The sequence below is a fragment of the Mesorhizobium sp. ISC25 genome, assembly GCF_042295465.1.
In the GTDB taxonomy this organism is placed as follows: Bacteria; Pseudomonadota; Alphaproteobacteria; order Rhizobiales; family Rhizobiaceae; genus Mesorhizobium.
Window position 1 is genome coordinate 5,584,576 of the sequence record NZ_CP135441.1, and the last position, 45,425, is coordinate 5,630,000.

A 45,425-nucleotide genomic window follows, 5' to 3' on the forward strand; every position below is an offset into this window, starting at 1 on the left:
ATGGCGTGGGTGGGATCGTCCAACCCACTGAAATGATTGCACCTCGCCAGCCCCGCCGCCACGCCTAGCGGAGGGCCGCCACGACGTCGGCGAGGTCGGCCTGCTTGCCATTGCCGGCGCGGCGCAATTGCACCTCGACGGGCTTACCGTCGGATTGGTTGCAGTAGAAGATGGGTCCGGGCCGCACCCATTTGTCGCCCCACTCGGTCAGCGCGATAATGACCGTTTTGAATTCCATGCCCTTCCGGGTCAGGACGTATTCGGACTGCTCGCCGGCGGCACCCGGGCGACGGTCCATCAGGCCGGCCTCGACAAAATCCTCGAGGCGCTTGGCCAGGATGTTGGTGGCGATCCCCAGGCTCTTCTGGAATTGCGAAAAGCGCGTGTAGCCGCCGAATATCGCGTCGCGCAGGATCAACAGGCTCCAGCGCTCGCCGACCAGCTCCAGGGCGCGTGAGGCCGAGCAGTTCTGTTTTTCATAGAGACGACCAAGCATGACGTGAACATACCCTATTGACTTGCATCATGCAAGTATGCATTGTGCTTGCATGATGCAAGGGTAGAGGTCGCTCATGTCATCGCCCGAGATTTCGGGATGCGACCGAGTGGACCGGCACGGACGTGGTCTTCGACATCGCGCCGACCGACAAGGGGACCGAGCTGCGTTTCACCCATGTCGGACTGAAGCCGAGTGAAGAATGCTACGACGTCTGCCATGATTCCTGGCACTTCTATATCGCAAGCCTTCGCGACCTGATTTCGAAGGGCAGCGGGCAACCCAACAAAGGCGAAGAGAACGCCAATCCAACGGTCGTGCCGCAAAACGAGAACATCGGCCTCGAGCGCATGGCAGCGAGCGATGGCGCCGAGATGATCGTCATGACCACGGCAGCGGCGAAACCCGGCATCGAAAGCAAGGTACGGGATGCGCTGCGAGACGTAGCCGGCGCCGCCCGCAAGCAAAGCGGATGCATCGACTACAGCGTCTTTCGCTCGCGGGCAGAGCCCAACGTTACCATCTGCGTCGAGCGCTGGGCATCGAGGCAGGAGCGCGACGCTTTCCTGGGCTCGGCGGACGCGAAGAATTTCGTTTCGGCCATAACCGGCGCCTTCCTGGAGCGGCCGTCGCCGATCTCCTACACGACATTGGAAGTCGGGTCCTGATTGCAAGGGTTCGCCCGGCGTCGGCGCCGGCTGCCCTGGAGCAATGCAAAGGCGAAGACGGCGTCCAAGCATGAAACAGAAAATTATAACCGACTTGCATGATGCAAGAATAAATCGCCTGCGTTCATGCAAGTAGGAGGAGAGATCGCCGTGCTGAAATCGATGGAAGTCACAGACAAGGCCGTTCTGGTAACCGGGGCCAACCGCGGCCTCGGCAAGGCGCTGGTCGAGGAAATATTGAGGCGGGGTGCCAAGCGCGTCTATGCCGGCGCGCGCAAACCGCTCGACCACGCAGATCGGCGTGTCACGCCGCTGATCCTGGACGTGACCGATGCGGCGCAGATAGGGGCGGCTGTCGAGCGGATCGGGTCTCTCGACATCCTCATCAACAACGCTGGCATCGGGCTCTATGACGACCTTGGCGATCGTGCTGCGCTCGAGCGGCACCTCGCCGTCAACCTGCTCGGCGTGCATGGCGTAACCCACGCATTGCTGCCGCTGCTCACGCATTCGCGCGGCGCCGTGGTCAACATCCTGTCGGAAGCGGCCCTCGTTCCCTTCCCGATTATTCCCTCTTATTCGCTGTCGAAGGCCGCCGCGTTCTCCATGACGCAGTCGTTACGTGCTCTCGCCGGGGCTCGTGGCGTGAGCGTTCATGCGGTCCTGTCCGGTCCCATAGACACCGACATGAGCAGAGACGCCGACATACCGAAGAGTTCCGCCGAGAGCGTCGCGAAAGGTATTCTGGACGGTATGGCGCGAGGGGAGGAGGAAATTTTCCCGGATCCAAAATCGGCATCAATGGCCGAGAGCTGGCGCGGCAGCGCGTTCAAGGCACTCGAACGCCAGATGGCGGCTTTCGTCCAAGCCATGCCCGCCAAGCCATAGGGCGACCGCCGCCATCCGCCTTGCCAGCATTCGAAATTCAGCGCCAGTGATGAGCAACACTGCTGCTGTTGAACGAAACTTCCCCGATCTCACCAGCGGATCACGATGACTTTCTCGGTCCCGTTGGCGAGTTCGACAGCTTCGGTGCCATCCGGTTTGCGGCTTTGGATTCTGGCGCTCCCGACAGCTTCAACGCCAACAACGTTGACCGCGAAGGCTTCATCGATTTCGGCGGCACAAACCAAGGTGTCAGGCGGCAGGTCCTTTATTTGATCCAACAACTCGCGAAGCTTCATGGTCGAATCTCCTTGGCGACAGCAGGAATGAAGAGCAGCACGCTTTCGCCGCCCATTCGGAACCATGTCCCCTGCGAAAGGTTCCCGATGTCACCCCGCGTCGGGGTCGAGTCGTGATTGCCAAACGGCAAAACGAGTCCGAAGTCCGGGCACGGAGTTTGGTTGGACGTTATCCCGGGAGCGTCCTCTGGGATAACGTCTCGAGGCCCGCAGCCCGCATCCTTTGATTCGGAAGATAAGGATGCCCCATCAAAGTCCGGGATCAAACAGCTAGCTCGGATCGTAGCCTGAGCTATCACATCGGCCCCGGCACCATCTTGGTCGGCTGCTCCGGCATCGGGAACGCATAATTGTCGCATTTCACGTCCGGGTTCGTCGGGCTGAACATTCCGAGCGGGTTGTCCTTGAACAGCCAGGCGTGAAGGTCGTAGTGGTGGAACTCCTTGGGGATGAGCGGATAATGCCCCTCCATCGGCCCCTGGAATGTCTGGCCGAAGAGCTTCGGCGGCTCCTTGGTGTCGGGCGTCAAGGGCACGAGCCATTCCGCGCCGACCAGGCGCAATTCGCCGCCGACCGGCTCATAGATCAGCACATTGGGGCGTGTCGGATCCGCGGTCGGGCCGACAGTCGTGACGTTGACGAAATGGATACCCATCGCACCCTTCGGGTAGTCCATCGCTCCCTCTACCTTTTCGCCGCTGTAGAAGACGCATCCAACCGTCGATAGATAAAGCTCGCGAACGGCTACCTTGTAGTCTTCATACCTGGACAGCGATTTACGCAGGGCATCGATCTCGGCCTTGTCGGGTTCGGCGGCCCGAGGCGTGGCGGCGTTCAGACACGCGCCAACGAGACCTGCCAAGGCGACGATACCGAGACGCCTGAGGTGAGTTGTTTTCGTCATGCATTCCTCCCAGATTTTTTCTTCTGGCCGTGCAAGACCGAGGCGGCAGTGATGCTGGACGCGCGGCCGTAATTGATCGCCTCATCCCGGTTGGGACTGCCTCGATGGTAAACCTTTCCGCTGATTGGGAGAATTAACCCTGACGACCTAGGCCCGAGCGGACCGATGGCGCGGAGACCAGGGCATCGCATAGGGAAAATGCCCCCTCACCCGGATTGCCCAACCGAATTGCGAAGGGCAATTCGGGGCAATCCGACCTCTCCCCGAGGGGAGAGGAGGTCGCCAGCGTTGATGCCAGGCTCTTCTCCCCAGCGGGGAGAAGGTGGCCGCGAAGCGGCCGGATGAGGGGGACTCCATGTGCAATAGCGCATGGGTGCGGAGACGGACGGGCCGGCCGGGTCCACTTTGGACCCGATGCTCTAGCGCCGCCGCAGCAGGCTCCTCATCCGGTTGCGCAGCAGGCGCGCCATGTTGCGGGTCTCGCGGTAGAGGTGAAGCTGCGAGGCCGCCTGGCGGGCGGGGCGGTCGGCGTCCGGCGTCAGCCCGATCACCAGCGTGCCCATCGGCTTGCGTTCGCTCCACAGCCGGCTCATCACCGGATGGTCGGGCACCGCGCAGGAATCGGTCATCATGATGTTGGGATCGTCGAGATGCTGCCTGGTCACCTCGATCATCAGCAGCGTGCCCGGCGAATAGGCGGCGAGCGTCTCGTCATAGGCGGTCTTCCAGGTGTAGGCGACGCCGGCCTCGACGAAGACGACCAGGCAGGCGATGGTGCGGCCGTCGAGCGTCAGCGAATGGATGCGGCAGAGATCCTGCTCGGCCAGCCGGTGCACCGCCTCGCGGGCGAAGGCGGCGCGGTAGCGGTCGATGGCCATGGCGGTGCGCTCGCGGCCTTTCCAGCCGGCAGCCTCCAGCGTCAGGAAATTTTCGATGGCGTGGCGGATCTCGTCCGGCCCGCGCGCCACGACATGCTCCAGCCGGCCGAGGTCGGCGAGGCGGCGCTTCAGGCGGCGGAACTCGCGATAATGGTGCGCGCGCAGCGAAGCTTTCAGATATTCTTCGCCATCGAGCTCGCTTTCGAGCACCGGGCGGTCGGCCTTGCCGGTGGTGACCAGCGTCAGGCCGCGTGTCTCGGCGACGCTGGCGAGCAGGCTCGCCAGCGGGCCGTCCAGCCTTATGTCGGGCAGCACGAAGACCTTCGGCAGTTTGAGATGCGGCCTCGACAGCATCGAAAAGAAATCTTCAATCACTCCGATCGGATCGTCGCGGTCGACCAGCGGTGTGCCGATCGGGCCGAACGGGCTCGACCAGGTGCGCATGACGGGAACCCCGAGCGGCACCATCGGCCGCTCGACCGAGAACGGCACCAGCAGGCGCAGCCGGTTGCGATACTGGTCGCCGTCGCGGATGACCGCCAGCCGCACTTCGCGGTCCTCGAGCCGCGGCATGGCCGGCGCCAGGAAGCGCGGATTGAAGAAGACGTTGGGCTCGATCGTGCGGGTGCAGAGATAGTCGAGCTCCTCGACCAGGTCGAAGCCGGCGGAGGCCGGATAGATCGCCAGCTTGCGCTCGGGCCGGTTGTTGGCAAGGATCTCGACATGGGCGGGATCGGCTTCGCGGGCAAGCCCGGCAAGGCCGGACACCATGGCGCCGGCCGGGCCGCCGCTGGTTTCCTCGAGCAAGGGGACGGCAGCCATCAGGCGGCTCCTTTGGCGGGCACGAAAATGGCCATGGCGATGCCGAGCTTGCGCCAGACCGTAAAGGACAGCGCGCCGGCCTCGAAGATCATGGCGAAGACGGTGGCCATCGCTGCGCCCCACAGGCCGAACAGCGGGATCAGCACGACGCTGAGCGCGATGTTGAAGGCCAGCGTCATGGCATAGACAGCGGCGCAGATATTCTGGTTGCCGCTCATGGTGAGCAGGCTTTCGCAAGGGCCGACGGCGGCCCGCGCGACGACGCCGAACACCAGCAGGAACAGCAGCGGATAGCCGGCGGAAAATTCCGGGCCGAACAGGGTCAGCATCGGTTCGCCCAGCGCCAGCACCAGCAGCGCCATCGCCAGCGACGGCCAGAAGGTCCACGATACGGTTTCGCGGGCGAAGGCAGCGAGCTTTTGCGGTTCGCCATGGGTGAACTGGGCATAGCGCTGAGCAACGCCGGCCTTGACGGCGAAATAGACGAAATGCACCAGCGCCAGCGTCTTGACGGTGGCGAAATAGACGGCGACGTCGTTGGGATCGAGATAGGCGCCGACCATCAGCACGTCGGCATTGGTGAGCAGGAAGAAGAAGCTCTCGACCAGGAAGATCGGCAGCGAGACGATGAACCACTGGCCGAAATGCAGCTTCATCGGCCCGGCCGGGATCCGTCTGTCCATCCGCGAGGTGACGCCGATGAGCTGGCCGAGCGTGGTGGCATAGGTGGCGGCGATGGCGGCGAAGATCGCCGTTTTGGCGTCGGGCGCGTAGCCCGCCAGCAGCATCAGCGCCATGAACGCCAGGATCAGCAGCGGCCGCACCAGAAAGGTCGGCGACAGCGCAAACAGCGCCCAGGAATTGGCCCGCGCCAGCCCTTGCAGCAGGTCGGACATGGCGATCATCGGCAGGCAGATGATGCCGAGGATGAACGGCACGACATAATAGTTCTCGATAAAGGGCGACAGCAGCCACACGCCGAGCGCGCCGAGGCCGGCGATCACTGTCGAGGCAACCAGCACGAACAGCCGGCTGGCCCGCACGATGCCGCGCAATTCGGCCATCATGCCGCGCTCGCGATATTCGGGAATGAAGCGGATGATCGAGGTGTGGAAGCCGAGGCAGGCGAGATTGCCGACGATGACCATGGTCACCCAGACAAGCACGAAAATGCCGTATTCGAACGAGCCCATCCAACGCGCCATCAGGACCTGGCTGACGAAGGCGATGACGGCGCTGACGATGCGGACCGAAAAGGCGATCAGCGACATGCGGCCGGCTTCGCCGCGCGCGCCGGCGGTGAACAGCACGGCATCGATCAGGCCAAGCAGCGGCCTTATGCGCAGCGCAAGGCGCTGCGGCAGGTACCGCCCGGCTGTCGTCGCCGCGGAAAAGCGCACCCCGATCACACTCCGTTTTCCGCCTCTTTTCTGGCTATGCGTCTAACGAAAACACATTAAGAAACGGTTGGGTGGGTGTTCCCTTCGCCCCGTCTCTATAGGGGGAGAAGGTGCCGGCAGGCGGATGAGGGGCGGGTGCGCTGCTTCCTATTCATCATTCGCGCAACCCTTCACCCTGCTCGGTAGTGTCTCAGTTTGAAATACGCGGAAACGCCTATCTCGTTTGCCCCATATGCGAAAACGCCTATATGCTTAGCGGAACGCATGGCAGCAACAATGGTCTACACTGTCATCTGGTATGGAAGGCAGGGCATCGTCGACAAGGTGATCTTCGACGAGGAGAAGACCGCGAAAGATCATGCAACCTCCATGTTCCAAACCCGAAAGGGTGACGATGGAATCGTGTCCGTTGAAGTTCGTAAGGACAACGGCGCTGTCGTCTTTAGCCATGCGGAGAACTAGGAATGCCAACCGGACCTAAAGGCCAGAAGCGCCCCGCCGACATTATCGGCAATGCCGTTCGCGTCATGCGCATTGCCACTGGCGAGGAAGCCGACGACGTGATTGACGACGGCAAAGACCTGCCGCGAAAGCGCTGGGCGCGAAAGGCGGCAAGAAGCGGGCCGAGATTATGAGGCCAGAGCGTCGGGCTGAGATCGCCAAACATAGCCGCCAGTGAAAACCTGATCGCAGCATCTGCCGAAATAGGCTTTTGCAAGAATCTCTATCCCAGAAGAGGGATGCGTGGAATTCAACCAGCTAGGTGACCTCCAACGCCGTGCCCTGCGTCCCGGCAACGTCCACAGTGCCGACAGCAGGAAGGATGTTCTGGCACCATTTACCAGCTCACAAAGAAGCTCATCAAGATCGGTGCCGAGGTTATCAGCCATGGGCGTTATGTCGCCTTCCAGATGCGGAGGTCGCTATCCCGAGGCAACTCTTCACCGACATCCTGCGGCTGATCGCGGAACTCCGGCCATCGCCCATCCATCACCGGCGTGACCGGCCCGGTTGTCATGCGTTCCAGCAAAACCAGGGGAGAACTATGCCTTGAAGAAAGCGAAATCGATTTCCTCGGCCAGCAGCGGGCAGACATCATGGCTTTGGCGGATCACCAACGCCATTTTTGCCGGGTCTGGTCTTGCAACTGGTGTCTTGCAACTGGTGCCAGTTTGCGCAAACCTCAGTCTCAACAGACTGGTAATCGGGTGGATGCCTGATTACCTGAATCTGGGAGGGGCGAAGTGCTAGGCGAGCCCATTACCGTTCTGATGGTCAATGAGTATCCTGACTACATTGATGCACAAGTATGGGCTGCTGAGCTGAAAACCCGTGTGCCGCAGCTGGAGTTCAGGCTTTGGCCAGACGCCGGGAACAAAAGTGACATAGATATTGTGCTGATCGACAAGGGCGCCAGTCCTGGCTTTTTTGATGCCATGACGGGGCTAAGCGCCGTCGTCTATTTGGGAGCCGGTGTCGAGGGTATTGATCTTCAGAGCTTTCCCAAGAGTGTTCCGCTCATCAGGCTCGCAACCCGTGAGCAGGCTTCGGAAGTGGTGCAGTACATCGTCCTTCGCGTTCTCTGCCAGCAACGGCATGTCGCGGATTACATGAGTCTACAAGCCCGCAAGTTGTGGAATCCGATCGCGCCGCGGAAGATCTCCGAGACAAGAATTGTTGTGCTGGGTGCGGGCCGGATCGGTGGCTGGGCCGCAAAGCTGTTTGCGGACTTTGGCTACGACACAGCAGTCTGGTCTCGTCATCAAAAGACGCTTCCTGGTATACACAGTTACTTTGGCCGTGCCCAGCTTGCGGACGCACTCACAAATCGGGACTACGTTATCGGTTCACTTCCCCTGACTGGTGACATTCGTGGGATACTGAACTCGAGTGCCTTTGGAAAAATGAAGCGAGGTGCCTACCTTGTGAATGTCGGCAGGGGCGCGCATGTCAACGAAGCCGACCTGATCCGCGCTCTCGACGAAGGTCAGCTTTCTGGTGCTTGTCTTGACGTGTTTGAGCGTGAACCGCTGGAGGCTTCATCGCCGTTGTGGACTCATCCCAAGGTGACCGTCACACCTCATGTCGCGAGCTTCTGGGTGGATTCTGGAATCGACCAGGCCGCCGATCTCTGCGGTCAAGTCGCAAGAGGAGAGCCTCTGTCCAACAAGATCGACCTCGAACGGGGTTATTGAATCGAAGTAGTGTCTTTACCCACTTTAGCAGGTTCCGATCTTCATGAAGCGCGGACATCAGCGCGTGCGTCAGCCGGCTATTAGATTTCAAACTGAAACACCACCGACGGTCGAGATACAGAAAATTCGAAATGCGTATTTTGGTATCGGCGAGACAGCGCCCCCTGTGGCCTGCCGGCCATCTCCCCCACAGGTGGGGAGATTGGCTAATCGCGAACGCCAGCGCTGCCCCTCATCCGGCCCTTCGGGCCACCTTCTCCCCGTATAGTGACGGGGAGAAGGTAAGGGGCCTTACGCAAACGCCCCATGACAATGCTTGTACTTTTTCCCCGACCCGCACGGGCAGGCCTCGTTGCGGCCGACCTTGCCCCAGGTGGCTGGGTTCTTCGGGTCGCGGTCTTCGGGGCCGACGATGGCATTGGTCTCCTGGCGGACCAGAACGGCCGTCTCGCCGCCATCGAAGTCGTCCTCGCCGGTGCTGCCGTCGATGTGGCTGCCGAACATGTCGGGGGCTTCGGGCGGCGGCGCGTCGGCCGCCTGGCGAACCAGCTCGACGCGCATCAATTGCGCGGTGACGGCCTGGCGCAGATTGCCCAGCATCGCCTGGAATAGCTCGAACGCTTCGCCTTTGTACTCCTGCAGCGGATCGCGCTGGGCGTAGCCGCGGAAGCCGACGACCGAGCGCAGATGGTCGAGGTTGACGATGTGCTCGCGCCACAGATGGTCGAGCGTCTGCAGCACCACGGAGCGCTCGACGTAGCTCATCACGTCAGGGCCGAAGCGCTCGGCGCGCTCCTTGGCCGCGGCGTCGGCGGCCTGACTGACGCGCTCGCGGATGTCGTCCTCGGCGATGCCTTCTTCCTTGACCCAGTCCTCGACCGGCAGATCGAGATTGAGGAATTCGGCGATCTCGGCCTTGAGCCCGGCGACGTTCCACTGCTCGGCATAGGCGTTTTCGGGAATGTTCTTGGCGACGATCTCCTCGATTACGCCTTCGCGCATCTCTGTGATGGTCTCCGACAGGCCTTCGCCGTCCATCAGCTCGATGCGCTGTTCGAACACCACCTTGCGCTGGTCGTTCGAGACGTCGTCATACTTCAACAGGTTCTTGCGGATGTCGAAGTTGCGCGCCTCGACCTTCTTCTGCGCCTTTTCCAGCGCCTTGTTGATCCAGGGATGGATGATCGCCTCGTCTTCCTTGAGACCGAGCTTCTGCAGCATGCCGTCCATGCGCTCGGAACCGAAGATGCGCATCAGATCGTCCTGCAGCGACAGGAAGAATTTCGAGCGGCCCGGATCGCCCTGGCGGCCCGAGCGGCCGCGCAACTGATTGTCGATGCGGCGCGATTCATGGCGCTCGGTGGCCAGCACGTAGAGGCCGCCGGCGGCGAGCGCCTTTTCCTTCAGCCGGGCGATGTCGTCGCGGATTTCCTTTTCCCTGGCCTCGCGCTCGGGGCCGGCCGGCATGTCGCCAAGCTCCTCGGCGATGCGCATGTCGGCATTGCCGCCGAGCTGGATGTCGGTGCCGCGGCCGGCCATGTTGGTGGCAATGGTGATGGCGCCGGGTTTGCCGGCCTGGGCGACGATCGCCGCTTCGCGCTCATGATGGCGGGCGTTCAGCACCTCGAAATCCTTGAAACCTTCCTTGCGCAGGCGTTCGGCCAGCTGCTCGGATTTCTCGATGGAAGTCGTGCCGACCAGCGTCGGCTGACCCTTGGCGCGGGCTTCCTTGATCTCCTTGACGATCGCCTTGTATTTCTCCTCGACCGTCCGGTAGACCTCATCGTCTTCGTCAATGCGGATGACCGGCAGGTTGGTCGGGATCTCGGTGACGTCGAGATTGTAGATGTTGGCGAATTCCTCGGCCTCGGTCAGCGCCGTGCCGGTCATGCCGGCGAGCTTCTTGTAGAGGCGGAAATAGTTCTGGAAGGTGACCGAGGCGAGCGTCTGGTTCTCGGGCTGGATCGCCACATGCTCCTTGGCTTCGAGCGCCTGGTGCAGGCCCTCCGAATAGCGGCGGCCGGGCATCATGCGGCCGGTGAACTCGTCGATGATGACGATCTCGCCGTTGCGAACGATGTAGTCCTTGTCCCTCTGGAACAGCCGGTGCGCCTTCAGCGCGTTGTTGACGTGGTGGACGATGGCGACGTTCTCGACGTCGTAGAGCGACTCGCCCTTGAGCAGGCCGGCATCGCGCAGCATGTTCTCCAGCTTCTCGGTGCCTTCCTCGGTGAAGATCGAGGTCTTCTGCTTCTCGTCGATCTCGTAGTCCTGAGGCTGCAGCTGGATGATGAAGGTGTCGATGGTGTTGTACATTTCCGAACGGTCCTCGAGCGGACCGGAAATGATCAGCGGCGTGCGCGCTTCGTCGACCAGGATGGAATCGACTTCGTCGACGATGGCGTAGCTGTGACCGCGCTGCACCATCTGGGCGCGCTCGTATTTCATGTTGTCGCGCAGATAGTCGAAGCCGAGCTCGTTGTTTGTGGCGTAGGTGACGTCGGCGGCGTAGGCGACGCGGCGCTCCTCGTCGGACAGGCCATGGACGATGACGCCGACCTTAAGGCCGAGGAATTTGTAGACGCGGCCCATCCATTCGGAGTCGCGCGTGGCCAGGTAATCGTTGACGGTGACGACATGGACGCCATTGCCGGCGAGGGCGTTGAGGTAGACCGGCAGCGTCGCCACTAAGGTCTTGCCTTCACCGGTGCGCATCTCGGCGATGCCGCCATTGTGCAGCACCATGCCACCGATCAGCTGCACGTCGAATGGGCGCATGCCGAGCACGCGGCGGGCGGCCTCACGCACAGTAGCGAAGGCCGGCACCAGGAGGTCGTCGAGGCTGGCGCCGTTGGCGATGTCCTGGCGGAATTTGTCGGTGCGGGCCTGAAGCTCGGCGTCGGAGAGCGCCCGCATCTCGTTTTCCATGGCATTGATCGCCTCGACGCGCGGCCGGGTCGATTTGACCCGACGATCGTTGGAGGAGCCGAAAACCTTACGGGCGAGACCGCCGAGACTGACCATCCAATGGCCCTTTCGATAGCATTCCAAGTCATTGCGACAGGCGCCGGCTGGCCCCATCAAATCCACGTGAACGCGGACAAACGCAAAAAGCGCCCGGAAAACGGTTCTGGACGCAAAGTCGTTGGACAGATAAGAGGGGGCTCATTCGATGTCAACGCCGCGCTCGCCCTGTCGACCGCGCCAAATTCCGCCACAATCCTGCTGGTCTGGAAGCCATTCCGCTCTAGCTACCCCGCTTTGGAGATAATCGTAATGTCCTTGTTGTTCCGCCGCGCGTCGCTCGCCAGCCTTGGTCTGGCATTCGGGCTCTCGGCCCTCTCGCTGTCGCCGCTGATGGCGCAGGAAGCCGCCCCTGCCCAGCCGGCAGCACCCGCCCCGGCGGCCAAGCCGGTCGATCCGAACGCCGTGGTCGCCACCATCAACGGCCAGACGCTGACCGAGGCAGACCTTGGGCTTGCCGAGGGGGAGCTGTCGCAGCAGTTCGCGCAGCTTCCGCCCGAGCAGCGCCGCGCCGCGGCACTGTCGGCGGCGATCGAAATCCGCGTCATGGCGGCTCAGGCAGTGACCACCGGCCTCGACAAGGATCCCGACTTTCAACGCCGCATGGCCTTCCTGCAGCAGCGCGCGCTGCATGGCGAAATGGTCGAGAAGGGCGTCGTCGACAAGGTTACCGATGCCGAGGTCCGCGCCCGCTACGATCAGGAAATCGCCAACACGCCGCCCAGCAACGAGGTGCACGCCCGTCACATCCTCGTGAAGACGAAGGAAGAGGCCGACGCTATCATCAAGCAGCTCGACGGCGGCGCCGACTTCCAGAAACTCGCCAACGAGCACACCAGCGATCCGAGCGGCAAGACCAGCGGCGGCGATCTCGGCTGGTTTGGGCCTGGCCAGATGGTGCCGGAGTTCGACAAGGCGGTGTTTGCGCTGGCGGTCGGCAAATACACCGAGCAGCCGGTGCAGTCGCAGTTCGGCTGGCACGTCATCAAGGTCGAGGACAAGCGCACCAAGCAGCCGCCGGCGTTCGACCAGGTCAAGGACCAGGCGCGCCAGGCGGTTATCCGCGACAAGTATTTCGCGCTGGTCAAGTCGCTGCGCGCCAACGCCAAGGTCGACATCCCCGATGCGAACCTGAAGAAGACGGTCGACGCGCTGGAAAGCGCGAAGTAGGCGAGGGCGATCACATCAATTATTGATGTCAGCGCTGCCCCTCATCCGCCTGCCGGCACCTTCTCCCCGTATAGTGACGGGGAGAAGGGGCTGGCCACAGCCTTAGCACCCCTTCTGCAACGCAGGAGATTGGCGACATCCTTTGCGAAGGCATTCCTTCTCCCCGTCACTATACGGGGAGAAGTGCCCGGCAGGGCGATGAGGGGCGGCGCCGACGCCAACAATTGAACGTCTGATTGTCTCCACGACGACCGGGTGCTTCCTCTGTCGCTTCTACCGAGCGATGATGCGTCGACGCCGCCGCCGGACCGCCGTGGCGTCGCCGGCGTCGCCAGCGACAATGCCTTTCAAGATATAGCCGACCGCCCTGCGTAAGATCGCTTCGTCCTCGTCCAGGCGGTCTGTCAGAAGGTGCGCCCAGGCAAACGAGGCGATCAGGTCGGCGACGACCGTGGCATCGACATCGGCCGCCACCTCTCCCCTTGCCTTGGCGCGTTCGACCATCTGGCCGGTGTGGACACGACGCCCTCTCGCGTATTCGGCGAGGGCGGCGGCCGCTTTTTCGTCCGACTGCGCCTCGGCAATCAGCGATCTGAATACGCTGCCCGACGATGTGTCGCACCAGTGCGCGAACAAGCTCTTCAGGAAGCCGACGAGATCCTGCTCAAGGTTCCCGGTATCGGGATTGTCGACGCGCTTTTGCCGCTGGTAAACGTCGAGCAGCAGGGCGGCCTTGCTTGGCCACCAGCGATAGATCGTCGGTTTTCCGGCGCGTGCGCGGCGCGCCACCGCTTCGATCGAGAAGCCGGAATAGCCGGCCTCGACCAGCACCGCCTCGGCGGCATCGAGAATGGCATCAGCGCTTTCGGGGCTGCGCCGTGCGCCAGCCGACTTGCGCCCGGGATCGGTGGTTTCGCCCATTTCTTTGTCCTTACCCGCGATTTCAGCGGCCATAATATACAACTCTTGACGAAACGAAACGATCCGTTTTATATGTAACGGAACGTTCCGTAACGATAAGGAGAACAACAATGACTTCGACCGCCGCCACCCGCTTTTCGCGCCTGCGCTTCGCCCTGCTGGTGCTGCTCGGCGTCTATCCGCTGATCACTGCCATTTTGTACGTGGTTTTTCCGCTGACGCAGGAATGGCAAATCTGGCAGCGTACGCTGGTCATCGCGCCGCTGATGGTCTCGATCATGATCTGGGGACTGATTCCGGGCGTGCAGCGGGCGTTTCGCGGGTTCATCAACCCAACGGTCCGGTGATGTTCATTCCAGCGCTTGCGACGTTTCCGACGCAACGCGCCACACGCCACCGGCCAGCACGAGTTCCAGCGTCACCCGCGCCTTGCCGGTCAGGCGCTGCGCCGATTTGCCTTTCGGCACATAATCGTAGCGCATGGCGAAAACCACGTCGGCGCGGTCCTTGCCGTGCGGCGTCACCTCAAGGCTGCCGGGCTCGAGACCGAACGACCACGACGCCCATTGCGCGAACCAGTCGGTCTTGACCTTGACGATGGCCTCGCTGTCGTAACGCGTGCCGTAGATGGTGGCCGACGCCCCGTAAAGCCGCTTGACGGTTTCGCGCATTCTCCTGGCATCAGGCGCCAGATAGTCCTCGCGCAGAAACTGCTCGATGGCGCCCTTGTCGCCGACGGAGCGTTCGAGCGCAGCCACCTCGGACGCGGGAGCCGGGCTGACGGCCGGTTTCGGTTGCTGGGCGGTGTCTCCGCCCGGAACGAATTCGAAACGCTCGAGCAGCGACCCCTGCTCCCAGGGACGCTGCGCCTCGCGCGTTGCGGAAACGACGTCGCGGCGCACCGCGATCATCATGTCGTTGATGCTCTGTCCGGGCTCGGCCATGTGCCGCAAAAGTGCCGCGGCAAAGGGCGAGTTGCGCCCCGTCCCGTCCATTGCGACGGCGCCGGGCGCAGTCGAGAAGGCGATGAACGAGCCGCGCGTCGACTCGAACTGGGCAAGGCCGGCGAGAGCCGTCGCCGAGCGCGTCGTGGCGCTGCGGCTGAGGCTTCGGGCAAACGGGTTGTTGCGGCAGGCATCGAGGAAGACCAGGCTGACCTTGGTCTGCTGCTCCATGATGTCGAGAACCTCGTCGATCGGCACCGCCTCGAGCTGGAGCTTGACCGGCATGTCCAGCCTCGCATCGACCGGCACGATGAAGTTGCGCCCGTCGACCTGCAGGCCGTGGCCGGCGTAGTAGAACAGCCCGGCACCGGCACCTTGCAGCGCATCGGAGAATTCGCCGATCTTGCGTTCGAGTTCGCGCTTGCCGAGATCGTTGCCTTCGATCACCTCGAAACCGATGGCGCGCAGCTTGTCGGCGATGTCGAGCGCATCGTTGACGGGATTGGCCAGCGTGCCGGCTTCGGCGTAGCTGCCGTTGCCTACCACAAGCGCTACGCGCCGCGCCGTCTGCGCATCGGCACGCAGCAGCAGAAAGCCCAGAAACGCCAGTGCCAACACCACAAGCCTGCCCATGGGGCAGGATCATAGCGCTATCGGCCGCAGCGACGCCAACAAATTTGCAACAGCCTTGCTTGCGGCATGAGGCGGTGTCAGGCGTCCGGCACCCGTAACGGCTGTGAAAACGCCTTGCGCCAGCGCGTGCTATCGGGCAAACCGGCGTTCCTTTCGCGATTTTTCCCGCCCGGGGTCTTCCATGTCCACACAGGTTTCGCCGCTCGCGCCGAAGAAATATCCCAAGATGCCGGCCATCGAGGGCGTGCGCATCGCCACCGCCGAGGCCGGCATAAAATACAAGAACCGCACCGACCTGCTGGCCATGGTGTTCGACGCCGGCACCACCGTCGCCGGCGTCTTCACCAAATCAAAGTGCCCGTCGGCGCCGGTCGACTTCTGCCGGCAGAACCTCACCGCTGGCAAGGCACGCGTGCTGGTCGTCAATTCCGGCAATGCCAATGCCTTTACCGGCCAGAAGGGCCGCGCCTCGACCGCACTCACGGGCGAGGTGGCGGCGAAGGCGGCCGGCTGCACAGCGGGCGAGGTGTTCCTGGCCTCGACCGGCGTCATCGGCGAACCGCTCGACACCGGCAAGTTCAGCCATCTGCTGGCCGGGCTGATCAAGGACGGCAAGCCGGAATTGTGGACCGAAGCCGCCAAGGCGATCATGACCACCGACACCTATCCCAAACTGGCGACCGCGACGGTCAAACTCGGCGACACCGATGTCAGCATCAACGGTATCGCCAAGGGCGCCGGCATGATCGCGCCCGACATGGCGACGATGCTTTCCTTCATCGCCACCGATGCGCCGATCGCAGCACCCGTGCTGCAGGATCTCTTGTCTCGCGGCACGGCCAAGACCTTCAACGCGGTTACCGTCGACAGCGACACCTCGACCAGCGACACGCTGTTGATGTTCGCCACGGGTGCTGCCGCCAGGCGCGGCGCGCCGGGAATTTCCGACCCCAGGGATGCGCGCCTCGGCGCCTTCCGCCGTGCCCTCGGTAAGGTATTGAAATCGCTGGCGCTGCAGGTGGTGCGCGACGGCGAGGGCGCCCGCAAGCAGGTCGAGGTCACCGTCACCGGGGCCAAATCGGCCCGCTCGGCCAAGCGCATCGCGCTGTCGATCGCCAATTCGCCGCTGGTCAAGACGGCAGTCGCCGGCGAGGACGCCAATTGGGGCCGCGTCGTCATGGCCGTCGGCAAGGCCGGCGAACCGGCCGACCGCGACCTTCTGTCGATCTGGTTCGGCGACAACCGCCTGGCGTATCAGGGCGAGCGCGACGCCGCCTATTCCGAAGCGGCGACTTCGGCGTATATGAAGCGCGACGAGATCCGCATCCGCGCCGATATCGGCATCGGCCGCGGCAAGGCGACGGTGTGGACCTGTGACCTCACCAAGGAATATGTCGCCATCAATGGCGACTATCGGAGCTGATGGCGTTGGCTTCCAGACATCCGGCAAGCGTGTTGGCGATCGTGCGCCGCTACGAGGCGGCCGGCTTTCGTGCCTGGCCGGCGGCCGCCGTCCATTATGATGGTACCTGGGTGGTGCGGCTGACGGCCGGCCACCCGGCCAAGCGGCTGAATTCGGTCAATCCGCTCGATCCGGGCGACATCCAGCACATTGCCGAGCGCATCGGCCGCGCCAGCCGCCGCTTCGACGCCTATGGCAGGCCGCTGACCTTTCGCATCTCGCCGTTGTCAGGGCCGGATCTTTCAAAGTACCTCGACAGCGAGGGCTGGAGCACATTCGCCGAATCGCTGGTCATGCGGCTGCCGTTGGCGGACGCCGCGCTCGAAGATGGCATGGACCAGATTCCGCTGAAGGACATCAGCCGTTTCATCGGCGCGGCGCTCAAGGTGAGCGGTTCGCATGTGTCGCTGCGGCCGGGCCTGTCGGAGATCATCGGCGCCATCCAGCCGGAGGCGGGGCTGTTTGCGCTGGAGGCCGGCAGCGAGCCGCTGGCAACGTTGATCTGCGTGCATGACGGCGACCTTGCCGGCCTGTTCGAGATCGCCACCGACAAATCGGTGCGCAACCAGGGCCATGGCCGCCATCTCATCCGGTCGGCGCTGAAATGGGCGCGGCTGCGCGGGGCGCGGGAAGCCTGGCTGCAGGTCGAGGCGGACAACGCGCCGGCGCTGGCGCTTTACCGTTCGCTCGGATTCGACGAAGTCTATCGCTATCACTATCGCCGGCCACAAGGCGCATGAGCGGCTCAAACACGGCCGGCAAGCGCCTGCTCCTGGTCGCGGCCTGCGCGCTGGTCGATGCCGACGGGCGCGTGCTTTTGGCGCAGCGGCCCGAAGGCAAGCAACTCGCCGGCCTGTGGGAGTTTCCGGGCGGCAAGGTCGAGCCCGGTGAGACGCCGGAACAATGCCTGATCCGCGAATTGTACGAGGAGGTCGGCATCGAGACCGACATCCCTTGCCTGGCGCCACTCACCTTTGCCAGCCATTCCTACGATGATTTTCACCTGCTGATGCCGCTGTTCGTCTGCCGTCGCTTCCGCGGCATTGCCCAGCCGAGGGAAGGCCAGGTGCTGAAATGGGTGCGGCCGCGCCAGATGCGCGATTTTCCAATGCCGCCGGCCGATGCCCCGCTGATCCAGTTCCTCATCGATCTGCTGTAACGGCCGACCTCCCGTAAACCGGGCAGCTCCGCAACGCGATATCCGCAGCGTTAATGAAAGATTTATCTGGCCGTGAAAAATTGACGCAAGGCGGTTACGCCGATTCCACCGCTGGGGAGCGATTTGCATGAGCTTCGACAAGGACTGGGCCTCGCCTTGGCCCGACCGCCTTCCTGGCGCCGCCAATGCCGGCATGGGAATACTGCGCATCGCCCTTTTGTTCGGCTCGGCCGCGGTGGCGCTGGCGTTGATCGCGACGCCCTACCTCGACAGCCGGACCCGGTCGCAGTTTGCCCGCGACGGCCTTGATACGATGAGCACCGGCTCGATCGGCCAGCGCGATAGCTATACGCTACGCAAGAGCGTGCTGCAGCCGCTGCCCAGTTCGGTCTGCGTTATACGGGCCGATGGCAGAAGCAGCGGCGACTGCTGACGTCCTCAACAGATCTCTACAATGCAGCTGTTTCACTGCCCGTTAAGCCTGTCGCGTTAACCTTTCTTAACGGGTCGGCGCTAGGTTCGGGCAAGAGGGATGGGCGCCCATGAAAGTCTTGCTGCAACGATTTTTAGAAGACGAGAGGGGTGCGACGGCTATCGAATATGGTTTGATCGTTGCCGTGCTGTCGCTTGCCATTGTCGCTGGCGTCGGCCGGGCTGCCGGTGCGATTCAGTGGCTGTTCAGCGACAACAGCAGCAAGCTTGCCAATGCTTTTGCGCAGTGACCCGCTTAGTTTTGCGCGGGATACGCTTAGCTTTTGCGCAAGGATCCGGTCAGGGGCCGCCGGGATTTTCCAGGATCGTCTTCAGCGATATTTTTGCGGAGCCCGGCTTCAGCGGTTTTTGCTGAGAGGCATCGGGCGCCCAGCCTGACATCCAGACCACCGAGAAACTCGCCCTGACGCGGCCATCGGCATCCGAAAACCGGTCGGCATAGATTTCGGCGGCGCGCGCGAACAGCGCTCGCGTGCCCGGCCGCCTGCTGCGGTCGACAAGCGCGCTGGTCTCGCCCATGGCGCGCAGGTCCGCGACGAGGCCAAAGAGGGAATCGTAGCGCACCGTGGTCGTCTCGACGTCGGCAACCGGTAGCGCCAGGCCGGCGCGCTGCAGCAGCGCGCCGGCGTCGCGGACGTCGGTGAACGGGATGACACGCGGGCTGGCGCCGCCATAGAGCTCGGTCTCGGCGGCAAGCAGGCTTTCGCGCAGCTCGGAAAGCGTGCCTGTGCCAGCGAAGGCGCCGAGGAAAAGCCCGTCCGGCTTCAGCGCCCGGCGGATCTGCACCAGCATGCCGGGAATGTCGTTCATCGCCTGCAGCGACAGCAGCGAGACTGCGAGGTCGAGGCTTTCCGGTTCGAATGGCACGGTTTCCAACGGCGCTACCACTCCTGGCTGGCCGCCCAGGAAAGCGGCGTCGGCCTCGACGCGCACGTTTTCCGTCACCTTGCCGCTTTCGGCGAGCACCTCTGCTGCTGCCGGCGTCTGGCAAAACAATAAGGCCGCCTTGCCGAACCTGCGTTCGACGGCGCCGAGCCGGTCGGCAAGATCCTCGGCCGCCCGCCGCATGAGGAAATCCGCGCCGGCGATGGGACGGGCCAGTGACCGGCGCTTGCGCGCCAGCCAGAGCGAGGTGTCGATTACACGCTGCAATGGGCAGGTCCTTGTGCTTCGCTCTCTGATATAGTGATGCGGAGGACCAATCACGTGGCCGATCCGATGCCAGAGATCAAGCGTATTGCGATCAAGAGCATTGCCCGAAAGGCACTGTGCTGGCCGGCGCGCCTCTTGTTCCCGCCGGTCTGCGCCGGCTGCCGCCGCCATGTCTCGCAGCCCGGGGTGTTGTGCGGCGCCTGCTGGCCGAAACTCAGGCTGCTGGAACGGCCATGGTGCCCTGTGATGGGCACGCCGTTCACCCACAGTATGGGTGAGGGTTTCCTGTCGGCGGAGGCGATAGCCGACCCGCCGCCGTTCGAACGCGCGCGGGCGGCGGTTGCCTATTCCGGCGTTGCCCGCCAGATGGTGCAAGGGCTGAAATACCAGGACCGCACCGATCTGGCGCCGTGGATGGCGCGCTGGATGCTTCGCGCCGGTGCCGAACTCATCGCCGAGGCCGATGTGGTCGTGCCGGTACCGCTGCACTGGCGGCGTTTCTTCAGGCGGCAGTTCAACCAGTCGGCGGAACTGGCGCGGGCGGTGGCGCAGCTCGGGGAGCGGCCTTTCGCGCCATCAGCCATCAAGCGCGTCAAACTCACGCGCCAGCAGGTCGGGCTGGAGCGGCGGGAACGCGAGGAAAATGTTCGCGCCGCATTCAAAGTGCCTGACGAGGCGGAGATCGAAATCGCCGGCCGCCGGGTGCTGTTGATCGACGATGTCTACACCACCGGCGCGACCGTCCGCGCGGTCGCCAGAGCATTGAAGAAGGGCGGTGCCGGCTCAGTCGACGTACTGACCTTCGCGCGCGTGCTGCCGGGGACTTTCGGGCCGACGAATCGGCGCCTATATAGCCTACATGACAGCGGAACGAGGCAGGGTTGCTGACCGATGGTCGATGTGACGATCTACACGCGGATGATGTGCGGCTATTGCACCGCGGCCAAGCGGCTGCTCGACAGGAAGGGTGTCGCCTATATCGAGCACGACGCCTCCTTCTCGCCGGAACTGCGCCAGGAAATGATCTCCCGGGCCCATGGCCGTTCCACCTTTCCGCAGATATTCATCGGCGGCACACATGTCGGCGGCTCCGACGATCTCCACGAATTGGAGGCTGAAGGACGGCTGGACAGATTGCTCGCTAACGGCTCGACCAGATAAGGACATGACCATGGGTGCCATCAAGTCGGGGGGTGCTTTCAAGGCGGCGGCGATCCAGATGCGTTCGGGAACCAGCCCGGAGCGCAATGCGGTCGATCTGGAACGGCTGGTGCGCGAGGCGGCAGGCCTTGGCGCGACCTATGTCCAGACCCCGGAAATGACCGGCGCTCTGATCCGCGACAGCCAAGCGCGGGCCGCTTCGTTCACCTCCGAAGACAAGGACATCGTCGTCTCGACGTCGCGGAGGCTGGCCAGCGAGCTCGGAATCTTCCTGCATGTCGGCTCGACCGCCATTCTGCGCGCCGACGGCAAGCTTGCCAACCGCGCCCTTCTGTTCGGGCCGGACGGCGCCACGATTGCCACCTACGACAAGATCCACATGTTCGATGTCGATCTCGACAATGGCGAGAGCTGGCGCGAATCCGCCGCCTATGAGCCAGGCACCGAGGCCGTCGTCACCGAAATCAACGGCGCGAAGCTCGGCTTTGCCGTCTGCTACGATCTGCGCTTTCCGCAGCTGTTCCGTGCCGAGGCGCTGGCCGGCGCCGATCTGCTTTCGGTGCCCGCCGCCTTCACCCGCCAGACCGGCGAAGCGCATTGGCATGTGCTGCTCAGGGCGCGCGCCATCGAGAACGGCGCCTATGTGGTTGCCGCCGCGCAAGGCGGAGTGCACGAGGACGGCCGCGAAACCTATGGCCATTCGCTGATCGTCGATCCCTGGGGCCGCATCGTCGCCGAGGCTGCCCATGACGAGCCGGCGGTGATCGTCGCTGAGATCGACCCGGCGCAGTCGGTCGCCGCGCGCAAGAAGATACCGAATCTCAAAAACGCACGCGATTTTGCCGTAAACGCCGGTCCGGCGGAGGCAATGCCGCTCAGGGGTGCCGCCTCTTGATCCGCTTTTCCCTGATCTGCGAGCACGAGCACGAATTCGAGGCCTGGTTCCGCAGCAACGACGATTTCGACACACAGAAGAGGCGCGGTTTCGTCGATTGCCCGGCCTGCGGCTCGCACAAGGTCGAGAAGGCGCTGATGGCGCCTGCCGTCTCGACCGGGCGCGACCAGGAAAAGATCGCGCTGGCCATGGGCGAGGCGCAAAAGCAGGCGCTGGCCAGCTCAAGGCCATGGCGGAGAAGGTGCGCGAGAACGCCGACTATGTCGGCGACAAATTTGCCGAGGAAGCGCGCAAGATCCACTTTGGCGAGAGTGATCCACGCGGCATCTATGGCGAGGCGACGCTGGAGGAGGCCAAGAGCCTCGCCGATGACGGCGTCGAGTTCTTGCCTATTCCAAGCTTCCCCGACGACCGCAACTGATCCGTCAACCTGCTCCAGACATAGCGAGGCATCTCTTCGCCAGGCAGCGCCGTGATCGTGAAAGTCGGCGCCGTCACCTGCGACAGCCGACCGGCTGCGTCGGGAGCGGCGATGCTGCCGCCCCTTCACCAGCGTTCGCAGTTTCAGGCCGAGCAGCAAGGATGGGCTTCTCGGGTAATCGTTTCGCTTTTTCCTTCATGCCCACTGCTTGACGGGCTTGCTTCACTGGACGGGCTTGCTTCCGCATAGGCTGCAAACTGGCGTTCAAGCGCCTTAACCGCACTGCTGCGCCAGCCCTCCGCCAGGGATTCCGACATGGGATCGGGGAAGATTTCCTCCTCGCCGTTCTCCACGCCGTCCAGGATTGCCCGCGCAACAGACTCCGGAGAGGCCTTCGCTATGTCCAGGCCCCGGGTCATGTCCGTGTCCACGGGGCCGGGAAGGACCCTGTGGACGCTGACACCCCGTCCGGCCAGGAGGGTGCGCAGCGACTGTGACAGGGAGAATGAGGCCGCCTTCGAGACCGAGTAGGCCGGACTGAACGGCACGGCGGCAATCGAGGCCAGCGACAGAATGTTGACGATGGCTCCCCGCGACCGGGCCAGCAACGGCAGCAGAGCCTGGGTAACGTCATACGAGCCGAAGAGGTTTACGGCGAGCTGTTGTTCGAGCACACGACGGTCGCTGAGGTCATCGAAGGGCGATACGCCGGCGTTGTTGATGAGGATATCGAGAGCATCGATCTTCTCGACGGCCGCCCGGATCTGCGCGGCATTGGTTACATCCATGGTCAGGGACGTCACGCGCCGGTCTGGGTGGGCCATGGTTTGGCGGGTTGCGGCATAGACACGCTTTACGCCTCTGCTCAGGGCTTCCTCGACCAGTGCCCGACCGATGCCCCGATTGGCTCCAGTCACCAGGATGGTTGAACCTTCGATCTTCATTGCGTCTCTCCTAGTGCTTATCGTTGCGTTCGAACTCAGTGCACAATCGCGCCGCAACTCAGGTTGGCTACAGTCGCCGTTGTCGATACGACTGGTTGGTGAGATGGACTTAGCGCCGGATGTCGAAGCCGTGGGAGTGACAAGTGTGACGGGATTCCGATGGACTCGCTGATCACGGCCGCGGCGCATGCGCTCGCGGCGGGCGATCCGCTCGGCGCCTTGAAACGGGTTGCGCTGCGCGACGATGCGCCGGCACTTGCGTTGCGCGGCATCGCGATGGCGCAGCTTGGCGACCTGAATAGGGCGAAGGTTCTCCTCAAGAGGGCGGCGCACGCATTCAGCCCGAGGGAGGCCGTGGCCCGCGCGCGGTGTATAGTCGCCGAGGCCGAGATCGCGCTCGTCTCGCGCGACCTTACCTGGCCGGCCAAGGCACTCGACGCCGCGCGGGCGACGCTTGAAAAGCATGGCGACCGCGTCAACGCCGCGCATGCGCGCAACCTCGAAGTTCGGCGCTTGCTGCTGATCGGCCATCTCGACGAAGCCGAGCGCAGGCTGGACGGCTTCGATCCCTCGCCGCTGCCGCCGGCATCGCGGGCCGCCCACGAGCTGGCTGTCGCCGGCATCGCCATCCGCCGCTTGCGGACCGGCCCTGCGCGCGCCGCACTTGGCCTGGCGGCGCGGGCGGCGCGCGCGTCCGGCATCCCCGCGCTGATGGCGGAGGTGGAGAGCGCATCGCTGGTGCTGGACACGCCGGCCGCACGCCTTGTCGTGCGTGGCGAGGAACGGCCCCTCCTGCTCGACGAAGTCGAAGCCCTCCTGGCGTCGGGGGCGCTCGTGGTGGATGCGTGTCGCAATGTCGTTCGAGTCGCAGACACCGTCGTCTCGCTGGCGACCCGACCGGTGCTGTTCGCGCTGGCCCGTGCGCTGGCCGAAGCCTGGCCGGGGGACGTGGCAAGATCGACGCTTATTGCGCGTGCTTTCCGCGGAAAGGACGCGGACGAATCACATCGCGCACGGTTACGGGTCGAAGCCGGGCGGCTTCGCGCGGAGCTTCGGACGTTGGCCGATGTGAGTGCGACGAAGCGGGGCTTTGCGCTGGCGCCGCGCCGCGCAGGTGAGGTCGTCGTGCTGGCGCCACCCGTCGAAGAAGAGCATGCCGCGGTGCTCGCCTTCCTCGCCGACGGCGAGTCTTGGTCGAGTTCGGCGCTGGCGATTGCGCTTGGGGCAAGTTCGCGTACCGTGCAGCGGGCGCTCGAGCAGCTCGCCCTCGCCGGTAAGGTGCAGTCGTTCGGCCGCGGGCGGGCGCGTCGCTGGATGACCCCGCCGCTGACGGGTTTCCCGACAATCTTGTTACTCCCCGGCCCACTGCCGGGCTACTAGGATGGAATCATGGAACGATCCGCAGCCGAAATCCTTCGAGAATATGGACCCTTTCCGGGTGTCGACCACGTGGACGGCGTTACCTTCGATGGCGAGCATGTCTGGTTTGCCTCAGGCGACAGATTGAACGCCTTCGATCCGGCGAGCGGCAAAGTGGTGCGCTCGATCGATGTCGCGGCACACGCCGGAACGGCTTTCGACGGCCAGTACCTCTATCAGATCGCGGAGGATCGCATCCAGAAGATCGATCCGAAGAATGGCCAGGTGCTGGCGTCGATCCCGGCGCCTGGCAATGGCGGTGATTCCGGGCTCGCCTGGGCCGAAGGAACGCTCTGGGTCGGGCAGCACCGGGGCCGAAAGATTCATCAGGTCGATCCCGAGACAGGAGCAATCCTTCGCACCATCGTTTCCAACCGCGTCGTTACCGGGGTCAGCTGGGTCGACGGCGAGCTGTGGCATGGCACCTGGGAGGGTGAGGAGAGCGATGTCCGGCGGATCGATCCTGAAACGGGAAAGGTCCTGGAGAAGCTCGATATGCCGCCGGGAACAGGCGTGTCGGGGCTCGAATCCGATGGCGGTGACCAGTTTTTCTGTGGCGGCGGAAACAGCGGCAAGATCAGAGCTGTTCGCCGGCCCAAACGAGGCTCGGCGGCCAAGATTTGAGCTTTTCCATCCCTCGGCCCGCCGCTTGGCCGGTTCGGTTAGCTCAGGCTCGCGATCAGTTTTTCAAGCAGGCGTGCCAGCATGGTCTGCTCCGGGCGTGTTAACCCAGAAAGTATCTGGTGCTCGTTGGCGACGTGGGCGGCCACCGCCTCGTCGATCAGAGCGAGGCCCTTCCCGGTCAGCTGCACGACAATGCCGCGGCGATCGTCGGGATGCGGCCCGCGCTTGATCAGGCCGGATTTCTCGAGCCGATCGAGGCGGTTGGTCATCGCGCCCGACGTCACCATTGTCGCCTCGTAGAGAGCCGTCGGTGTCAGCGCGTATGGCGGGCCGGAACGACGCAGCGTCGCCAGCACATCGAATTCTCCGGATTGCAGCCCGTAACTTGCAAACAGCGGCGCCAGCCGCTCTCGTGCGATCAGCGAGGCGGCCTCGCTCAACCGTCCGAGCACGGCCATTGGCGAGACATCGAGATCCGGCCGTTCCTTTTTCCATTGCTCGATCGCTTTTGCCGCGCGATCCATGTCTCTCACCGTTATGTATCTTGACGTGAAGAATCTTTATATTATCTTACCTCAGCTTGCGGTGTAGGCCAAGGGCCACGAACGGGCGACGGGACGGTGCGATGAAATTTCTCTGGGACTCGGCGCTTGGCCTTCTGGTCGTCACCGGCGGACTGCTCGGCCTGACGCTGCCGTTCGGCAAGATCGCGACGGCGGCCGGCGTGCCCGCCATGGTCTGGGCCTTCGTCATCTCGCTTGGTGCCGGCGGCGTGCTTTTGTGCGCATTGCTGCTCAACGGGAAGCGCATGCGGCTTACGCCGCACAGGCTGCGCTATTTCTTCGTCACCGCGGCCGTCTCCTACGCAATCCCCAATCTGCTGATGTTTTCAGCCATTCCGCATCTGGGTGCCGGCTACAGCGGCATCATGTTCACGCTGTCGCCGGTCGTCACGCTGGTGTTCTCGATGCTGCTCGGCGTCAGGCGCCCGACCATGCTGGGCATCGTCGGCATAGTCGTCGGTTTCGTCGGCGCAGTCATGGTGGCGGTGACGCGCGGCGAAGCGGGCCAGCCGGCCGAATTTTTCTGGGTGGCGATGGGCCTGCTCATTCCGGTCAGCCTCGCCGCCGGTAACATCTACCGCACCGTCGACTGGCCCGAAGGCACCGGCCCGATCGAGCTTGCCGTCGGCAGCCATCTGGCAGCAGCCTTGATGCTGCTTGCCGGCATTCTGGTCCTGCTGGGCGGCAATGCATTCGGCTCGCTCAGCGGCGTGCCGCTGGTCGCTGCGGCACAGGTGGCATCAGCCTCGGCGATGTTCGCCTTCTTCTTCCGGCTGCAAGCCGTTGGCGGCCCGGTCTATCTCAGTCAGATCGGTTATGTTGCGGCGGCGGTCGGGCTGTTTGCCGGGACGCTCTTCCTCGGCGAGCGCTATCAACTGCTGACCTGGGCCGGTGCCGTCATCATCACCGCCGGCGTGTTCATCACCACCAAGGCGCAAAGCCAGAAGACATAGGGGCCAGAAGACATAGGGGCCAGAAGACATAGGGGCCAGAAGACATAGGGGCCAGAAGGCGTAAGCTTCAGACGGATGCCTTCTCCGCCAGCACCACGTAGTTGACGTCCATGTCCTTCGAGCGCTGCCAGCGGTCGGCGAGCGGGTTGTAGGTGACGCCGGTGCGGTCGATGACGGTCAGGCCGGCGCCGGCAAGCGCCTTTTCCAGTTCCTCGGGGCGCACCAGCTTGCCGAACTGATGGGTGCCGCGGGGCAGCCAGCGCAGCACATATTCGGCGCCGATGATGGCCAGGCCCAGGGCCTTCAGCGTGCGGTTGATGGTGGCGACGAACATGATGCCGCCGGGCTTGACCATCTCGCCGCATTTGGCCAGGAACAGATCGACATCGGCGACATGCTCGACCACTTCCATGTTGAGGATCACGTCGAATTTTTCGCCGGCGTCGGCCAGATCTTCCGCAGTCGTTGCGCGGTAATCCACGCTCACGCCGACTTCCGCAGCATGCAGCTTGGCCACTTCGATGTTTGTGGCCGAGGCATCGGCGCCGACCACTTCGGCGCCAAGCCTCGCCATCGGCTCGCACAAAAGTCCGCCGCCGCAGCCTATGTCGAGGAAGCGCAGGCCTTCGAACGGCCGTGCCGCACGCGGATCGCGGCCGAAGCGAGCCGCCACCTGGTCGCGGATATAGGCAAGCCGGATCGGGTTGAACTTGTGCAACGGGCGGAACTTGCCGTTCGGGTTCCACCATTCGGCGGCAAGGGCGGAAAATCGTTCCACCTCTCCGGCATCGATCGTCGATCGTCGGGGCTCAGGCATGGCGTGGTCTCCTCGGACGCTAGGAAGTCGGGCGCGAGGCTGCGAATGTCAAGGCGCGAAATTCACCGCCGGCGGCGCGACGCGCGCGATGCCTGCCGGTGCCGCCTTTTGCCGGCTGCATTTGTGTCAGCACGTGTCAGTTGATGGTGTGCCGGAAGGAAACACCTAGGCTCTGGCGGACGAAGCAGAGACATCGGGTTCGGAGGAGTGCGCAATGATGCGAGCGGTAGCTTCCATTCTTTGGCACCGGCTTGACCAGGAAGGCCACGACGCTTGCCTGCTGTCGGAAGCGGGTTCCGGGTGGAACCTCAGGGGACACGCGCTTTTCGTCCATGACGGGAAGCCGTGCAGCATCGCCTACGAGGTGGACTGCGACGCCGATTGGCATACGCGCTCGGCGCGCGCCGACGGTTTTCTCGGCACGCAAGAGCTGCATTATGGCATCGACCGGCTTACCGAGCGCCAATGGACGCTGAACGGCGAGCATCAAGCGGAAGTCGACGGTCTCATCGATGTCGATCTCGGCTTCACGCCCGCCACAAACCTTTTGGCGCTTCGCCGTTTTGCCCTCGATGTCGGCACGGCGACGCCCGCACCGGCAGCCTATCTGACATTTCCCGAACTCAGGCTCGTCCGCCTCGAACAGACCTATCAGCGCGTCGATGCGGCACACTACGCCTATGCCGCGCCGATGTTCGGCTACAATGAGATGCTGGAGGTCTCGCCGCTCGGTTTCGTCCTCGACTATCCGCGCCTGTGGAGAGCCACGGCACAGCTGGGCTGAAGCGCGCACCATTGTGGCAAGAAGCAGTGCGGGCGCGATGCTGCGCTGGTGTGTCGCCCGGCCGGCAGCGGCGGCACGCCTTGCGAAACGACTATCATTTGGCTAAGGAGGCCGCGCATTGAGCGCCCGGCCGCAGCTTGGCGCATTTTTCCGCTCTTCGGCCTTCGGTCCGGCATCCAGTCAAAGGCATTTCGCTTCCATGGCGCGCATCGTGATGAAATTCGGCGGAACGTCCGTCGGCGACATCGCCCGCATCCGCAATGTGGCGCGTCATGTCAAACGCGAGGTCGATGCCGGCCATGAGGTCGCCGTCGTGGTCTCGGCGATGGCCGGCAAGACCAACGAGCTCGTGCAATGGACGCGCGAGGCCTCGCCGATGCACGATGCGCGCGAATATGACGCCGTCGTCGCATCCGGCGAGCAGGTCACCGCCGGCTTGCTGGCGATCGCGCTGCAGAATATCGGCGTGCATGCCCGCTCCTGGCAAGGCTGGCAGATTCCGATCAAGACCGATAACGCGCATGGCGCGGCGCGCATTCTCGATATCGACGGTGCGTTCCTGATCAAGCGCTTCGGCGAAGGCCAGGTGGCGGTGGTCGCAGGGTTCCAGGGCATCGGGCCGGACAATCGGATCGCAACGCTCGGCCGCGGCGGTTCCGATACCAGCGCAGTCGCCATCGCGGCGGCGGTCAAGGCCGACCGCTGCGATATCTACACCGATGTCGACGGGGTCTACACGACCGATCCGCGCATCGAGCCGAAGGCGCGGCGGCTGGCCAAGATTTCCTTCGAGGAAATGCTCGAAATGGCCTCACTGGGGGCCAAGGTCCTGCAGGTGCGCTCGGTCGAGCTTGCCATGGTGCACAGGGTGCGTACCTTTGTGCGGTCGTCCTTCGACGATCCCGATGCACCCGGAATGGGGGATTTGCTCAATCCGCCGGGAACGCTTATTTGCGACGAGGAAGAGATCGTGGAACAGCAGGTCGTCACCGGAATTGCCTATGCCAAGGACGAAGCGCAGATTTCGCTGCGCCGCGTCGGCGACCGGCCGGGCGTCGCCGCCGGCATTTTCGGGCCGCTGGCCGAGGCCAACATCAATGTCGACATGATCGTTCAGAACATTTCCGAGGACGGCAAGTTCACTGACATGACCTTCACCGTGCCATCCGGCGACGTCGACAAGGCGCTTGCCGTGCTCGAGCGGCTGAAGGCGACGATCGGCTACGATGTGGTGCAGTCGGAAGCCGGCATGTCGAAGGTCTCGGTCATCGGCATCGGCATGCGCAGCCATGCCGGCGTCGCCGCCACCGCCTTCAAGGCGCTGGCCGACCGCGCGATCAACATCCGCGCCATCACAACGTCCGAAATCAAGATTTCGATCCTGATCGACGGTCCCTATACGGAACTAGCAGTTCGCACTTTGCATTCCGTGTACGGTCTGGATAAGCAGTAGCAGACTGCATCGGCCCGAAATCGGGAGTCGATTTTCGGAAGGCAGGATGCAGCGGATCGAAAGTCTTGGAGCGGCCTTTATGCGTCCAATTGGACGATGGCGCTCTAATTGAGTTGTTGCGTTTGTGCCGCTGTGCAGGGCAACCTGCACCGGTTGAAACGCTATTGGAGAAGAAGCCGCGATGCGTGATTCGGCCAGTGGCCCGCGCGTTTTGCTGAAACGGCTCCGCGAGCTCATGCAAGAGCCGCTGGAGCCGCAGGAGCGGCTTGACCGAATCGTGCGCGACATCGCCTCCAACATGGTTGCCGAGGTCTGCTCGCTTTATGTTCTGCGCGCCGATTCGGTGCTCGAACTCTACGCCACCGAAGGCCTGAACCCGAACGCAGTCCACCTGGCGCAGCTCAGGCTGGGCCAAGGCCTGGTCGGCACGATCGCGGCCTCGGCGCGGCCGCTCAACCTCTCCAACGCGCAGGAGCATCCTGCCTTCGCCTACCTGCCGGAGACAGGGGAAGAAATATACAATTCCTTCCTCGGCGTGCCGGTGCTGCGGGCAGGGCGGACGCTCGGCGTTCTGGTCGTGCAGAATAAGACCATGCGCCATTATCGCGACGACGAGGTCGAGGCGCTGGAAACAACGGCGATGGTGATCGCCGAGATGATCGCCACCGGCGATCTGGAGCGGCTGACAAGGCCCGGCCTCGAGCTCGATCTGCGCCGCCCGGTAAGCTTTACCGGCCTGTCCTTCAACGAAGGCGTCGGCCTCGGCCATGTGGTGCTGCACGAGCCGCGTATCGTCGTCACCAACCTGTTCAACGAGGACAGCGAGGAAGAGGTCAGGCGGCTCGACGCGTCCCTCGGCTCGCTCAGGCTCTCCATCGACGACATGCTGGAGCGCCGCGACGTCGCCTTCGAGGGCGAGCATCGCCAGGTGCTCGAAGCCTATCGCATGTTCGCCAACGACCGCGGCTGGGTGCGCCGGCTCGAGGAGGCGATCCGCAACGGCCTGACGGCCGAAGCGGCGGTCGAAAAGGTGCAGAGCGACATGCGTGCCCGCATGCTGCACATGACCGATCCGTACCTGCGCGAACGGATGAGCGATTTCGACGATCTCGCCAATCGGCTGCTGCGGCAGCTGATGGGGCGCGGGCCGGAGGACGTCGCGGCCTCGCTGCCCAAGGACGCCATCATCGTCGCTCGCTCGATGGGGGCTGCCGAGCTGCTCGATTATCCCCGGGACAAGCTGCGCGGGCTGGTGCTGGAGGACGGCGCCGCGACCAGCCATGTCGTCATCGTGGCGCGGGCCATGGGCATACCCGTCGCCGGCCAGATGAAGGGCGCCGTTTCCATGGCGGAAAACGGCGATGCCATCATCGTCGACGGCGAGGAAGGCGCAATCCATCTGCGCCCGCAGCCCGACCTCGAGGCGGCCTATGCCGAGAAAGTGCGCTTCAGGGCGCGGCGGCAGGAGGTCTACCGCGAGCTGCGCAAGAAGCCGTCGGTGACCAAGGACGGTGTCCAGGTCGATCTTCTGATGAATGCCGGGCTGGCGGTCGATCTGCCGCAACTGGCCGAAGCCGGCGCGGCCGGCATCGGCCTGTTCCGCACCGAGCTGCAATTCATGGTCGCCTCGACTTTTCCGCGCGCCGAAGCGCAGGAGCGGCTCTATCGTGACGTGCTCGAGGCGGCGCGCGGCAAGCCGGTGACGTTCCGCACCATCGATATCGGCGGCGACAAGGTGCTGCCCTATTTCAAGGGCTCGATTCAGGAAGAGAACCCGGCGCTCGGCTGGCGCGCCATCCGCCTGACGCTCGACCGGCCCGGATTGCTGCGCACCCAGATCCGCGCACTGCTCAAGGCGTGCGGCGGGCGCGAACTGAAGCTGATGCTGCCAATGGTGACCGAACTCGGCGAGATCGCGCAGGCGCGCGAGATCATCGATCGCGAGGTGCGGCATCTGTCGCGTTTTGCCCATCATTTGCCGACCAGCCTGAAGCTCGGGGCGATGCTGGAGGTGCCGTCGCTGCTGTTCCAGCTCGACGAGCTGATGAAGGCGGTCGATTTCGTCTCGGTCGGCTCGAACGACCTGTTCCAGTTCGTCATGGCGGTGGATCGCGGCAACACCCAATTGTCCGACCGCTTCGACCCGCTCTCGACGCCGTTCCTGCGCGTCCTGAAGCAGATTGCCGACGCCGGGGCGCGCAACCATACGCCGGTGACCCTGTGCGGCGAACTGGCTGGCAAGCCGATTTCGGCGATGGCGCTGATCGGCCTTGGCTACCGCTCGATCTCGATGTCGCCGGCATCGATCGGCCCGGTCAAGGCGATGCTGACGGAACTGCCGCTCAGCGAGCTGGAAGCGTTCTTCGACGACAATCTGATGGCGCCGGCGCATGGCCTGCCGATGCGGGCGCTGCTGCAAGCCTTTGCCGACGACCGCTCTATACCGCTATAGACTTCGCCATGATCAACCTGCCCCGCGACCGTATGGATCAAGTCGTCAAGCGTTTCGACATGCTCGAAGCGCAGATGTCGGCCGGGCCGGCGCCGGATGCCTATGTCAGGATGGCCTCCGAATATGCCGACATCCAGGAGATGGCGGCAAAGATCAGGACACTGCGCGCCGCCGAGCGCGAACAGGCCGATCTGGAGGCGATGCTCGCCGACAAGGGCACCGACGCCGAGATGCGCGCCTTGGCCGAGGCCGACCTGCCGGAGGTCAAAGATCGCATCGAGGCGCTGCAGAAGGACATCCAGATCCTGCTGTTGCCCAGGGATGCCGCCGACGACAAGAACGCCATCCTCGAAATCCGCGCCGGCACCGGCGGCGACGAGGCGGCGCTTTTCGCCGGCGACCTGTTTCGCATGTACGAACGCTATGCCGCGGCGCATGGCTGGCGTTTCGAGACGGTGTCGGCCAGCGAAGGCGAGGTCGGCGGCTACAAGGAAATCATCGCCACCGTTTCGGGCAAGGGCGTCTTTGCCCATTTGAAGTTTGAATCCGGCGTGCACCGGGTGCAGCGTGTGCCGACGACCGAGGCGGGCGGACGCATTCATACCTCGGCGGCGACTGTCGCGGTGCTGCCGGAAGCCGAAGAGGTCGATATCGAGATCAGGGCAGAAGACATCCGCATCGACACGATGCGCGCCTCGGGTTCCGGCGGCCAGCATGTCAACACCACCGATTCGGCCGTGCGCATCACACATCTGCCGACCGGCATCATGGTGGTGCAGGCGGAAAAGTCGCAGCACCAGAACCGGGCGAAGGCCATGCAGATCCTGCGCGCCAGGCTCTACGACCTCGAGCGCAGCAAAGCGGACGAGGAACGTTCCGAATCGCGCAAGTCGCAGGTCGGCTCGGGCGACCGCTCGGAGCGCATCCGTACCTATAATTTTCCGCAGGGGCGCGTCACCGACCATCGCATCAACCTGACGCTCTACAAGCTCGACCGGGTGATGATGGGCGAGCTCGACGAGATCATCGACGCGCTGATTGCCGATCACCAGTCGAAGCTGCTCGCCGATATCGGCATCGATGGCTGACAGCCTGCCCGGCACGCTTGCGCCGCTGCTGCAGGAGGCGCGAAACCGGCTCGCCGCAGCCGGGGTTGCGGATCCGGCGCTCGATGCCAGGCTCATCGTCGAGCATTTTTCCGGCACCAGTCGCACGCAGGCCATCGCCGATCCCGGGCGAGCGGTCGATGCGGACGTGACGGCGGCAATCGAAGCCGCCTTGCGGCGGCGCATCGACGGCGAGCCGGTACACCGGATCCTTGGCTACCGCGAATTCTACGGCTTGCGCCTTTCGCTTTCGCCGCAAACGCTGGAGCCGCGGCCGGATACCGAAACGCTGGTCGAGGCTATACTGCCCTTCGTCAAGGCAATGGCGGCACGCGAGGGCGATTGCCGCATCCTCGATCTAGGGACGGGTACCGGTGCCATCGCGCTGGCGCTGCTCAGCGCCGTTCCGGCCGCGACCGCCACCGGCGTCGACATTTCGCAGGAGGCGCTGGCCACAGCCATGCGTAATGCCGGGGAATTGGGGCTCGCCGGCCGGTTCACGGCGCTCAAATCCGACTGGTTTGAAAAAGTTTCTGGCCGGTACCATGTAATTGTCGCAAACCCTCCCTATATACCCTCAGACGACATTGGAAATCTGCAGGACGAGGTCCGCGGTTTCGATCCACGCCAGGCCCTCGATGGCGGCGTGGACGGTCTGAGCTCCTACAGGAAGATCGCCGCAGGAGCGGCAGCGTATTTGGAACTCCAAGGCAGGATTGCGGTCGAGATCGGCCATACGCAGCACCAACAGATTACGGAGATATTCTCCGCGGCCGGGTACCGTTCGGTCGGGGTGTTTCGTGATCTAGGCGGAAACGACAGAGTTCTTGTGTTCGAACGGTGGAAGCCGTGATGCAGTGCGAAAAAAGCGCTTGGCAATACCGGGGAATGCGGCTAGGGTCGCCTTAACCGGATGAGACGAAGCAGGCAGTGCTCTTAGCGATTCGGTTTTCCTTGGAAATAGCTGCCTTCTTGCGCAAACGACGCCCAAGCTTCGTGCGGGAATCGTCCGGCAAGTGAAGTAACCGGAACAGGATGGCACGTGGCGCCAACGCAATTGATGCGGGCGAACGCCGGTGAAGGAACGAAACGGCTGGCCGCATGAGCGCCTCCGTTCGTGAAGAGTTTTTCGAAAATTTCAAAGTGAAGAGAGTCTAATGAGGCCACAACAGCAAAACAGGCGCATGCGCGGTCGCAACAACAATGGCGGCGGCGGCAACAACAATAACAACAACAACCGTAAGGGGCCGAATCCCCTGACGCGCAACTACGAGAGCAACGGCCCGGACGTGAAGATCCGCGGATCGGCTCAGCAGATTGCCGAGAAGTACGCAACCCTTGCCCGTGACGCGCAAAGCTCCGGCGACCGGGTGATGGCGGAAAACTATCTTCAGCATGCAGAGCACTATAACCGCATCATCGCAGCCGCTCAGGCGCAGATGCCGATCCAGAACGCCCAGCAGAATCGCGACGATTTCGACGATGATGGCGACGAGGATCGCGACGAGTTCGACAATGCCGGCAACAACAATGCCAACGAGACGTCGGGCTCGACCGTCAATCACGGGGCCGGCCCGCAGCCGGTCATCGATGGCACACCGGCCGAGCTGGCGCTGAACCAGGAGAACAGCCGCGACAATCGCGGCGGTCGCGATAACCGTGACGGCCGCGACAACAATGGCGGACGCCATCGCGACCGTCGCCCCAATGGCGGTTACGGCCAGAACGGCCAGCGCGGCGAGTATGGCTCGCGCGGCGAACAGGGTGGCCAGCGCGTCGAACAGCCACGGCGCGACGAGACGCCGGCGCAGGCGGAGCCCGTGCCGGCCGCTGAGCCGGTCTTTGTGGGTGAGCCCGCACCGCAATTCGACAATTTTTCGCCGGCGGGTCTCGCCGCCCAGGCCGAGCTCAACGAAGTCGCTGCCGAAAACAGCCCGGCCCGCCGCCCCAGGCGTCCGCGTCGCCCGCGCCTCGATGTCGAACAGGCAAATGGCGGCAACGACAACGACGGCCCTGACAGTGCCGGGACAAGCAATGCCAAGACGGGCAATGCCGAGACTGGCAATACCGACGCTGGCAATGTCGATGCAGCGCCGGCTGAAGGCCCCGGCGGTCAAGCTGTGATCGCAGACGTCGAGAATTGATCGAAAAAACGTTCAGCCGACCTTAGCGCATCCTTTACCCTGGACGGCGGAGAGAAATCTCCGCCGTTTTGTTTTGTGCGCTCGCGATATTATGCGTCCGCCAGTGTCGAGGCGTCTTGAGGGTCCGTGGTTTGCGTCCCATATCTTGCGTGAACAGGATCCGGCTCGAACGGGCGGGTCCGTCACCGCAATCTGATCCGGTGCCGCGAAGCGGGCCGGTGACGGAAGGAGACAGGCATGAATCTTGAAAAATATTCCGAGCGCGTGCGCGGCTTTATCCAGTCCGCGCAAACCATGGCGCTTTCCCGCAATCACCAGCAATTCACCCCCGAGCATATTCTCAAGGTCCTTGTCGACGACGACGAAGGCCTGGCTGCGTCATTGATCGAGCGCGCCGGCGGCAATGTCCGTGACGTCAAGCTTGGCGTCGAAACGGCACTGGAGGCAATGCCCAAGGTCGAAGGCGGCAATGGCCAGCTCTATCTGGCGCAGCCGCTGGCAAAGGCGTTTTCGACCGCCGAGGAACTGGCCAAGAAGGCCGGTGACAGCTTCGTCACCGTCGAACGGCTATTGCAGGCGCTGGCCATGGAAAAGTCGGCCAAGACCGCCGACATCCTGGCCAAGGCCGGTGTCACGCCGCAGGCGCTGAACCTGGTCATCAACGACGTACGCAAGGGTCGCACCGCCGATTCGGCGAGCGCCGAGCAGGGCTACGACGCGCTGAAGAAATACGCGCGCGACCTGACGGCGGACGCCCGTGCGGGCAAGCTCGATCCCGTCATTGGCCGCGACGACGAAATCCGCCGCACCATCCAGGTGCTGTCGCGTCGCACCAAGAACAACCCGGTGCTGATCGGCGAACCCGGCGTCGGCAAGACGGCGATCGCCGAAGGGCTGGCGCTGCGCATCGTCAATGGCGATGTGCCAGAATCGCTCAAAGACAAGCAACTGATGGCGCTCGACATGGGGTCGCTGATCGCCGGCGCCAAATACCGCGGCGAGTTCGAGGAGCGGCTGAAGGCGGTGCTTTCCGAAGTCACGTCTGCCGCCGGCGGCATCATCCTGTTCATCGACGAGATGCACACCCTGGTCGGCGCCGGCAAGGCGGATGGCGCCATGGATGCGTCGAACCTGCTGAAGCCGGCCCTGGCACGCGGCGAGCTGCACTGCGTCGGCGCAACGACGCTCGACGAATACCGCAAGCATGTCGAGAAGGATGCGGCCCTTGCCCGCCGCTTCCAGCCGGTCTTCGTCAACGAGCCGACGGTCGAAGACACCGTCTCGATCCTGCGCGGCCTGAAAGAGAAATACGAGCAGCACCACAAGGTGCGCATCTCGGATTCGGCACTGGTCGCGGCCGCAACCCTGTCCAACCGCTACATCGCTGACCGCTTCCTGCCGGACAAGGCGATCGACCTGGTCGACGAGGCCGCGTCGCGGCTCCGCATGCAGGTCGATTCGAAGCCCGAGGCGCTGGACGAGATCGACCGCCGCATCATGCAGCTCAAGATCGAGCGCGAGGCGCTGAAGGTCGAGAAGGACGATGCCTCGAAGGACCGGCTCGCCCGGCTCGAGAAGGAACTCTCGAACCTCGAGGAAGAATCGACCGAGCTGACCTCGAAATGGCAGGCCGAGAAGCAGAAGCTCGGGCTTGCCGCCGACCTCAAGAAGCAGCTCGACGAGGCGCGCAACGAACTTGCCATTGCCCAGCGCAAGGGTGAATTCCAGCGCGCCGGCGAACTTGCCTATGGCAAAATCCCGGAACTCGAAAAGCAGCTGAAGCAGGCCGAAGCCAGGGATGGCAAGGCCGGCATGGTCGAGGAAGTGGTCGGCCCCGACCACGTCGCCCACATCGTCTCGCGCTGGACGGGGATCCCGGTCGACAAGATGCTGGAAGGCGAGCGCGACAAGCTGTTGCGCATGGAAGACGAGGTCGGCAAGCGCGTCGTCGGCCAAGGTGAGGCGGTACAGGCGGTGTCCAAAGCGGTTCGCCGTGCGCGCGCCGGCCTGCAGGACCCGAACCGGCCGCTCGGCTCGTTCATGTTCCTCGGGCCGACGGGCGTCGGCAAGACCGAATTGACCAAGGCGCTGGCCAGCTTCCTGTTCGACGACGAGAGCGCCATGGTGCGTATCGACATGTCGGAGTTCATGGAGAAGCACTCGGTCGCCCGGCTGATCGGCGCGCCTCCCGGCTATGTCGGCTATGAGGAAGGCGGCGCGCTGACCGAAGCGGTACGGCGCCGGCCCTATCAGGTCGTGCTGTTCGACGAGATCGAAAAGGCGCATCCGGACGTTTTCAACGTGCTGCTGCAGGTGCTCGACGACGGCCGGCTGACCAACGGGCAGGGCCGCACCGTCGACTTCCGCAATACGCTGATCATCATGACCTCCAATCTCGGCGCCGAATATCTGGTCAATCTTGGCGAGGACCAGGATGTCGACGTCGTGCGCGACGAGGTGATGAATGTCGTCAGGGCTTCGTTCCGGCCGGAATTCCTCAACCGCATCGACGAGGTGATTCTGTTCCACCGGCTGCGCCGCCAGGATATGGGCCAGATCGTCCAAATCCAGCTCAAGCGGCTGGAAAACCTGCTTGTCGACCGCAAGATATCGCTTTCGCTCGATCAGGAGGCGATCGACTGGGTGGCGGCCAAGGGTTACGACCCGGCCTATGGCGCGCGGCCGCTGAAGCGGGTGATGCAGAAGGAATTGCAGGATCCGCTGGCGGAAAAGATCCTGCTCGGCGAGATCCTCGACGGCTCGACCATCAAGGCCACCGCCGGCTCCGACCGCTTGAACTTCCGCTCGAAGCCGGCAGTCGTGGCAACCGAGGCGGCCGCCTGACTTCAAGCCAAGTGCCTGTTCCATCCCGATCGAATCGGGATGGAACTCCTATCTTCAATTTTGACCATGATCTTTTCCGAAAAATCGGCCGACCTTCGGTTCATGGTCTAATACCACTGGCGGGGCGCAGATGACGTTGGACGACTACAACAGTTTCTGCGCCTCGCTGCCTTCGACGACCCACGTCGTGCAGTGGGGCGGCGCCCATGTCTGGAAAGTCGGCAGCAAGGTGTTTGCGATCGGCGGCTGGAGTGAAGGCAAGGAGCCGTTCGTCACCTTCAAATGCTCCGATATCGCCTATGACGTGCTGAGGGAACAGCCGGGCCTTCGGCCGGCGCCGTATCTCGCCTCGCGCGGCATGAAATGGATCCAGCGCCGGACAAGCGAAAGCATGGATGATGAGGCGCTGAAGGATTATTTGCGCGAAAGCCACCGTCTTGTCGCGCTGAAGCTGACGAAGCAGGCCCGCAAGGAATTGCGGCTCACTGTCGGATGATCGGCCAGAAATCCGCCATCTTCATGCCCGGTTCATATTGGAACCTTATGGTTGACAACTGATTTGCCGTCGAAGGGGTTCGCCTGCCGCATCGGCCCGAAGATCGAATTCGATGTTCGGAAAGCACGATGCGGAGATTTAGGCGTTGGAGCGACCTTTACGCGTCCGAAAGGACGCACGGCGCCCTACGAGGACAACGCCGACGGCGGCATTTACGGACCGGAGAATCTTGGCCATCATGTTGCGCACCATCTTCACCCTTTCAGCGCTTGCTGCCGGGCTGCTGGCGTCTAATGCGATGGCCTCACCCGTGGCGGACACCGCGCCGGGGGTTGTTCGCGCTGCCGATACGGGGGGCGTTCTGATCGCCCAGAATGGCAATCTCGATATCTACTACGACGCCAGGGGAAACCGCGTCATCGTCGATGCGGAGACCGGCAAGGTTATCGCCATCCAGCCGCCGCAGACCAGGCTCGACCGCCGTGCTTTGCGCCGTGAGCGCTTGCGCAATCTCGGGCCGGTCGAGGACGACCGCTATTATCTCGACGACCCGCAGGACATGGCGCGCTACCGCCGCAGGCAGTTGGAAGACGAGGGCAGGATCATCGTGCCGCCTGCCGACGATTACGACTTTAATGGCGACAATTCGGTGGAAGCCTTCCCCGAAGCGCCACGGGATGACGGCTACGGCAACGATTATCCGGAGGCAGCGCAGCCGGTGAAGCCGCGCACCATCGAGCGCCAGCCGCTCAACGAGGCCTCGATCGAGCCGGTCGAGCCGACAGTGCCGAACGAGCAGGCGGCCTTGCCGCCAGACACAGCCCCGCCGCCAGGCACTGGCGGCAGGACGGCGGTCGACCCGTCGCTTGCGCTCGGCGCCCGCGAGGACGTGGCGGCGCTGCAGGTGCTGCTCGACCGTGCCGGTGCGTCGCCCGGCGTCATCGACGGACGCTTCGGCTCGAATGTCGATAAGGCGCTCGCCGCCTATAACGAGATCACCGGCAGCAATCTGAAATCGACCGACGCGATCGGCATCCAGGCGGCCCTGGCGCAATCCGGCGGCGATGCCTTCGCCTCCTATACGATCACGCCCGAGGATGCGGCCGGCCCCTATGTCGCCTCGATACCGGAGGACTACAGCCAAAAGGCCCAGCTCGATCGCATGGGCTACACGTCGGTGCCCGAAGCGCTGGCCGAGCGCTTCCACATGGACGAGGCCTATCTGAAATCGCTCAATCCGGAGGCCAATTTCAATCGTCCAGGCACCATCATCAAGGTTGCCAATTTCGGCAGGCTGGTGGCGACGCCGGTGGCGCGCATCATCGCCGACAAGGCCAATAAGCAGGTCCGCGCCTATGATGCGGCGGGCAAGCTGGTCGCAGCCTATCCGGCGACCATCGGCTCGTCGGACACGCCGTCGCCGTCCGGCACGCATACGGTGTCGCGTGTCGCATTTGATCCGAACTACACCTATAACCCGAACATCAATTTCAAGCAGGGCGAAAACGACAGGATCCTGACCATCCCGCCGGGGCCGAACGGCCCGGTCGGCTCGGTCTGGATCGCGCTGGACAAGCCGACCTACGGCATTCATGGCACGCCGGATCCGTCCAAGATCGGCAAGACCGAAAGCCACGGCTGCGTGCGGCTGACCAATTGGGATGCGCGCGAGCTCGCCAAGATCGTGACGCCCGGCGTGACGGTGGAGTTCATCGAGTAGGGTATGTTGATACTCAGGTGATGCCGGCCTGCAAACGGCGGCTTCCTGCGCTTCCGGTGCTCACGTCCCCAAAAGTACGCTCCGCTCCGGTTCTCGGAAGCCACCATTTTCGACTCGGCCTGACCTGAATCTCAACACACCCTAAAGCGGACAGGCGTCGCTCCATTCAGCCGATGACCTTGCGCAGCAGTGGCGCGCGCAGCGCTGCCGCGTAGATCAACTGCACCACCAGGATGAAGCCGACGCTGAGCAACGGGCTGACCAGGCAGAGTGCAGCGCCGATCGCCCACAGGACCTGTGCCTTGACGATGCGCAGATAGACCGCTCGGGTGGTCTCCGCGTCGACACCTTCGGCCAGAAATCCATTCTTGTCCGCATAGCGCCAACTGGCGAGCAGCGTCAGGCCGAGCATCGAAAGATTGAGCCAGTAGACGAGCACCGCGGTTTTGTATTCGAGGAAGTCGGCCAAAAGATCGGTCGAGAACGGCAGCAAGGCGATGAAGCCGAGGAAGCAGAGGTTCAGCGTGGCAAGCCGCCGGTCGGATTTTGCAATCAGCCCGTGCTGCGCCTGCTGGCCAAACCAGAAGATGGTCAGCGTCAGGAAGCTGAGCGCATAGGTCAGGAAGCGCGGTGCCAGTGCTGTGATCGCGGCGATCAACTCGCTTTCGGAATGTACCGTTTCATGCGCCGGCACCCTGATCTCGAGAACGATCAGGGTGAGCGCGATGGCGAACACGCCGTCGGTGATGCCGACGACGCGCCCGCGTCCTTCCGCCGAGGGTTCGAGCGGTCGTTTCATGCGGCATTTCCCTTTGTCTGTAGCGCTGCGAGAAGCTTAGCACGGCATCTGCCGTTTGCACCCGGATCGGCGTGGCCCTGCCTGTGTGGCCAGGTTCGGGCTGGTTTCAACGAGAACAGCCAGCTGGCCGGTTGTCGCCGGCGCGCCGGCGATCTAGGTAAGGCGGCATGCACACGCCAACCAAAGTCGGTACCGGCGCCGTTCCCCTGACCGGCTCGCTTCCGGCCGATACGTTCTGTCCGCAGGCGCAGCGGCGGTTCGTGCTGATCGCCGCGATCCTGGCTTCCGCGCTCGGCTTCATCGACGGATCGGTCCTTGCCATTGCGACGCCGGCGATCCGCCTCGACCTCGGCGCCAGCCTTGCCGAGGCACAATGGATTTCCAATGCCTATGCATTGACGCTTTCAGCCCTCATTCTCGTCGGCGGCGCCGCCGGCGATCGCTTCGGCCTGCGCCACTCCTTTGTCGCCGGCATCGTCCTGTTCATCGCCGCCTCGCTCGCCTGCGCGTTAGCGCCTAACCCGGCGGTGCTTATTGCGTTTCGGGCTATCCAGGGTGTCGGAGCGGCCATCATGGTGCCGGGCAGCCTGGCCATTATCGCCAAAGCCTATCCAAAAAAGGAACGCGGGCGGGCGATCGGCATCTGGGCCGCGGCATCGGCACTGACGACGGCGCTCGGCCCGGTGCTGGGCGGCTTCGTGCTGTCGGCGTTCGGCGACGGCATCTGGCGGGCGATTCTCGCCATCAATCTGCCGCTTGGTCTTATCTCGATCTATCTTCTGCTGGCCAAGGTCCCTGCCGACGCGCCGGCGGAAAAGCGCAGCCTCGATCTCGGCGGCGCTGCACTCGCCATATTGGCGTTCGGAGCTCTCGCTTACGGCCTGACCTCGATGAGCGGCGAGGGGGAGGGGCTGATGTCCGGCCCGAGTATTGCCGCCGGTGCAGTTTTGCTCGTCGTATTCATCGTCTTCGAGCGCCGGCGGCGCGAGCCGATGATCGACCTGTCGCTGTTTCGGATCGGCGCGTTCGCGGGCGCCAATGTGGCGACCTTCTTCCTTTATTTCGCGCTGTCGGCCAATCTGTTCTATCTGCCGATGCTCATGATCGCCGGATGGGGGCTGAGCGCGGCCGAGGTCGGTTTCATCTTCTTGCCGCTGTCGGCATTGATCGCAGTGTTGTCCGGACCGGTCGGCCAGTGGTCCGACCGCATCGGGCCTCGCTTTCCGATCGCCAGCGGCAGTCTGGTTGTGGCTCTTGCCTTTGCCGGACTTGCCTTGCTGGCCTATTGGGGGATCCACAATTTCTGGATCGGGGTATTCCCGCTGATGGCTCTGATGGGGTTCGGCATGGCGCTGGTGGTATCGCCGCTGTCGACCGCCATCATGACGGCGGTCGAGGACAAGGATACGGGTGCGGCCTCGGGCATCAACAACGCCGTTTCGCGCATCGGCGGCCTGATCGCCGTGGCGGCGATGGGATCGCTGGCGGCCTGGGTTTATGCTGGTGTGCTCGGCACCGGTGCCGGCTCCGGGATTCCGGGCTTCGGCGAACCGCCGCCCGCCGGCCTGGCGCCCGGCCTCGATGCGGCACGACTTGCCGCCAGCGACGCGGCATTCGCCGCCGTTGCCGCGGTGACCGCACTGCTTTGCCTGCTTTCGGCAATCACCGCGTGGACGACGGTTTCCGGCGAGCGGCTGCCATGGGCGCGCGACACGGCGAATCAGCAGAGCTGACGACGAAAAACGTCGACTCAGCCTTCGATCTTGGCGCTCGCTACCTTCAACTGATTGCTGTCTTCCTGCTTGAGCAGGTCGTCGATGCGTTCGCGCTCGCGCTTGAAGGCGACGAGGTCGTCGCCCTTCAGCGTCTTGCCGACCGGCAGGCGGACGCGCATCGAATCGACCTTGGTGCCGTTGACGATCAGTTCGTAATGAAGGTGCGGACCGGTGGAGAGGCCGGTTGAGCCGAGATAGCCGATAACCTGACCCTGGCGAACGCGAACACCCTGCTCGATGCCTTTAGCAAAAGCGCTCTGGTGATTGTAGGACGTCTCATAGCCATTGGCGTGACGCAAAATGATCTGCTTGCCATAGCCGCCGGCCCAGCCGGCCTTTTCGACGACGCCGTTGCCCGCGGCAATGATCGGCGACCCTACCGGAGCTGCCCAGTCGGTGCCGGTATGCATTTTCACATACCCCAAAATGGGGTGACGCCTGGCACCGAACCCGGACGTAAATCGGCCATTGGGCAAGGGATTGCGCAGCAGAAACTGCTCGGCGCTGCTGCCGTTTTCGTCGAAGTAGTCGCTGCTGCCGTCCTGCATCTGGAAACGGTAGAAATTTCGCCTCGTGCCGCCGAAAGTCGCGGAGACGTAAAGCAGCTCGGATTCGTCGGACGCCTGGTCGTCGCCATCGGGCTGCGAGAACAGCACCTCGATACGGTCCGTGGGATTGAGGCGCGACTGAAAGTCGACACTGGATGCCAGCAACTTGATCAGCCGTTGCGTCATCGCCTTGGACATGCCGTAGGAATAGGCGGTGCGGTAGATGCCGTCATAGACGTTCGGCAGATTGCCGCGCACTATTGGCGCAGGCGAATCGTCGAACGCCGTCAGCAATTCGGGATTTGGCTCCGGCTCCTGCGCCGGCACGTACTGGTCGTGGTCGTCGAGCGCGATGGTGACGATGTGCTGGGTCCTGTCGTAAACGCTGGTGCGAACGATCTTGGCGGCGTCGCCATGGACCTCGAGCCCAACGCGCAGCACGGTTCCTGCCTTGAGGGCCGTGGCATTCAGCAATTTGGCGATCGCCTCGGCCATTCCGGTGGCATCCTCGCCGGTATAGCCTGAATCGGCGAAGGCCTCGGCAATGTCGAGATCCTTGGTGAAGGGGATGATTTCCTCGGCGAAAGCCGGCGCCTGGTCTTCAATGGCGTCACGCGGCGACACCGAGACGTTTTCCGGGACGATCTTGACGTCATAGGAGCCAGCCATGCTTTCGGCGAAGCCGTCACCGAATCGCTGCGGGTCGACATAATGCAGCGAAGCGACCTGGACAGCGCCGTCGCTCAGATCCGTGCCGGCCTCGCGCACCACCTTTTCCACCTCGTCGGCAGAAAGGTCGCTCTTTTCGTCGAAGGCCGCTGTCTCGATCGGGAAATCGACGGTCTTCAAGCTCATCTCGCTTTCGACCTTGGCGCCATAGATCTGGCTGGCGGTGGCGGCTGCCGGCTGGGCGGCATTGTCGTCGCCATTGCCAAACACCAGCATCGGGTCGAAAGGCGGATAGGCCCGGCTGGTCGTGTGACCGGCGGCAAGCGCCATCTTGATCTGCACGAAAGGCATGGTGTGGATGACATCGCGGTCGCCAACCTTGGTCACCATCGACACTTCCATGCGCCGGCGATCCTTGGCCTTGGCGATCTGGCGCAGCGCCACCAGCCTGGTCGTCTTGGCGACCTCACCGGAATCGTCGCCACTGGCAAGGCTGATCAACTCGGCGATCTCTGGCGGGGTCGCCAACTGCTGGCGGCCGTCAAGCGCTGCAAACAGCGCCACGCCCATCAGCACGCTCGAGGTCACGCCGGTAAGGAAGGTGCCCGACAGCCAGCGCGCCGAAACCTCGCGCCGGTCGGGAGGGCCGCTGCGGCCGTCCGCGATCAGCGGCGGCTCGTTGCCGAGGTCGGCTATGACATCTTCCGTGTCTGGCATCCAGAAAGGCTGCTTCTTCCCCGGGGCGGAACGGCTTGTCGTTCTTGTTGTGGCCATGACATTTGCCTGTCACGGCGGGTGAAGTCAACGAAGCGCCTGGCCCCGGCCGAAATCCCCAATCACACGTCTGTCTCTATGGGTTCTCTTTAGTCTCTTATAGGAAGCGCCTGGGAGGCGCCGTTTGGTCTCTTATAGAAAGCTCTGCGCGGGTGGCGCTTTCGCCTGCTTCGTTGGCCTTGGTGTCAAACCGCAATACGGCGGCAATAGGGCTCCACTGCGACAGCCGGCTTTGTTGTCCCCATGCCGCAGCGGCAGTCGGCTACAGAAAAGCGGCGCCCCAACTTTCGTCGCAAAAAATTCAAAAAAGTTCGAAATCGCTGTTGACACTTTGGACGCCCCCCGACTATATACGCCTCAACAACGAGGGCGGCGCGCCGCTGGCGACGAAGAAGTTCGCTTCTAAATCTGCCCTCCGCGAAATTCAAGAGAGCCGCGTGAGCGACACTCGACAGGCCCCGAAGCCAAAAGCGTAACGGGCCACGACACTGCGTCTGCAGAGTCTGTTCTTTGAAAATTGAATATTGAAGAAAGAGAAACGTGGGCGGCAGAGTCCTGCT

At 63.5% G+C, this 45,425-nt stretch carries 42 protein-coding genes and 2 pseudogenes; 30 read left to right on the plus strand and 14 right to left on the minus strand.

Features of this window, described 5'->3' with window-relative positions; translation table 11 throughout:
- Positions 1-64 precede the first annotated feature (64 nt).
- Positions 65-496 (minus strand): winged helix-turn-helix transcriptional regulator, encoded by a 432-nt coding sequence (locus tag RQ479_RS27510; protein WP_376703096.1) that lies wholly within the window; start codon positions 494-496, stop codon positions 65-67.
- Between the two features lie 125 nt (positions 497-621).
- Between RQ479_RS27510 and RQ479_RS27515 the strand changes: the two genes are divergently transcribed.
- Complete coding sequence (locus tag RQ479_RS27515) at positions 622-1,164, plus strand: antibiotic biosynthesis monooxygenase (protein ID WP_376703097.1); 543 nt, start codon at positions 622-624, stop codon at positions 1,162-1,164.
- Positions 1,165-1,314: 150 nt separating this feature from the next.
- A complete protein-coding gene (locus RQ479_RS27520) occupies positions 1,315-2,052 on the plus strand; it encodes an SDR family NAD(P)-dependent oxidoreductase (protein ID WP_376703098.1) in 738 nt (245 codons plus the stop codon).
- Between the two features lie 89 nt (positions 2,053-2,141).
- Here RQ479_RS27520 and RQ479_RS27525 read toward each other — a convergent pair whose 3' ends face one another.
- From RQ479_RS27525 to RQ479_RS27540, 4 genes are all read right to left on the minus strand, one after another.
- Positions 2,142-2,348: a sugar phosphorylase gene (locus RQ479_RS27525; RefSeq protein ID WP_376703099.1), complete on the minus strand. Its 207-nt coding sequence runs from the start codon at positions 2,346-2,348 to the stop codon at positions 2,142-2,144.
- Between the two features lie 295 nt (positions 2,349-2,643).
- Positions 2,644-3,252: a hypothetical protein gene (locus RQ479_RS27530; RefSeq protein WP_376703100.1), complete on the minus strand. Its 609-nt coding sequence runs from the start codon at positions 3,250-3,252 to the stop codon at positions 2,644-2,646.
- Between the two features lie 419 nt (positions 3,253-3,671).
- Positions 3,672-4,952 (minus strand): GNAT family N-acetyltransferase, encoded by a 1,281-nt coding sequence (locus RQ479_RS27535; protein WP_376703101.1) that lies wholly within the window; start codon positions 4,950-4,952, stop codon positions 3,672-3,674.
- Positions 4,952-6,352 carry a lipopolysaccharide biosynthesis protein gene (locus RQ479_RS27540; protein WP_376706028.1) on the minus strand — a complete coding sequence of 467 codons (1,401 nt, stop codon included), beginning with the start codon at positions 6,350-6,352 and terminating at the stop codon, positions 4,952-4,954. The genes RQ479_RS27535 and RQ479_RS27540 overlap by 1 nt, the downstream gene beginning before the upstream one ends.
- A gap of 276 nt (positions 6,353-6,628) precedes the next feature.
- On the opposite strand from RQ479_RS27540, the gene RQ479_RS27545 reads away from it, so the two are divergent.
- The 4 genes and pseudogenes from RQ479_RS27545 to RQ479_RS27560 all read left to right on the plus strand — a co-directional run bounded on the left by RQ479_RS27545 (position 6,629) and on the right by RQ479_RS27560 (position 8,547).
- Positions 6,629-6,814: a hypothetical protein gene (locus tag RQ479_RS27545; protein WP_352456662.1), complete on the plus strand. Its 186-nt coding sequence runs from the start codon at positions 6,629-6,631 to the stop codon at positions 6,812-6,814.
- Positions 6,815-6,816: 2 nt separating this feature from the next.
- Positions 6,817-6,987, plus strand: a complete 171-nt coding sequence (locus RQ479_RS27550; protein WP_352467586.1) for a hypothetical protein — start codon at positions 6,817-6,819, stop codon at positions 6,985-6,987.
- Positions 6,988-7,197: 210 nt separating this feature from the next.
- Positions 7,198-7,406: pseudogene (locus RQ479_RS27555) on the plus strand (hypothetical protein); the annotation flags it as partial.
- Positions 7,407-7,596: 190 nt separating this feature from the next.
- On the plus strand, positions 7,597-8,547 hold the full coding sequence (locus RQ479_RS27560) for an NAD(P)-dependent oxidoreductase (protein ID WP_376703102.1): 951 nt from the start codon (positions 7,597-7,599) through the stop codon (positions 8,545-8,547).
- Between the two features lie 291 nt (positions 8,548-8,838).
- Here RQ479_RS27560 and secA read toward each other — a convergent pair whose 3' ends face one another.
- Positions 8,839-11,571, minus strand: a complete 2,733-nt coding sequence (gene secA, locus RQ479_RS27565; protein ID WP_376703103.1) for a preprotein translocase subunit SecA — start codon at positions 11,569-11,571, stop codon at positions 8,839-8,841.
- Positions 11,572-11,823: 252 nt separating this feature from the next.
- Between secA and RQ479_RS27570 the strand changes: the two genes are divergently transcribed.
- Positions 11,824-12,741 carry a peptidylprolyl isomerase gene (locus RQ479_RS27570; RefSeq protein WP_292659570.1) on the plus strand — a complete coding sequence of 306 codons (918 nt, stop codon included), beginning with the start codon at positions 11,824-11,826 and terminating at the stop codon, positions 12,739-12,741.
- A 273-nt stretch (positions 12,742-13,014) separates the two neighbouring features.
- On the opposite strand, the gene RQ479_RS27575 is transcribed toward RQ479_RS27570, so the two are convergent.
- Positions 13,015-13,662, minus strand: coding sequence for a TetR/AcrR family transcriptional regulator (locus RQ479_RS27575; RefSeq protein WP_376703104.1), 648 nt, complete (start codon positions 13,660-13,662; stop codon positions 13,015-13,017).
- A 110-nt stretch (positions 13,663-13,772) separates the two neighbouring features.
- Here RQ479_RS27575 and RQ479_RS27580 point away from each other — a divergent pair, with 110 nt between their 5' ends.
- The gene (locus RQ479_RS27580; protein ID WP_292659569.1) at positions 13,773-14,009 is read left to right on the plus strand and encodes a hypothetical protein; all 237 of its coding nucleotides are present in this window, start codon (positions 13,773-13,775) and stop codon (positions 14,007-14,009) included.
- Between the two features lie 3 nt (positions 14,010-14,012).
- On the opposite strand, the gene RQ479_RS27585 is transcribed toward RQ479_RS27580, so the two are convergent.
- On the minus strand, positions 14,013-15,239 hold the full coding sequence (locus RQ479_RS27585) for a caspase domain-containing protein (RefSeq protein WP_376703105.1): 1,227 nt from the start codon (positions 15,237-15,239) through the stop codon (positions 14,013-14,015).
- 181 nt (positions 15,240-15,420) lie between these two features.
- On the opposite strand from RQ479_RS27585, the gene argJ reads away from it, so the two are divergent.
- The 5 genes from argJ (at position 15,421) to RQ479_RS27610 (ending at position 18,582) form a co-directional block, all read left to right on the plus strand.
- Complete coding sequence (argJ, locus tag RQ479_RS27590; protein WP_376703106.1) at positions 15,421-16,662, plus strand: bifunctional glutamate N-acetyltransferase/amino-acid acetyltransferase ArgJ; 1,242 nt, start codon at positions 15,421-15,423, stop codon at positions 16,660-16,662.
- Entirely contained in the window at positions 16,662-17,441 is a 780-nt protein-coding gene (locus tag RQ479_RS27595; protein ID WP_376703107.1) for a GNAT family N-acetyltransferase, read from the plus strand. The genes argJ and RQ479_RS27595 overlap by 1 nt, the downstream gene beginning before the upstream one ends.
- On the plus strand, positions 17,438-17,860 hold the full coding sequence (locus RQ479_RS27600) for a (deoxy)nucleoside triphosphate pyrophosphohydrolase (RefSeq protein ID WP_376703108.1): 423 nt from the start codon (positions 17,438-17,440) through the stop codon (positions 17,858-17,860). Before RQ479_RS27595 ends, RQ479_RS27600 begins: the two co-directional genes overlap by 4 nt.
- A gap of 127 nt (positions 17,861-17,987) precedes the next feature.
- Positions 17,988-18,293: a hypothetical protein gene (locus RQ479_RS27605; protein ID WP_376703109.1), complete on the plus strand. Its 306-nt coding sequence runs from the start codon at positions 17,988-17,990 to the stop codon at positions 18,291-18,293.
- Between the two features lie 109 nt (positions 18,294-18,402).
- Complete coding sequence (locus RQ479_RS27610) at positions 18,403-18,582, plus strand: Flp family type IVb pilin (RefSeq protein ID WP_352467599.1); 180 nt, start codon at positions 18,403-18,405, stop codon at positions 18,580-18,582.
- 49 nt (positions 18,583-18,631) lie between these two features.
- On the opposite strand, the gene RQ479_RS27615 is transcribed toward RQ479_RS27610, so the two are convergent.
- Positions 18,632-19,504: a methyltransferase domain-containing protein gene (locus tag RQ479_RS27615; protein ID WP_376703110.1), complete on the minus strand. Its 873-nt coding sequence runs from the start codon at positions 19,502-19,504 to the stop codon at positions 18,632-18,634.
- Positions 19,505-19,540: 36 nt separating this feature from the next.
- Between RQ479_RS27615 and RQ479_RS27620 the strand changes: the two genes are divergently transcribed.
- The 4 genes and pseudogenes from RQ479_RS27620 (at position 19,541) to RQ479_RS27635 (ending at position 21,981) form a co-directional block, all read left to right on the plus strand.
- Positions 19,541-20,392, plus strand: a complete 852-nt coding sequence (locus tag RQ479_RS27620; RefSeq protein WP_376703111.1) for a ComF family protein — start codon at positions 19,541-19,543, stop codon at positions 20,390-20,392.
- Positions 20,393-20,395: 3 nt separating this feature from the next.
- Positions 20,396-20,665, plus strand: coding sequence for a glutaredoxin 3 (grxC, locus tag RQ479_RS27625; protein ID WP_352467602.1), 270 nt, complete (start codon positions 20,396-20,398; stop codon positions 20,663-20,665).
- Positions 20,666-20,675: 10 nt separating this feature from the next.
- Positions 20,676-21,560 carry a carbon-nitrogen hydrolase family protein gene (locus tag RQ479_RS27630; RefSeq protein WP_376703112.1) on the plus strand — a complete coding sequence of 295 codons (885 nt, stop codon included), beginning with the start codon at positions 20,676-20,678 and terminating at the stop codon, positions 21,558-21,560.
- Positions 21,557-21,981 (plus strand): annotated as a pseudogene (locus RQ479_RS27635) (DUF1178 family protein). The gene RQ479_RS27630 and the pseudogene RQ479_RS27635 overlap by 4 nt, the downstream one beginning before the upstream one ends.
- Before the next feature lie 143 nt (positions 21,982-22,124).
- Here RQ479_RS27635 and RQ479_RS27640 read toward each other — a convergent pair.
- On the minus strand, positions 22,125-22,925 hold the full coding sequence (locus RQ479_RS27640) for an SDR family NAD(P)-dependent oxidoreductase (RefSeq protein ID WP_376703113.1): 801 nt from the start codon (positions 22,923-22,925) through the stop codon (positions 22,125-22,127).
- Positions 22,926-23,084: 159 nt separating this feature from the next.
- Here RQ479_RS27640 and RQ479_RS27645 point away from each other — a divergent pair, with 159 nt between their 5' ends.
- Both RQ479_RS27645 and RQ479_RS27650 read left to right on the plus strand, forming a co-directional pair.
- Complete coding sequence (locus RQ479_RS27645) at positions 23,085-24,305, plus strand: helix-turn-helix domain-containing protein (RefSeq protein ID WP_376703114.1); 1,221 nt, start codon at positions 23,085-23,087, stop codon at positions 24,303-24,305.
- Positions 24,306-24,314: 9 nt separating this feature from the next.
- The gene (locus RQ479_RS27650; RefSeq protein WP_376703115.1) at positions 24,315-24,968 is read left to right on the plus strand and encodes a glutamine cyclotransferase; all 654 of its coding nucleotides are present in this window, start codon (positions 24,315-24,317) and stop codon (positions 24,966-24,968) included.
- A gap of 38 nt (positions 24,969-25,006) precedes the next feature.
- Here RQ479_RS27650 and RQ479_RS27655 read toward each other — a convergent pair whose 3' ends face one another.
- Positions 25,007-25,492 (minus strand): MarR family winged helix-turn-helix transcriptional regulator, encoded by a 486-nt coding sequence (locus tag RQ479_RS27655; RefSeq protein WP_376703116.1) that lies wholly within the window; start codon positions 25,490-25,492, stop codon positions 25,007-25,009.
- Positions 25,493-25,593: 101 nt separating this feature from the next.
- Between RQ479_RS27655 and RQ479_RS27660 the strand changes: the two genes are divergently transcribed.
- On the plus strand, positions 25,594-26,484 hold the full coding sequence (locus RQ479_RS27660; RefSeq protein ID WP_376703117.1) for a DMT family transporter: 891 nt from the start codon (positions 25,594-25,596) through the stop codon (positions 26,482-26,484).
- Positions 26,485-26,551: 67 nt separating this feature from the next.
- Here RQ479_RS27660 and ubiG read toward each other — a convergent pair whose 3' ends face one another.
- Positions 26,552-27,301, minus strand: a complete 750-nt coding sequence (gene ubiG, locus RQ479_RS27665) for a bifunctional 2-polyprenyl-6-hydroxyphenol methylase/3-demethylubiquinol 3-O-methyltransferase UbiG (protein ID WP_376703118.1) — start codon at positions 27,299-27,301, stop codon at positions 26,552-26,554.
- A gap of 214 nt (positions 27,302-27,515) precedes the next feature.
- On the opposite strand from ubiG, the gene RQ479_RS27670 reads away from it, so the two are divergent.
- From RQ479_RS27670 to RQ479_RS27710, 9 genes are all read left to right on the plus strand, one after another.
- Positions 27,516-28,085 (plus strand): putative glycolipid-binding domain-containing protein, encoded by a 570-nt coding sequence (locus tag RQ479_RS27670; protein WP_376703119.1) that lies wholly within the window; start codon positions 27,516-27,518, stop codon positions 28,083-28,085.
- 199 nt (positions 28,086-28,284) lie between these two features.
- Entirely contained in the window at positions 28,285-29,538 is a 1,254-nt protein-coding gene (locus RQ479_RS27675) for an aspartate kinase (RefSeq protein ID WP_376706029.1), read from the plus strand.
- Positions 29,539-29,719: 181 nt separating this feature from the next.
- A complete protein-coding gene (gene ptsP / locus RQ479_RS27680) occupies positions 29,720-31,990 on the plus strand; it encodes a phosphoenolpyruvate--protein phosphotransferase (protein WP_292661374.1) in 2,271 nt (756 codons plus the stop codon).
- An 8-nt stretch (positions 31,991-31,998) separates the two neighbouring features.
- Positions 31,999-33,078, plus strand: coding sequence for a peptide chain release factor 1 (gene prfA / locus RQ479_RS27685; protein WP_352467613.1), 1,080 nt, complete (start codon positions 31,999-32,001; stop codon positions 33,076-33,078).
- A complete protein-coding gene (gene prmC / locus RQ479_RS27690; RefSeq protein WP_376703120.1) occupies positions 33,071-33,949 on the plus strand; it encodes a peptide chain release factor N(5)-glutamine methyltransferase in 879 nt (292 codons plus the stop codon). Before prfA ends, prmC begins: the two co-directional genes overlap by 8 nt.
- Positions 33,950-34,280: 331 nt before the next feature.
- Entirely contained in the window at positions 34,281-35,240 is a 960-nt protein-coding gene (locus RQ479_RS27695; RefSeq protein WP_376703121.1) for a DUF4167 domain-containing protein, read from the plus strand.
- 237 nt (positions 35,241-35,477) lie between these two features.
- Entirely contained in the window at positions 35,478-38,084 is a 2,607-nt protein-coding gene (gene clpB, locus RQ479_RS27700) for an ATP-dependent chaperone ClpB (protein WP_376703122.1), read from the plus strand.
- 130 nt (positions 38,085-38,214) lie between these two features.
- The gene (locus RQ479_RS27705) at positions 38,215-38,580 is read left to right on the plus strand and encodes an MmcQ/YjbR family DNA-binding protein (RefSeq protein WP_352714090.1); all 366 of its coding nucleotides are present in this window, start codon (positions 38,215-38,217) and stop codon (positions 38,578-38,580) included.
- A 238-nt stretch (positions 38,581-38,818) separates the two neighbouring features.
- Positions 38,819-40,300 (plus strand): L,D-transpeptidase family protein, encoded by a 1,482-nt coding sequence (locus RQ479_RS27710; protein WP_352468702.1) that lies wholly within the window; start codon positions 38,819-38,821, stop codon positions 40,298-40,300.
- Between the two features lie 166 nt (positions 40,301-40,466).
- Here RQ479_RS27710 and RQ479_RS27715 read toward each other — a convergent pair whose 3' ends face one another.
- Positions 40,467-41,099 (minus strand): TMEM175 family protein, encoded by a 633-nt coding sequence (locus tag RQ479_RS27715; protein ID WP_376703123.1) that lies wholly within the window; start codon positions 41,097-41,099, stop codon positions 40,467-40,469.
- A 167-nt stretch (positions 41,100-41,266) separates the two neighbouring features.
- Between RQ479_RS27715 and RQ479_RS27720 the strand changes: the two genes are divergently transcribed.
- The gene (locus RQ479_RS27720; protein WP_376703124.1) at positions 41,267-42,832 is read left to right on the plus strand and encodes an MFS transporter; all 1,566 of its coding nucleotides are present in this window, start codon (positions 41,267-41,269) and stop codon (positions 42,830-42,832) included.
- Positions 42,833-42,849: 17 nt separating this feature from the next.
- On the opposite strand, the gene RQ479_RS27725 is transcribed toward RQ479_RS27720, so the two are convergent.
- Positions 42,850-44,808, minus strand: coding sequence for a M23 family metallopeptidase (locus RQ479_RS27725; RefSeq protein WP_376703125.1), 1,959 nt, complete (start codon positions 44,806-44,808; stop codon positions 42,850-42,852).
- Positions 44,809-45,425: the final 617 nt, after the last annotated feature.

Excerpts from the sequence above, each read along its gene's own strand:
- RQ479_RS27510 (WP_376703096.1), bottom strand. The coding sequence starts at position 496 with ATGCTTGGTCGTCTCTATGAAAAACAGAACTGCTCGGCCTCACGCGCC.
- RQ479_RS27525 (WP_376703099.1), bottom strand. The coding sequence starts at position 2,348 with ATGAAGCTTCGCGAGTTGTTGGATCAAATAAAGGACCTGCCGCCTGAC.
- RQ479_RS27530 (WP_376703100.1), bottom strand. The coding sequence starts at position 3,252 with ATGACGAAAACAACTCACCTCAGGCGTCTCGGTATCGTCGCCTTGGCA.
- RQ479_RS27535 (WP_376703101.1), bottom strand. The coding sequence starts at position 4,952 with ATGGCTGCCGTCCCCTTGCTCGAGGAAACCAGCGGCGGCCCGGCCGGC.
- RQ479_RS27545 (WP_352456662.1), top strand. The coding sequence starts at position 6,629 with ATGGTCTACACTGTCATCTGGTATGGAAGGCAGGGCATCGTCGACAAG.
- RQ479_RS27550 (WP_352467586.1), top strand. The coding sequence starts at position 6,817 with ATGCCAACCGGACCTAAAGGCCAGAAGCGCCCCGCCGACATTATCGGC.
- secA (WP_376703103.1), bottom strand. The coding sequence starts at position 11,571 with ATGGTCAGTCTCGGCGGTCTCGCCCGTAAGGTTTTCGGCTCCTCCAAC.
- RQ479_RS27570 (WP_292659570.1), top strand. The coding sequence starts at position 11,824 with ATGTCCTTGTTGTTCCGCCGCGCGTCGCTCGCCAGCCTTGGTCTGGCA.
- RQ479_RS27575 (WP_376703104.1), bottom strand. The coding sequence starts at position 13,662 with ATGGGCGAAACCACCGATCCCGGGCGCAAGTCGGCTGGCGCACGGCGC.
- RQ479_RS27580 (WP_292659569.1), top strand. The coding sequence starts at position 13,773 with ATGACTTCGACCGCCGCCACCCGCTTTTCGCGCCTGCGCTTCGCCCTG.
- RQ479_RS27585 (WP_376703105.1), bottom strand. The coding sequence starts at position 15,239 with ATGGGCAGGCTTGTGGTGTTGGCACTGGCGTTTCTGGGCTTTCTGCTG.
- argJ (WP_376703106.1), top strand. The coding sequence starts at position 15,421 with ATGTCCACACAGGTTTCGCCGCTCGCGCCGAAGAAATATCCCAAGATG.
- RQ479_RS27595 (WP_376703107.1), top strand. The coding sequence starts at position 16,662 with ATGGCGTTGGCTTCCAGACATCCGGCAAGCGTGTTGGCGATCGTGCGC.
- RQ479_RS27600 (WP_376703108.1), top strand. The coding sequence starts at position 17,438 with ATGAGCGGCTCAAACACGGCCGGCAAGCGCCTGCTCCTGGTCGCGGCC.
- RQ479_RS27605 (WP_376703109.1), top strand. The coding sequence starts at position 17,988 with ATGAGCTTCGACAAGGACTGGGCCTCGCCTTGGCCCGACCGCCTTCCT.
- RQ479_RS27610 (WP_352467599.1), top strand. The coding sequence starts at position 18,403 with ATGAAAGTCTTGCTGCAACGATTTTTAGAAGACGAGAGGGGTGCGACG.
- RQ479_RS27620 (WP_376703111.1), top strand. The coding sequence starts at position 19,541 with ATGCGGAGGACCAATCACGTGGCCGATCCGATGCCAGAGATCAAGCGT.
- grxC (WP_352467602.1), top strand. The coding sequence starts at position 20,396 with ATGGTCGATGTGACGATCTACACGCGGATGATGTGCGGCTATTGCACC.
- RQ479_RS27630 (WP_376703112.1), top strand. The coding sequence starts at position 20,676 with ATGGGTGCCATCAAGTCGGGGGGTGCTTTCAAGGCGGCGGCGATCCAG.
- RQ479_RS27640 (WP_376703113.1), bottom strand. The coding sequence starts at position 22,925 with ATGAAGATCGAAGGTTCAACCATCCTGGTGACTGGAGCCAATCGGGGC.
- RQ479_RS27645 (WP_376703114.1), top strand. The coding sequence starts at position 23,085 with ATGGACTCGCTGATCACGGCCGCGGCGCATGCGCTCGCGGCGGGCGAT.
- RQ479_RS27650 (WP_376703115.1), top strand. The coding sequence starts at position 24,315 with ATGGAACGATCCGCAGCCGAAATCCTTCGAGAATATGGACCCTTTCCG.
- RQ479_RS27655 (WP_376703116.1), bottom strand. The coding sequence starts at position 25,492 with ATGGATCGCGCGGCAAAAGCGATCGAGCAATGGAAAAAGGAACGGCCG.
- RQ479_RS27660 (WP_376703117.1), top strand. The coding sequence starts at position 25,594 with ATGAAATTTCTCTGGGACTCGGCGCTTGGCCTTCTGGTCGTCACCGGC.
- ubiG (WP_376703118.1), bottom strand. The coding sequence starts at position 27,301 with ATGCCTGAGCCCCGACGATCGACGATCGATGCCGGAGAGGTGGAACGA.
- RQ479_RS27670 (WP_376703119.1), top strand. The coding sequence starts at position 27,516 with ATGATGCGAGCGGTAGCTTCCATTCTTTGGCACCGGCTTGACCAGGAA.
- RQ479_RS27675 (WP_376706029.1), top strand. The coding sequence starts at position 28,285 with ATGGCGCGCATCGTGATGAAATTCGGCGGAACGTCCGTCGGCGACATC.
- ptsP (WP_292661374.1), top strand. The coding sequence starts at position 29,720 with ATGCGTGATTCGGCCAGTGGCCCGCGCGTTTTGCTGAAACGGCTCCGC.
- prfA (WP_352467613.1), top strand. The coding sequence starts at position 31,999 with ATGATCAACCTGCCCCGCGACCGTATGGATCAAGTCGTCAAGCGTTTC.
- prmC (WP_376703120.1), top strand. The coding sequence starts at position 33,071 with ATGGCTGACAGCCTGCCCGGCACGCTTGCGCCGCTGCTGCAGGAGGCG.
- RQ479_RS27695 (WP_376703121.1), top strand. The coding sequence starts at position 34,281 with ATGCGCGGTCGCAACAACAATGGCGGCGGCGGCAACAACAATAACAAC.
- clpB (WP_376703122.1), top strand. The coding sequence starts at position 35,478 with ATGAATCTTGAAAAATATTCCGAGCGCGTGCGCGGCTTTATCCAGTCC.
- RQ479_RS27705 (WP_352714090.1), top strand. The coding sequence starts at position 38,215 with ATGACGTTGGACGACTACAACAGTTTCTGCGCCTCGCTGCCTTCGACG.
- RQ479_RS27710 (WP_352468702.1), top strand. The coding sequence starts at position 38,819 with ATGTTGCGCACCATCTTCACCCTTTCAGCGCTTGCTGCCGGGCTGCTG.
- RQ479_RS27715 (WP_376703123.1), bottom strand. The coding sequence starts at position 41,099 with ATGAAACGACCGCTCGAACCCTCGGCGGAAGGACGCGGGCGCGTCGTC.
- RQ479_RS27720 (WP_376703124.1), top strand. The coding sequence starts at position 41,267 with ATGCACACGCCAACCAAAGTCGGTACCGGCGCCGTTCCCCTGACCGGC.
- RQ479_RS27725 (WP_376703125.1), bottom strand. The coding sequence starts at position 44,808 with ATGCCAGACACGGAAGATGTCATAGCCGACCTCGGCAACGAGCCGCCG.